We start from the raw sequence: 56,013 nt of genomic DNA, 5'->3' as shown, positions 1-56,013 counted from the left end.
TGCGCCCGTCGAATCGAGAACAGCATGATCCTCTTCGAACCACGTGCTGCCCAGAACATCCGAGCTTGCCCGCACGCGAAGCCATCCCGGCGTCGGCAGTCGGCGCAGGTACGTCGTCAACTGCACGGTCGGCGCCCACCCGAACAGGCCGCGGTTCATCGTCACGGGCGCGCTGATGTCGCCCGCCATGATCGCGAACAGCACAGCGGTGTCGATGTCGTTCTCGTCCTCGGGTCGAGGACGAACCCACATCCTGACCTCGGCCTCACCTTGGCTGCCGGTCAGGAAGTGCGCCGAGGTGGTGTCGATTCGCATGTCGCAGCCCTGCCCGACGTGCACGACCTGCGCCATCGGGTGATCGCCGATGACGGCCACCGCACTCTCCGGCGGTTCCGGTGACATGTCGTCGATCGACGAGGCAGTGACGAAGGTGGGGTCGCCGTCATCGGGGAATCCGAGCGTGACCGCCGCGCGAACAGCGCTGCGTCCCGCCTGGCTCAACTCGACGTCGAACAACGCGACCTGGCGTCCCTGCTTTCGGACGATCACCTCCAGTTCGACTTCACCGGGGTCGGGGGCGGACAGATAGTTGGCGCTCACCGCGAGTGGCTGCATCTTCAGAAGCGAGTCGTTCGCACCTGCGCCGTCTCGCAGACATTGACGCGCGGCAGCGGCGCACACAGCCATCATGGAGCCGCCGTGCACTTTCGGCCCGATGGTCCAGATCGGATCGATCGTTGCGGTGTATCGCCCGTCGCCGAGCGAGGTGAGGCGATTGAGATCTTGAAAGGGGCTGGTGCTCATCGATTTTCCTGTTCGGTGCTTTCTCGGTGTTGCGGGAAATGTCGTGCGGCCAAGTCTTGGTGCGCCAGGCGTCGCAATGCTGTCAGGACAGGTTCGTACATGGCGGTTCCGAGGACCGCATAGCGAATGCCGTCCTCGGTCGAAGCGGCATGGCGAACGCCCTCCTTCGTCGTACTGGTGGGCATCAGCTCGATTTCCACTTCGGCAATTCCTCGGATGTGGTCGCCGTAGGCGCGCAATCGCTCGTCCGAGAGGCTCAGTCCGGCATCCTCGAGACCGATCAGTGCACGCTCGAGGTGAGCAACCGCCACGTACCTCGGCTCGTAGACCTGACCGAGAAACTCCAGAACCTTGCGAGCTCTGGGGAACTGTTGATCCGGCACCGGATCGACGTAGGGCGGTAGTTGCGCGATCGCGCGACCGAAGGTCTCGAATTCGGATCGCTCGTCACTGTCCACCAATTCGAGCACCGCACGAATCCGTGGAATCGCGAGTCCCGCCCCGGCCAGCGCCCTGATCAACGCGAGTCGCCGGACGTGCTGTTCGCCGTACCTCGCTCCCGTCGCGCTGGTCGGCTCACCAGGCATCAGCAGACCTTCACGGAGGTAGTACTTGATCGTGGCCAACGCAACGCCGGACTGTGCGGCCAATTCGGAAACCTTCACCGCTCCTCCGTCCAACTCGCTCGGGCCACCACTGGATAGTGATGCTATCCAATGGTGGCCGAGCATCGGTAGGCAGGACATGCCTTGCGCTAGGGTTGAACCTTCTCTGCGCACACCACCAGAAATTTCCGAACGGAGCGAACAGGCGGAATGACGGATTTGCAGTCGGGGGCTCAACCCGACGAACAGTGGCGCATCGTCGAACCACTGACGCTGACTCCCCTGCTCACCGCCGCACTCGAGGTGTTCCACGAACTCGGTTACCACGGAGCGTCGGTTCGTGACATCGCAAAACGTGCCGGTGTCACCGTGCCGACGCTGTACTACCACCACGGCAACAAACAAGGCATCCTCGTCGCGCTGATGGAACCGGGCATCGAGAACGTCACCGCACGCGCGAGCGCTGCGGTCGACGCTGCCGGACCGTCGCCGACGGCACAGTTCGGCAATCTCGTCGAGGCGTGTGTTCTGCACATGACCAGTCGCTCCGACATCGCGTTCCTCGATTCCGAACTGCGGTACCTCGAGGACGCCGAACGAAAGAGCTACGCCGCCAAACGAAAGAAGCTCGAGAATCTACTCGTCGACGTTTTGACGGCAGGCGTCGACAGCGGTCAGTTCACGGTCCCGGACATCACCGGAACGGGCCGCGCACTGCTGGGCATGTGTCAGTCCGTCGTCCTCTGGTATCGACTCGACGGACCGCAGACTCCGCGCGAAGTCAGCGTTCTCTACCGCGAGATAGCTCTGAAAGCCGTCGGCGTCACTTCGTGAACGCTGGTCGAATTTCGAGGCATGTCCGATTAGCCCTTAACTGACGAACGTCACACCTGTCGGCTGACACCGAAACCGGGACGCGCCCACTGTCACGGGTCCACACTTAGAAGCAGAGATGCGCGGGGTGGATCCGCAGACCGAGGGAGTTCTTGACGTATGGCCAACAGCAATCCATTTGTTCCTCCGAGCGCGGTCGACGTCGACCTTTCCGCGGTTGCCTGGGGGGCGAACCGCACGATGTCCGACTTCGAGACGGGAATGTGGCGGATGGAAGAGGCGCAGCCGCAACTGCGCTCACCGATCGTTGCGGTAGAGGTTCTCGATCGAGCTCCGGATTGGGATCGACTTCTCGACGCAGTCGAGTGGGCATCGCACGTGGTTCCGCGTATTCGTATGCGCGCGGTGGAACCGGCGATGCAACTGGGCAATCCGGTGTGGTCGGTTGATCCCGAGTTCGACATCGGCTACCACCTACGACGCGTCCGCTTGCCTGCACCGGCGGACTTCGATCACGCGCTGCGCATGTGCCGTCACCTTGCGACCGAACCTTTCGACAAGGCTCGGCCGCCGTGGAGCGCGCTGCTCATCGAAGGTCTCGACGACGGTCGTGCCGTGTTCGTGGTCAAGACTCACCACTCCATCACCGACGGCATGGGCGGCATCCAGATGATGACGCTGCTGCACAGCAGGCGCCCGGATCCCACTCCGAACAAGCCCGACCGCACACCGCCGGCTCCGGAGCACCTGTCGTCGGTAGGTGCATTCGGCGAGGAGGTCGTCAGCGAGATCCGGCGTGCGCCCTCCCGTATCGCCAAGCTGGTTCGCGGCGCCACCAATGTTGCGACCACGGCGATCTCGAGTCCGTTCAGCACGGCTTCCGAGGTCCTCGGGTACGCCAATTCACTCCGCAAGATCGTCACTCCCCCAGCTCGTTCCGGTTCCCCTCTGCTCCACGATCGTGGTCTCGGACGGTGGTTCGGAACTCTCGAAGTGGGTGTTCCCGAGCTCAAGGCCGGAGCAAAAGCTGCCGGCGGCTCACTCAACGACGCTTACGTCGCCGCTTTGCTCGGCGGCTTCCATCGCTACCACGAAGCCTTCGGACAATCCGTCGAGAGCATCCCGATGGGTATGCCGATCAGCATGCGCACGGGCGCGGATGCCAACGGCGGCAACCGGTTTGCAGCCGTTCGCTTCAACGGCCCGGTCGCCGAAACGGATCCGGCCAAACGCATCAGGCAGGTGCGAGAGATCGTTCTGAGTCTGCGTGAGGAACCCGCGTTGGACGCTATCGACGTCGCCGCCCCGATCCTCGCTCGCCTGCCGAACTATCTACTCGCGAACTGGTATCTGTCCCAGTCGACAGGACTGGACCTGCAGGCGAGCAACGTCGCCGGCGTACCGGTACCGGTCTATCTCGCCGGAGCGAAGATCGAGCGGATGTTCCCGTTCGGCCCGGCGCCCGGTTGCGCGGCGATGGCGACACTGGTCTCCCACGTCGGGGTGTGCTGTATCGGAATCAATCTCGACACCGCCGCGATCACGAAGCCCGCGCTGCTGATGCAGTGCTTGCAGGAGAGCCTGGACGAGATCGTGGCTCTCGGAGTCCCAACGGAAGGTGCGTGAGTCATGAGCGAGAACACGACCAACCCGCGCGTGTACCTCACCGAAACCATGACAGAGGCCGAAGCCGGCGTGCTGCGAAAGTGGCTTGCCGACAAGGCAACCTCATCCGAAACTCGGCCGGTCACCGTGAACATCACCGACAAGACCCTTGCAGAACTGGCGGCTCGGACCGACGACCCGATGCTCGCACCGCTTCGAGTGGTGTGGATTCCGGACACCCATACCAAACACAACGTCGCGGTGCGACTGCGTGATGCACTGGCACCGCGCGATCCCCTCCACCCCGGACGCGGTGCGCAACGCAGAACCCTGCGCACCGACCCCTCACGGTGCCAGGTCATCGAAGGTGAACCAGCACCACTGAGCGATCTCGAGCGTCGCCTCGAAAAGAGCGGTGGCGGTTCACTACCCGAGTTCATCCGACGGCAGGCCGCCCTCGCACTCGAGCGCGCCGAATTGGGCCTTCTGGGTGGCCAGTACAAGGTGTCGCGTTTCGTCGTCGACGAGATCACCGACACCCGCCGGTTCACCACCGAGGTGATGGCTTTGGCCGACCGGTTGAACATCGCCGTCGCCGAAGTCGACCGCCGCGCCCGTGAAGCTCTCGAAGAAATGGTTGCCACCCAGAGTCGCCAAGCCATCGCGGTGTGGGATCGCCTGGGCCGCTACTTCGCTCGCGCCTACAAGCTGGACGTGGACACGAGCCGCTTCGAGGAACTCCGTGAGCTGAACAAGGAACACTCACTGGTCTTCCTCCCCAGTCACCGTTCGTACCTCGATCCCCTCGTCCTGCGTCCGGCGTTGATCGCGAACGGCTTGCCGCTCAATCACGTCATGGGCGGCCTCAACATCAGCTTCTGGCCCATGGGCTCGATCCTCAAGCGCAGCGGCACCGTTTTCATTCGTCGAAGCATCGGCAACGACGAGGTCTACAAGTGGTCGATGCACGAGTACATGCGCTACCTGCTCACCAAACGCTTCAATCTGGAGTGGTACATCGAAGGTGGACGCGGGCGTACCGGCAAACTACGCCCACCGCGCTTCGGTCTCCTGACCTACCTGACCAAGGCCTTTCAGGTCAGCGGCGCATCCGACGTGTACCTCGTCCCCGTCGCGCTGAGCTACGACCAGCTCTACGAGGTCGGGGCAATGGCTGCCGAGGCACTCGGCGCCGAGAAGACACCGGAAGGCCTGCGCTGGATGGTGGGTTACGTACGCGCACAGGGAAAACGCAACGGCGTCGCGCACGTGACCATCGGACGGCCGCTCTCACTCGCGGATGCACTCAGCCAGGAAACCGATCAGCGCCTCGCCATTCAAAAGGCCGGCATCGAGGTGTGTCACCGCATCAACGAGGTCACACCGGTGACCGTGTCTTCACTGGCGATGTTGGCGTTCCTCGGAATCGAAGACCGGGCGTTGACAGTTCGTGAACTCACCGCGATTCTCACGCCGCTGTTCGGATACATCACCGCGCGAAATCTTCCGATCGCCGGCGACGTCGAACTGTCCGATCCGCGTGTCATCGAGAAGGCGCTGCAGACACACGTCGATTCCGGTGTGCTCGAGCGCTTCGATCGCGGCGGCGAGCAGGTCTTCTACCTCGGCAAGGACCAGCACCTTGTTGCTGCCTTCTACCGCAACAACACAATTCACTTTCTCGTCGTGCGTGCCATCACCGAACTCGTGCTCCAGGCAGCCGTCGAAGAGCGGTTCGAGGATCCCGTCGGAGACGGTTGGGCCGAGGCCAAGCGCATCCGCGACCTGATGAAGTTCGAGTTCTTCTTCAGCGACCGGGACACGTTCGAGCAGGAGATGCGAACCGAGCTGACCCTGATCGATCCCGAGTGGGAAACCGTCATGGCCGCCGACAAACGAACCGAGCACATGATCGAGACGGTGCGGCCGTACCTCGCGCACCGAGTGCTGCAACCGTTCCTCGAGGCGTACCAGGTTGTCGCCGATCAGCTTGTGCTCGCGCCGATTTCGACGTCGTTCGACGAAAAGTCCTTCATCAGCAACTGCATCGACGTCGCACATCAGCGTCGCCTGCGGCAGCAGATCGCCAGCAACGAATCGGTCTCCGGTGAGTTGTTCGCCACTGCACTGAATTTGGCGCGCAACCGTAACTTGATCGAAGTCGACGACGACGGAGTCCGGGCCAGGCGCCTGGCGTTTGCCGCGGAGATCAAGGTCCAGGTCGAACGTCTGCGCCATATCCGAGCACTCGCGCATGCACGGCTCGATCAGGTGGCAATGCCCGTGCCCGACGCCGCAGCAGTAGTGACCATTCCAGAAGCAAACCGAGCGCCCGCCGAGAACGAGGAAGTAGGACTGTGACCGGACTCGAGCGTCTGCACTCCGCCATCGAAGCCGCGCCTCCCGGGCCCGGAACGATCGCCGCCTTCGACCTCGACGGCACGTTGATCAGCGGGTACTCGGCCAGCGTTGTGTACCGAGACCGCCTGCGACGCTTGGATATCAGCGTCGGCGAATTGTTGCGCACCACCGGCGCCGCGATCGACACCCAGTTCCGTGGCGCTGATGTCGGAGCGCTGATGGACATCGGCGTTCGCGCCCTGGGCGGCCGTACCGTCGAGGAACTCAACGACTGGGGCCGACGGTTGTTCAAGCAGGAGATCGCCGCGATGATCTACCCGGAAGCCCGTGGGCTACTGGCGGCGCACCGGCGAGCCGGCCACACGATCGTGATGGCCACGTCGGCGACTCCGTTCCAGGCCAAGTACGTCGCCGAAGATCTCGACATCGAAGACGTGCTGTGCACCGAACCCGAAGTCGTCGACGGCATGCTCACCGGCGAACTGTCCTCCCCCGCTCTGTGGGGGCCGGCCAAGGCCAATGCCCTTGCGGGCTATGCCGAGAAGATGGGCGCCGACTTGAAGAACGCGTTTGCGTACTCCAACGGTGTCGAAGACGTCTTCATGCTCGAGGCCGTCGGGCGACCTGTCGCGTTGAATCCCGATCGTGGTCTGGCCAGGATCGCGTTGCGCAATCACTGGCCTTCGGTCAGCCTGCGTAAACCGCAACGCGGCGCAACGCCGATCTCGACGATCCGAACGGCAACCGCCATGGGCGCGCTTGCTGCCACCGCCGCCCTCGGCGCGTCGGCGGGCATCGTCACCGGCAACCGTCAACTGGGTGCGAACCTGGTCGGCACCTACGGCCCCGACATCTCGCTCTCACTGCTCGGCATCGACGTCGAGATCGACGGCGAGCACAACGTGTGGGATCACCGCCCGGCGGTGTTCATGTTCAACCATCAGAGTTCCCTGGACATGTTGGTCCTGGGAACCGTGATCAAGCGTGACGTGACCGGGGTCGCGAAGAAGGAAGCGGCAAGCGATCCGCGGTTCATGCCTGTCGGCGCACTGCTCGACGTCGCCTACATCGACCGCACCGACACCACAAAAGCGAAGGCTGCGCTGCAACCGGCAGTCGACAAGCTCAAGAATGGTGTCTCGATAGTCATAGCTCCGGAGGGCACCCGTTCTCCGACGCCACGCCTGGGCCCTTTCAAGAAGGGCGGATTTCACTTGGCGATCCAAGCCGGTGTGCCGATCGTGCCCGTGGTGATTCACAATGCGGGTGAACGGATGTGGCGCAATTCGCTTGTCGCCCATCCAGGCCCGGTCTACGTCTCGGTGCTCGATCCCATCTCGACCGAAGGCTGGGAGACCAAAGACCTCGACGCACACGTCGAGAAGGTACGCGCGCAGTTCGAAGCTGCGCTACTTGCCGGCCACCGCTGAGCGTGCCAGGTGCTCGCGTGCAAACGCGAGCGCCTGCGCCAGCATCGACGACCGCTCCCGCCGGGTGCGCGCGTTCTGCGTGTTGATCTCGATGACAGCCTGGCCGCTGAATTCGCTCGCAGCCAATTGCTGACACAACTCCGCGCACGGCTGTGAGCCATGCCCCGGAATCAGGTGCTCGTCCATCGACGCCCCGCGACCGTCGGCCAGGTGCAGGTGCTCGAGCCCCTTGCCCATACGGGAGGCCAACTCCAGGGCATCCATGCCCGCCGTCGCGGTGTGCGACAGGTCGAGTGTGTAGTGAGCGTGATCGGAATCGGTCGGGTCGTACGACGGACTGAACGCGGACAACGCTGCCCCCGGACCGCCACGTTTACGCAGACGCTCCGCGGATTTGTCCTTGCCGCCGAAGAAGCTGTCGGCGCGCATGGGGAACATGTTCTCCACCGCCACCACGACGCTGCTCTTCGATTCGAGATCGACAACCTGTTCCGCGAAGCCTTCGGCGTACTTGCGCTGCCACCGGAACGGCGGGTGGACGACCACCGTCGTCGCTCCCAAGGTTTCGGCAGTGCGTACCGAACGCTCGAGCTTCTCGACCGGATCGGAACCCCACACGCGCTGCGAAATCAGCAGACACGGCGCATGCACGGCCTGCACCGGAATCGCATACTTGCGAACGAGGGCAGCCACAGCACCGATGTCCTGACTCACGGATTCGGCCCACACCATCAGTTCGACACCGTCGTATCCGAGATCAGCGGCGTAGCGAAATGCTGCTTCCGTGTTCTCCGGATATACCGAAGCCGTCGACAAGCCGACAGCGATCGGCCGACGAACCATGCGCTGCGATCCCCCGATCATCGTCCGATCAACCCGAGGTCAACAAGAACGCCAGTGGACCGAGCGTCACGATCATGCCGACGACCACCGCGATCACGAAACTCGTGATGTCGTCCGTCTTGCGCAGAACCCGCACGACGGCCACCAAGCCGACGATCACGATCAGCGCGAGCACCAACGCCACCCACGGCAGCATGTCCCACAGCTTCTCGAAGCCCTTGAACATCGCGCCGCCGACGATCAGTGCAACAACCACCTGACCGGCAAGCACTGCCCATTCACGGATCGAGTTACGCTCGCCTGCCTCTTCCGCTGCCGGTTCGGCTTCGACATCGGACTCCGCGGCGGCACTGGACTTTTTTGCACTGTCATCGACAGCCGGCGCCTTGACCAGATCGACCACGGCGGTCGATTCGGCCTCGCCGGCATCCGCGTCTGCGATCTTGTCGATCAGTTCGGTGCTCTCTTCCAGCGCGGCCGGAGCAGGAGCAGTCGGTGCAGGTGCCTTCACGACAGGAGTGGGGACACGCGGCGGCAGGATCGGCGGACGCAACGACGGCGACTGGGTTGCGGCGCGCTCCTGACGCATCAGATCGCCCGCCAGGGTCTGACCCGACAGCAGTGCTGGTTCCTGCGTTACCTGCGTCGGTGACGAGGAGTTGAGCGGTGCCCGGCTCACCCACTGTCCGGGCGAGGACTTCGAGGTCTGTCCCGGCGAAGGCGTGGAAGTCGGCTTCGGAGTGGTGACCGGCGGTGTGGCAACCGGCTTCGATTCGGCCTTGGGTGCCTGCGGCTCGTCATCGTCATCGTCATCGTCATCGTCGTCGTCGAACGAGACGGCGAAGGCGGCGGTGCGGTCGGCGGGAACCTTCGGTGCCGGTTCGGCTGACTTGGCGGTTTCTGCGACAGCCTCGGCCGGCGCAGAAGGTGCAGCGTTTTCTGGCGCAGGGGCTTCAGGCTGAGAAGCTGCTGGTTCGGCCGACTCGGGCTCGGCGGCCGCGCGCGATCCCGACTGGCGAACGATCGGGATCTCACCCGTCAGTTCGGCGACGGAGATGCCACCGGCTACGCCGCGCCGACGTCGTCCACCTCGGGATTCGACGCTCTGACCGTTCCGCTTGAGCAGTTCCGCTACGGAAATCTGCTGACTGTCCTCGGTCATCAAGCACTCACCACCAATTCACCGCCCATTTCTGTGTCGAGCTTTCGCAGAATCAGACCCTCACGCAGTGCCCAGGGACAAATTTCCAGTTCGTCCACTCCGAGCGCCCGCATGGTTGCCTCTGCGATGAGCGCGCCGGCCACAATCTGCTGTGACCGATCCGAGCTCACTCCTTCCAATTCTGCACGGTCCGCTGCCGTCATCCTGGATATGAAGGCTATGAGTTGCCTGAGTCCGCTGGAAGTCAGGGTCCGTTTTGCCCGGGGGCCTGCGGCAGAAGGGGCCGCGCCGGTGAGCCGAGCCAACGATCGAAAGGTCTTCGAGGTCCCGACCGTGCGGTCCCAGTCGCCGGCGGCGCGCAGTTCCTTGGCTGGTCCGACCAACTCCGCGTCCAGCCAGTCGCGCAATACAGCGACCCGGCGCTTGCCCGGCGGATCGGCCTGTAGCCAGTCGCGCGTCAACCGTCCCGCACCGAGTTGCAGTGAGAAGGCGACGTCCGGATCCTCGTCACCGCCTGCGGTGAGTTCGAGCGAGCCGCCGCCGATGTCCAGGTTCAGGATGCGTCCGGCGCTCCAGCCGTACCAGCGGCGCACGGCAAGAAAGGTCAGGCGGGCTTCGTCGACCCCGGAGAGAACCTCGAGATTGACTCCGGTCTCGGCGCGGACGCGGGCGAGCACAGCTTCGGAATTGTTGGCGTCACGGACGGCGGAAGTGGCAAAAGCCATCATTTCCTCGCACCCGGACGTCTTGGCGATACCGGCGAATTCGGAGACCGTCGACACCAAGCGATCGGCCCCTGACGTGGTGATATCGCCGCGGTCGTCGGTGTTTTCTGCCAGCCTCAACGTGGACTTGGTCGAGCTCATGGGTGTTGGGTGGCCGCCCCGATGGGCGTCCACAACCAATAGATGGACGGTATTGCTTCCGACGTCGAGTACCCCTAGTCGCACATCGCCACGTTACTGGGTCTACCGTCGGCCCTTGTGACAGCAGGTAACCCAGACCGGTCCCACAAGATGACTCCGAGCCCCGAGGTCGATCTCGATTTCCCGCGCGAATGGGTCGAATTTGTCGATCCGGACAACTCCGAGCACCTCATTTCCGCTGATATGACGTGGTTGCTCTCGCATTGGACCTGCGTGTTCGGCACGCCGGCGTGTCAGGGCATCATCGGCGACCGCCCGGACGACGGCTGCTGCTCGCACGGCGCTTTCCTCTCCGATCAGGAGGATCAGGACAAGCTCGATGCGTCAGTGAAAATGCTCACAGCCGAAGACTGGCAGTTCATGGAAAAGGGTCTCGGCAAGAAGGGCTACGTCGAAGAAGACGACCTCGAGGACGAGCCCGCGCTGCGCACCCGCCGCTACAAAGGTGCATGCATCTTCCTCAACCGGCCGGGTTTTGCCGGCGGCGAGGGCTGCGCACTGCATTCCATGGCGCTCAAGAAGGGCATCGAGCCGCTCGAGGTGAAGCCGGACGTGTGCTGGCAGCTACCCATCCGCCGCACCCAGGACTGGGTCGACCGGCCGGACGGCGTTCAGATCCTCAAGACCACGATCACCGAGTACGACCGCCGCGGCTGGGGTGAGGGCGGCGACGACCTCGCCTGGTACTGCTCCGGCTCCCCCGACGCTCATGTCGGGGAGCGGCAGGTCTGGCAGTCCTACGGGCCGGAACTGACAGAGCTTCTCGGAAAGCGTGCGTACGACGAGCTGGCTCGCCTCTGCAGGCGTCGCGCCGGCCTCGGCCTCATAGCAGTCCATCCGGCGACCACGATCGCTCAGAACAAAGCTCAGGGCTGACTCCACGTAGACAAAAAGAATTCAGCCGCTCACACGATCGTGTGAGCGGCTGAATTCTTCTCGGCATTCGTCTCGATATTTCTTCTCGACGAGGTTCGATCACGCTTCGAGCTTGTAGCCCAATCCTCGGACCGTGACCAGGTGTTCGGGCTTGGCCGGATCCGATTCGATCTTCGAACGCAACCGCTTCACGTGTACGTCAAGGGTTTTGGTGTCACCGACGTAGTCGGCGCCCCAGACGCGGTCGATCAACTGTCCACGGGTCAGCACCCGGCCGGAGTTGCGGAGCAGGTACTCGAGGAGGTCGAACTCCTTGAGCGGCAACGTCACCGGGTTACCGGCGACCTGCACGACGTGACGCTCGACGTCCATCCGTACCGGTCCGGCCTCGAGCACCCCGTTGTCGGAGGCGAGATCCGCCTCGTTCTCCACCCCGCGACGCAGCACCGCACGGATGCGGGCGATCAGCTCGCGCGCCGAATACGGTTTGGTCACATAGTCGTCCGCGCCGAGTTCGAGGCCGACGACCTTGTCGATCTCACTGTCACGCGCCGTCACCATGATGACGGGAACGCCGGAGCGCGACCGCAGCGCCTTGCAGACGTCCGTGCCACTCATGCCGGGCAGCATGAGGTCGAGCAGGACGATGTCCGCTCCGGAGCGATCGAATTCCGCCAACGCCGACGGTCCGTCGTTGACGATGGTGGTCTCGAAGCCCTCCTTGCGGAGCAGGAACGCCAGCGGGTCCGCCAAGGACTCCTCGTCCTCCACGATCAGCACACTCGTCATCGTTTGGCCTCCATGCCGTTTTCTCTACTGCCTTGTTCTCGTCTGCCGATCCGCGTGGAACCGGCGGTTCCCGCGTCGTCAGAGTCGATGTCGTCGTCCGACTCCACGTGTGCCGGTATCTGCAACGTGAAGGTAGACCCTGTTCCCGGTTTGCTCCACAGTTCGATGGAGCCGTTGTGATTGGCCGCGACGTGTTTGACGATCGCCAGCCCCAGACCGGTTCCGCCGGTCTGCCGTGACCGCGCCTTGTCCACGCGGAAGAATCTCTCGAACACTCGCTCCTGGTCCGCTTTCGCGATACCTTCTCCTCGATCGGTGACTGCGATCGCGACATTGTCACCGCGTACGGACCGACTGACGGACACCGGAGAACCCTTGGGCGAGTATGCAATAGCGTTCTCGATGAGGTTGGACAATGCTGTGACGAGGAGAGTCTGATCCCCGAGTACTTCCAGCCCACTCGGATGGTCTGTGGTGACGGTGATCCCGGCGGCCTCGGCCGACAGATTCGACCTCGACAGTGCCTCGGACACCACGGTGTCGACGTCGACCACGTCGAGATCCGGCAGCTTCTCGGCGCCCTGGAGGCGCGAGAGTGCGATCAACTCGGTGACCATCTTGCCCAGACGAATCGACTCGCCCAGCACCCGTTCGCCGAAGTGCCGCACCGATTCCGGGTCGTCAGCAGATTCGAGCAGTGCCTCCGCGAGCAAACTCATCGCGCCGACCGGCGTCTTCAGTTCGTGGCTGACGTTCGCGACGAAATCGCGTCGCGTCGCCTCCATGCGGACCTGCTCGGAATCGTCGTCGGCGAACAGGACCACGAAATTGCGATCGTCCTTGCTGAGCAACCGGGCCGTGCCACGTACCGCGATCTTGTCGCGGCCTCGCTGAGCGGTCTGCGCCGTCAGATCGACCTCGACGGCTTGGCCCGTCCGCAGAACTTCCTGAGCAGCCCGCCAAGCTCGCTCGTCGACCAGACGATTCTTGACGAGGCCGAGTTCCTCGGCGCGAGGGTTGAAGAGCACGACGTCGTGGAAACCGTCGACGACGGCGATACCGCTTTCCGAAGCCAACACGATGAGGTCGAGAACCTGAGACATCGTGAGCCCGGTCTGTTCGTCCGAGCGCTGACTCTGGCGCGACGACAGCCTGGGTACCAGCACCCCGCCGACGAGGTAGCCGACCAAGCCGGCGACCACGACCAGCAGCACTGCAATCACGACACTCACGGCGCAATCGTACGTTCGCGCGAAGTGTCGGTTACGGCGGGTTCGGACGTTCCCGCCCGCGTAATCCGCCAGGTGGACGGCGTTGGTTCGTCGTTCATCTGTTGTTGGCCGAGGCCCCCCGAAAACACTGTTCGGGGGGCCTCGACGCACATCATCGGGTTGCTACTTTCCGCCCTGATTCGCCACCGCGGCGGCGCCGGCAGCTGCGGCCTCCGGATCCAGGTAGGTGCCGCCGGGATTGAGCGGCTTCAGGTTCTCGTCGAGGTCGTAGCGCAGCGGGATTCCGGTCGGGATGTTCAGGCCCGCGATGTCCTCGTCCGAGATGCCGTCGAGGTGCTTGACCAATGCACGCAGCGAGTTGCCGTGTGCGGTGACCAGCACGTTCCGGCCGGCGAGCAGCTCCTGGGAGATGGTGTCCTCCCAGTACGGGATCAGACGCTTGACGACGTCGAGCAGGCACTCGGTCAAGGGAACCTCGTCGAGGTTCGCGTACCGAGGATCGGTGTCCTGGCTGTACTCGCTGCCGGCTTCGATGGCGGGCGGCGGGGTGTCGTAGCTACGACGCCAGAGCATGAACTGCTCGTTTCCGTACTCTTCCTTGGTCTGCGCCTTGTTCTTGCCCTGCAGAGCGCCGTAGTGGCGCTCGTTGAGACGCCAGTCGCGCACTACCGGGATCCAGTGGCGATCGGCGGCGTCGAGTGCGAGGTTGGCCGTGCTGATCGCGCGGCGCAGCAGAGACGTGTAGAGAACGTCGGGTAACAGGTTGTGCTCGGCGAGCAGTTCGCCGGCGCGCTTGCCCTCGGCCATGCCCTTGTCTGTCAGGTGTACGTCCACCCAGCCGGTGAACAGATTGAGTGCATTCCATTCGCTCTCGCCGTGGCGGAGCAGGACCAGGGTTCCGATACTCATGGCGTTCATCCTGGCACGAGTACCGGAACCCTTCTTGATCAACCCTGTCCGGAAATCAGCTCGGGGCTACTTCCGCAGTTCGCAGATCCTTGCGGAGGATCTTTCCGGCCGCGGATTTCGGCACGGTACTGATGAACGAAACCTGGCGAACCTTCTTGTGCGGCGAGACGCGCTCGGCGACGAACGAGATCACGTCGGCTTCGGTCAACTCGGCGCCGTCCTGGAGCACGACGAATGCCTTCGGGACCTCTTCGCCCTCGGCGTCGAGCACGCCGATCACGGCGGCGTCGGCGATCTGCGGGTGGGTCAGCAGCAAAGCCTCGAGTTCCGCCGGGGGAACCTGGTAGCCCTTGTACTTGATCAGTTCCTTGAGGCGGTCGACGATCTTGACGACGCCGTCGCCGTCGACGGTCGCGATGTCACCGGTGTGCAGGTAACCGTCGTCGTCGAGGGTGTCCTTGGTGGCCTGGTCGTTGCCGAGGTAGCCGAGCATGATGTTCGGGCCCTTGCACCACAGTTCGCCGGGCTCGCTGACGCCGTCCGAGCCGAGAGCCGGGTACGCGACCTCTTCGCCCGTTCCGGGGTCGACGAGCTTGCATTCCATGTTGGCGATGGTCGGACCGCACGTGTCGAGGGCGATGTCGTCACGATCGAAGGGGATCGCGTGCGAGACCGGGCTCATCTCGGACATGCCGTAGCCCTGGCGGACGTGGCAGTTCAACCGGTCGGCGACGGCCTTGCCGAGTGCCGCGTCGAGCGGGGCCGCACCGGAGAAGATGGTGTGCACGCTCGAGAGGTCGTACTGATCGACGAGCGGGTGCTTTGCCAGCGCGACGGCAACGGGCGGTGCGACGAAGATGTACGTCGACTTCTGCTCGGCGACGATCCGCAGGAACTCGACGAGATCGAACTTCGGCATCGTGATGAGGCTCGCGCGGCGGTAGAGCGCAGCGTTGAGCAGGACAGTCATGCCGTAGATGTGGAAGAACGGCAGGACCGCGAGAATCTTGTCGTCGGTCTCGATGCCCATCCGCGGAATGATCTGGCAGACGTTGGCCACGAGGTTCCGATGGGTGAGCATGACCCCCTTGGGTCGGCCGGTGGTGCCAGACGAGTACGGCAGCACCGCGAGCTGGGTGGCCGGATCGAAGGAGACCTCGGGCGCCGCTGCGCCCTCGCCGAGCAGATCTCGCAGCGACAGATGGCCTTCGGCACCGTCGAGCACGAAGACGTTCTCAGCCGGGATACCGACCAGGTCAGCAGCTGCCTTTGCCTGAGGCAGGAGCGGCGAGACGGTGAAGAGGAACTTGGCCTTGGAATCGGTGAGCTGCTTGGCGATGTCCTCGGCGGTGTAGAGCGCGTTGATCGTGGTCGCGACGCCACCGGCACGAAGGATGCCGTGGAAGACGGAACCGAAGGCCGGGACGTTGGGCGAATGCAGCCCGACCACGTCGCCGACGGCGAGTCCGCGCGCTGCGAGAGCGCCTGCAACGCCGTTGATCTGCGCGATCAGCGAAGCGTATGTGGTGACTGCGCCCGAACTGCCCTCGACGAATGCCGTCTTGTCGAGGTCTGCGGGGTCGGTATTTCCGAACAGGAAGTCGTAGACGCTGAGGTTGGGGATTTCAACGTCGGGGAACGGACTCTTGAAGCTCACTGTGCTCCTCGAAAAGTTGCGCGGCGGGGTGGTGTGACCAACTTACTGTGACTCACGGGAACAGTATTATTCCGTGACGACAGTCACAAGTAAAGGCCACTTTACGTGACACATCCGCGATGTGTCTCACCCCGCTCGATCAGCTCTGCGCGGGCTCCTCCTCGATGAGGTGCTTGAACGGTTCGAGATTCGCCAGCGACTCGCCTCGCGACACCCGCCATGCCCACTCACGCTTGATGGACGAGGAGAAGCCGAGTTCGAGGATGACGTTGAAATCGCCGTCGGCGGCTTCGAGAACCTGACCGAGCACTCGGTCGAGTTCATCGCCGGTCACGGCATGCTCCGCGATCTTGCCGACCAGGTAGATGTCCCCGACCTTGTCGAGTGTGTACGCCACCCCGTACAGACGGCGGTTGCGCTTGAGCAGGAACTTGTAGACGCCCTCGAAGTTCTCGTCCACCTTGCGGCACACGAAGGCCTCGACCCGCACACCGTGCTTGCCGACGGTGAGCAGAGTCGACGTCTTGAGTTTGTGTTCACCGGGAAGTTCGACGATGAAATGCGCGTCGTCTTTTCTGGTGAATTCGAGTTCGCGCTCGGTGAGAGCCTGCTCGATGGTGTCCGAAATGCTGCTCATGTACGCACTCCCCCGGTCCGGCGCAGACGCCACAGACCCCGCGCACGGCGGGGCGAGAAGTCGCTTGGACCGGTTCCGTTGTTGTAGTTGACTGCGGCTTTGCGATAGCTCTCGAGCAAACCGTCCGCGGTGTGTTCCCACGAGAAATTCTCGGCGTGACGCGGTGCCTGCGCGGCGAGTTCGGCCAAGCGCGTCGGCGCTGTCACCAAAGATTCGAGGGCGCCGGCCCAGTCTTCGGTGCGGTGTCCTTGAACCAGCAGGCCTGTCTCCCCGTTGCGTACGGCTACTCCCAGTCCGCCGACGTCGGCGGCGATCACGGGAGTTCCGCAGGCTTGAGCTTCGATGGCGACCAACCCGAAGGACTCCGAATAGCTCGGCACCGCAACCAGATCCGAGGCACGGTAGACATCGGCGAGACGCTCCGGTGCCTGCGGTGGCAAGAACGTCACCTGCGCGGTGATACCGAGTGATCGTGCAAGTTCGATCAGCACGTCCGGCCGCGCGAGACCAGTTCCGGACGGGCCACCGACGACGAGGATGCGCAGCGGCAACCCGGGCCTGCGGCTGATCACTTCGGCTGCAGCACGCAGCAGAACGTCCGGCGCTTTGAGCGGTTGGATGCGGCCGACGAAAGTCACGACGATCTCGCCCGGGTCCAACCCCAACGACGCGCGGGCTGAATCGCGATCGCCCGGTCGATAGCGGGTGAGATCGGCGCCGGGAGCCACGACGTCGATACGCGTGGGATCTGCGCCGTACAACTCGTGCAGCGCCTTGGCTTCGTCGGTGGTGTTGGCGACCAGGCGATCGGACTCGGCGACTACTTGCTGCTCGCCGATCTGACGTGCTGCCGGCTCCGGGGTGTCTCCCTCGGCAAGCGAAAGATTCTTCACCGCCGCGAGGGTGTGTGCAGTGTGTACCAGGGGAACGCCCCAACGGTCGCGAGCCAGCCAGCCGACCTGCCCGGACAACCAGTAGTGCGAGTGGATCAGGCTGTAGTACCCGGGCTCGTGTCGCGCTTCCTCCCGTAGAACGCCCGCGACGAAGGCACACAGTTGAGTCGGCAGATCCGCCTTGTCCAGCCCTTCGAAGGGACCAGCTGCAATGTTCCGAACCCGCACTCCGGGAGCGGCGTCCACCACGGGTGCGTCGGCCGAGGACGTCGCGCGGGTGAATATCTCCACCTCGACGCCACGTTTGGCGAGCTGAATCGCGGATTGCAGAACGTAGACGTTCATCCCACCCGCGTCACCGGTGCCGGGTTGCGCCAATGGCGAGGTGTGGACCGAGAGAACGGCCACCCGGCGAGGGCGCGAAATGTGCATGGGCGTCACGACTCCATACTGCCCCCTCACCGGGCGCGAACTCTAACCGAGGCTCGAGATGAAGGTTCGCACTTCGGACACGAATCGTGTCGGATCCTCCACGAACGGGCCGTGATTGCAGCCTTCCCAGTACGACGCCTGGGACTTGGGAATCAGTTCCTCGGCGTGCTTACCTGCACTCACGTCGACGACGGAGTCCTCGGTTCCGTGCAGAACGAGAACGGGGATATCCAGGTTGCGAAGCAAGTCGTCGTGACCGACAGCACGGTTGAACAATGCTGCGCGCACCCGCGGACGAGTCGAGAGGCTGTACCCGAACAAGGCCTGCGACGCTGCACCCTTGCCCTCGGGTGGGCCGGTGAGAGCGTTACCGAAAGCGCCGAGTGCCCTGATCGCCTCGCGGGGATCTTCGGACATCGCGCCGGGAACCGCGCTACGCATCGCCGAGCCGACCTTGCCGCCCTTCTCCCCGCGGCCGATGCTGGTGATCGCACCGACCAGAACCGCACCCGCCACCGCGCCGGTTCCGTGCGCTGCCAGATAATCGCAGATCACCAGACCGCCGTACGACCAGCCGAGCAGTATCGCGTTCTCGGTGACGCCTTCTGCCGCGAGAACAGCCGCGACGTCGCCGGCCCAGTTCGCGGAGTCGTCGTATCCGGTTTCGGGAGCATCGGAGTAACCGTGGCCGCGCAGATCGACAGCGATCAGGCGGTAGTCCGCAGCCAGGTCCGCGAGGACCTGCTCGCCCCAGCACTGCGACGACTGAGCCCAGCCGTGCAGCAGCACCAGCGGGGTCCCCGCCGAATTTCCGGTTACTCGATAGACGATGGACGTGCCGTCGACGCTGACGGCTTCACGAATAGACATGCCGTCACGATAGAGGCTGCGACTGCAGCGCCGACCGCGAGCATGTACGCCGACGAGACGTCGTAGCGGTCGATCAGTTGCCCGGCCAGCGCAGACCCGAGCGCCACGCCGACGCCGAGGCCGGTGACCGTCAGGGTCATTCCCTCCGTGAGCTTTTCCGGGGGGACGATCTGTTCGACCAGGGCTGTCGCGATGATGAGCGTCGGTGCGACGGTCGCCCCTGCCAGCACGTATGCACCCGCGAGTGCGGCCACGTTTCCGACCAGGAGTAGTGGGACGCTGAGAACGGCGACCGCGGAGGACGCGATCATCAGTTGACCGCGCAGCGATCGCGCCGGGTGCATCGACCCGAAGATCAGTCCCGCGATTCCCGAGCCGCCGGCGAACAGCGCGAGGACCAGCGTCGCGGATCCCGGCGAATTCTGTTCCTGGGTGAACGCGATGGCGCCGACGTCGATGACGCCGAAGATCGTTCCGAGCATCACCATGATCACGATGACGATCCACATCACGTGGTTACCGAGAACCGACCGTCCGCGGCCGGGTCGGCGCGGATGCACCTTCGGTTCGGTTCCGCGCTGTATGACCAGCAGCAGGGTTCCGGTGACCAGCAGAATCAGTCCCGCCAGGGGTCCCGCCTCGGGAAAGAGCCCGATGCTCAGGCCGACCGAAATGACGGGGCCCGCCACGAAACAGAGTTCGTCCACCACGGATTCGAAGGCGAAGGCGGTGCGCAGCTGAGGTTTTCCGACATAGATCGCCACCCACCTGGCGCGGATCATCGCGCCGATCGTCGGGGTGGCGCCGCCGGGGACGACCAGAACGAAAAGCAGCCAATCGGGAGCTTCCATCCGCACTGCGAGCAAGAGCGCCCCGATCGCCGTGACGCTCACGGCTGCGGCAATCGGCAGGACCGCACGCTGGCCGAAGCGGTCGACCGCACGTGAGACCGCGGGCGCGATGATCGCCGACGAGAGCGCAAAAACCGCGGCGAGCGCGCCGGCGAGCGCGTAGTCACCACGAAGTTGCGAGATCATCGTCACGATTCCGATGCCGATCATGGCGATCGGCAGCCTTGCGACAAATCCGGCGGCTGAGAAGGCGACCGATCCGGGGGCGGCAAAGATCTCGCGGTAGGCGCTCAGCAGGCCTTTGTTGGTGGATTCGCTCATGTCAGCTTCTCGTGCACTGAACAAGGTTCACAGAGCCGAGGCCGACTCGACAAATCGTTTTCACTGTGCGCTCGGGTTGACCTGTCGGTAACTTGCCTTACGATTGCGCGAATGAGTGTCCTGGTGTGTTTCCACGCCCATCCCGATGACGAAGTTTTCACTACGGGTGGCGTGATGAGAATGGCCGCCGACGCAGGTCACCGCGTCGTAGTCGTCACCGCTACCGACGGTGCTCTCGGTGAATTCCCCGACGGCCTGTTGGACGAATACGAGACGTTGGCTCAGCGCCGCAGCCGTGAACTCGAGGCGTCCACCGACGCGTTGGGCGCCAATCGCGTCGTGTCCCTGCATTACCCGGATTCCGGGATGGTGGGTACGCCCGAGAACGAGAATCCGGAAGCGTTCTGCAACGTCGACGTCGAGAAGGCCGCCGAGCGTCTGGCCGAGGTACTTCGTGAAGAGAACGCCGATGTCCTGACCATCTACGACCCCAACGGCGGATACGGGCACCCGGATCACATCCAGGTCCACCATGTCGGCGTCCGGGCCGCAGAACTCGCAGGCACGCCGTTCGTCTACGAGGCGTCCACCAACCGCGATCACATGAAGATGCTGATGCAGGCCAACCCCGAGTGGACCGAAGAGGCGCAGCCGCCGGACATCGAATCGTTCGGGCTTCCGGCAGACCAACTCACCACCGCCGTCGATGTCAGTTCGGTGATCTCGTCCAAGCGCGCGGCCATGTACGCGCACGCGACGCAGGTCGGCGATTTCGGCCCGTTCCTCGAAATGCCGACGGAGCAGCTCGCCGCGGCATTCGGCACCGAGTGGTTCCGTCGCCGCAACGCGCCGGAAGGTCTGTCCGAAACCGCCCTTCCCCTCTGAAGTCACCGCCCTCGATAAACCGAAGTCCCGACGGAGGTTTCGGCGGCTCGTTACCATCGGTAGGCATGGACCTCGAACAACTTGTCGCGAGCATGCCTTTTGCAGTTCACACCGGAATTCAGTTGGACAGCGCGGCACCCGAACAGGTTGTCGGCCATCTGGATTGGGACAGCCACCGCACCACCGCCGGCAACGGAATGCACGGCGGCGCCTTGATGACGCTGGCAGACAGCGTCGGCGCCGTCTGTGCATTCCTCAATCTTCCGCCCGGTGCAAGCACTTCCACCACCAGTTCGTCGACCGTGTTCACTCGCGGGGTGCGCAAGGGCACGGTCACCGCAACCGCCCGGCCATTGCATGCGGGGCGCAGCACCGTCGCGGTCGTGACCGAGATTCGCGACGACGAAGGCCGCCTCGTCGCTCAGGTCACCGCATCACAGGCAGTATTGGGACCGTGAAGCGTCCCGCGTACCGCGCCTCGGGTGCCACCCTGCCGTACGGCAATCTGCTTGCCTCCCATGATGTTGCGATGGAGGGTTACTTCTGGCGATTCACGATGCCAGGCAGCGGACGGGTGGTGATCGCGCTCGCCGGAATCAACAAGTCCGACGGCGGCAACTGGTCGACGCTCGGTCTCGCGGCGCATCCAGGCGGATTCCTCCGTACCGCCGAACATCCGAGCGGATCGGCCGATCCACGGATCCTGGGGGCCTACGCCGACAACGCTTTCCGCGGCAATGCCGATCGACTGCAGGTCGATTTCGGCGACAGCCATCTCGACGTGCGGATCAGCAATCAGCGATTCTGGCCGCATCGCCGCTTCGGGGGATCGAGCTACTTCCAATCAGTTCCCGCACTCAATCAATACTGGCATCCGTGGCTGCTCGGCGGCCGGGTCGAGGGAAGCGCCGTCATCGACGGGCAGAACTGGGATCTCACCGGGGCACAGGTGTACGGCGAGAAGAACTGGGGAAAGGGAGGATTCCCGGAATCCTGGTGGTGGGGACAGGCACAGGGGTTCACCGATCCGCGAGCCTGCGTGGCGTTTGCCGGCGGCCAGGTCAGCGCCGGACCTCTGCGCACCGAAGTCACCGCCGTCGTTGCCGCGCTACCGGACGGAACGGTATTGCGGCTGGGTAATCCGCTGACGTCACAGGTGGAGACGACGGTGTCCGACGATCGCTGGACTCTTCGCGGCTACAGCCGGAAGTGGAGCGTCGACATCGACGGGACCGCGCCCATCGCCGACGCACATATTCTTCCTGTTCCGATACCTGCCGAGCGTCGAAACGTGCCAGGAGCGCTCGAGCATCTCGGTGGAACCATGTCGGTCATCGTCCGCCGGCGCGGCACCATAGTCTGGAAGGACAGGTCACGGTTGGCTGCTCTCGAGCACGGCGGATTGGATCGGGCGCAGGCCGAACTCACTCGGCGGGAACAGCTCTCGCAAGATCGATGAGAGCGGAGGCCGCCGGATTCTTGCCGCCCGACGAACGCCAGACCAATTCCAGCCGAGATCGTGCTTCCGGTTCGAGATCGATCCGATGCAACTCCCCCACTGTCGACTCCGGAAGCACGGCCATTCCCAGCCCCTGCGCTGCCAATGAAACGATGATGCCGAGGTTGCTTGCCTCGAGCGCAACCGTCGGCTTGGTGCCGGCGGCGGCGCACGCGAAGTCCAGACACGTTCTGATGCCGGTTCCCTCCGGCAGACAGATGACCGATTGCGTCGCGAGTTCGGCAAACGGCAGAGACGACACCTCGGCCAGCGGATGATCCGCCGCCACTCCGGCCACCAGTCGTTCGTCGGTGATCACCCTCGATTCGAGCCCTTCCGGCAGCTTGCCCGCCACCCCGATGACGGCTATGTCGAAGGTTCCGTCCAACACTCCGGCAAGCAAACTGCGCGAATCGTCCTCGGCCAGCGAAATGTCCAGTCCGGGGTGTTTGTTGTGCAACCGACTGAGCAGATCTGTGAGGTCGGCGGAAGCGCAGGCGGTAACCATCCCGACCGAAACGGAACCCCGAACCAGTCCGTTCAAGGCATCGACAGCGTCGCGGGTGCTCTGAACGGAAGCAAGTGCAGCGTAGGCGTGCGGGAGGACAGCTCGCCCGGCGTCGGTCAGACAAACGGTTCGACCACTACGATCGAGCAATTCCTGCCCCAACTCACGTTCGAGCCGTTTGACCTGCGCACTCACACCCGGTTGGGCTACGTGAAGCCGCTCGGCGGCGCGAGTGAAGTTGGCTTCCTCCACTACCGTGACAAAGTATTCGAGCTGCCGAAGTTCCATAACTGCTGATTCTAGCTGCGAGACAAACTAGATCTTGGACTTATCGACGGCGGGCTAGAACGATGGAAGCATGACAACAACAGATGACGTTCAGAAGGCCGGAACCCCGGAAGACATCGCGAAGCTTTTTGTGCAGTTCGCCAACGCTGGTGACGCAGACGCCGTCGCCGCACTCTACGAGGAGGATGCGGTGATGGCCTTCCCGCCCGGATCACTCACCGTGGGCCGCCAAGCCATCCGCGAGGTGATCTCTCAGATGCTGGCAGCTGCACCGAGATTCACCGTCGAGGAATCTCTACCGACGGTGATCAGCGGCGACCTCGCCATGACCTCGACCAAACCTTCCGACGGAACCGGCGGGCGCACGCAGGTCGCGCGCCGCCAGTCCGACGGATCATGGTTGCGAGTCTTGGATCGACCGGAACTCTGACTACCCTCTTCGCAGTCAGACGGCCGACGCGCGACGCATGGCCGCAGCGGGATCAGCAAACAGTGAACTCAGTGACACGACCGTGGAAGCGTATTCCTGAACCCGATTACCGAAACCGGTAATTCGAATGTCCTTACGCTCCAACGAGGATGCCGTCGAGAAAGCCTCGGCGACATGGGGCACTCCGGCGGGATAGTCGGTGAATGCCTGACCACCCAGAATCACACGATCCGGGTTGAACAGGTCACGCAGCATTGCCACCGTCCGGCCGAGGACGCGTGCTCGATCAACCAGAAGTTCGTGTGCCGGAATGGAACCCGACGACGCAGCCCGGTAGACGTCCGCGATCGTGACACGCTCACTGCCCTGGATCACGGCGCCCGAAGACAAAGCCTGCGCGACTACAGCGCGGTCACTGATCGTTGCTTCAAGGCAACCCACGGCGCCGCAGGTGCACCGTGCGGACGAACCCGTCGGAAGGTGCGCGATCGAACCGGGTCCGCTGGACGGCGTGTGTACTCGACCTTCGAAAGTGATTGCGATACCGGCAGTTTCACGGGCGTAGAAGTACAGCCCGGTAGTGCCCGGCGTCGGAGCCTCGGCACGGTCGGTGCTGAGCAGTAGTTCCGACGCAGCCATCGCCTCGACGTGGGCTGCGACTGAGACGGGGAGATCCAAGCCGGCTCCGATGATGGATCCGACTTTGGCGCCCTTCCACCCCAGGCGCGGGTGATCGACTACTCCGGTCGCCGAATCGACGCGACCGCCGATGGCCACGCCGACGGCGAGTGGACGACGCTTGTGCCACCGTGAGGCAAACGATTTGGCCGAGCGCGCAATGGTGGCAAGCGCGACAGCAGAATTGGTGGCGGGAGTCGGAATCTCGACGGCGCCGAGCACCTTCCCGCGGATGTCGCTGGCGATGATGCTGGTGACGACGGCACCGATATGAATGCCCACGGTCAAGTACGGCTCGTGGTTGACCTCGAACGGAACCCGCGGACGCCCGATGGCGCCGGAGGCCGTCAAGTCTGCGCGTTCGCGCAGGATCCCGAGGTCCAGCAGGCTCGTGACCTGCCGGTTCACGGTGGCAATACTCAGTCCGGACGCTTTCGCCGCGGTATCGCGAGAGAGCGGTCCGCGGGATCGAGCAATGCGCAACACCGTCGCGGACGGTCCGTCGGCAATGCGCAGTTCGGGCACGACGATCTGGGTACGGGTCCGCGTTCCCGAGAGCGCGGTTCGCGATCGGATGTTCGGAATGGCGGAGATGGTGGGTGTCGACATGGCTGTCCCTTGCAGAAGGAGGAGAAGGCGCATATCTCTGTCGACCGCGAAATCAGCTTTTGCGCTGGTCAAGCGAAGAGAAAGACAGGAAAGGCGCAGAAATTAGCTGCAGAAAGAACGGCGGCGACAACACAGCTCTCGCGCCAAGGGCAGACGCGAACCAAGCGCAGCGGTCACATAGGTGACCCGCAAAGCGGCAGGCTGGTCGGTCGACATGGCTCCAAAAGTAGCAGCTTCACCGAGATTCACAAATCAGGTGCGGTAACGATCACACTGACCACAACCCTGTCGAGGCGGATTCTCGCGTGTTTGGGTGGGTGCACTCCCCACGAAAGGTGCACCATGTCTACAGCTTTCGCCAAGCCGACCCTCACGGACGCGGCATCAACGAACGGGGCGGCTGCCGGCGCCGCTCGCGGCACTGTCACCCCCCTCGGCGCGCATATCGGCGCCCGAATCGACGGAATCACTCTCGGCGAGCACCTCGATCCGGCGACGATCTCACTCATCCGACAGGCGCTTCTCGAACACAAGGTGATCTTCTTCCGCGGACAGAACCACCTCGACAACGATTCGCAGTACGAGTTCGCCCAGCTGTTGGGCACCCCGACCACTGCCCACCCCACGGTGAAGTCGCACGGCGCAAAAGTTCTGCCCATCGATTCGGACCTGGGCAAGGCCAACAGTTGGCACACCGACGTCACCTTCGTCGATCGCATCCCCAAAGCTTCGATCCTGCGCGCGGTGCAGCTGCCCGAATACGGCGGTTCCACGACGTGGGCGTCAGGGGTAGCCGCGTACAACGGACTGCCGGATCCACTCAAGGCGCTCGCGGAGAACCTCTGGGCTCGCCACACGAACGTCTACGATTACGCGGCCACCAGCGCCGAGCGTCTCACCGAAGATCGCACGGCCGCCTACCGCGAGGAGTTCCAGTCCACGTACTTCGAGACGGAGCACCCTGTGGTGCGTGTCCACCCCGAAACCGGAGAACGCACGCTCGTCCTCGGACATTTTGTCAAGAACTTCGTCGGGTTGAGCACCGAACAGTCGAACGGTGTGTTCAAGCTCTTGCAGGATCACGCCATCAAGCTCGAGTACACGACGCGCTGGAACTGGGAAGCGGGTGACGTCGCGATCTGGGACAACCGCGCCACCCAGCATTACGCGATCGCAGACTACGACGACCAGTACCGGCGTCTGGAGCGCATCACACTTGCCGGCGACATCCCGGTCAACATCCATGGGGAACGAAGCCGCAGTATCGCCGGCGACGCTTCCGAGTATTCGGTTATCGAAGGTGCAGTTGCGGCAGAAGGTGCCTCGAACAACTCATGACTCACGCAGATTCCGCCCTTCCGCCGCACGCGCGCGGTTACGAAGGCTTCGAGGGTCGAATCGGCCGCACCGCAGCCGATTCGACCCCGGCGTGGCCCACAGCCACGACCCCGCCTCTCGGATCACCCAACATCGTCGTGGTTCTGATCGACGACATGGGATACAGCGACATCGGACCGTTCGGCTCCGAGATCGAGACTCCCACCCTCGACCGCCTTGCCTCGCAGGGCATTCGAATGACCAACTATCACACGACGCCCCTCTGCTCGCCGTCGCGCGCCGCGCTTCTCACCGGCCTCAATCCGCACCGCGCCGGGTACGGATTTGTTGCCAACGCCGATCCGGGATACCCCGGACTGCGTCTGGAATTGGCCGACGACGTCCAGACACTCCCCGAAATCCTCCGCGGCGCGGGCTATGCGACCTATGCGGTGGGCAAGTGGCATCTCGTGCGCGACGCAAACCTCGCCCCGGGACGAAGTCGTGACTCCTGGCCGACACAGCGTGGATTCGATCGCTACTACGGCTCACTCGAAGGACTCAACTCCTTCTACTACCCCAATCAACTGATCTCCGACAATTCTGTGGTCGACGTCGACGAGTATCCCGAGGGCTACTACCTCACCGACGATCTGACCGACAAGGCTGTCGGGTACATCAAGGACCTTCGCGCCCACGATCAGGACAAGCCGTTCTTTCTCTACTTCGCACACGTCGCCATGCACGGACCCTTACAGGCCAAGCCCGCCGATCAGGCGAAATACCGCGGTCGCTACGACGAGGGCTGGGATCGAATCCGCGAGTCGCGGTTCGCCTCTCAGCTACTGCAGGGACTCTTTCCGGAGGGGACACGACAGGCACCGCGTAACTCCGAACCCGGATTCGACGTGCCCGAATGGCATTCGCTCACGCCGGAGGTGCAGTCTCGGTTCGCCCGCTACATGGAGGTGTACGCGGCGATGGTCGACTCGATCGATCAGAGCGTCGGACGCATCGTCGACACCCTGGACGAACTGGGCGAACTCGACAACACGATCATCGTCTTCACCTCGGACAACGGCGGCACCGCCGAGGGCGGTTCGGACGGGACTCGAAGCTACTTCGCGCAGTTCGCACATATTCAGGATCCGGACTGGGTGGGCGATGTCCCACACGACGAATCCCTCATCGGCGGACCTGAATTGGGCGTGCACTATCCACGTGGATGGGGGCAGACGTCCAACACCCCCTTCCGGTTCTACAAAGGGCAATCCTTTGCCGGTGGGATCCGTGTTCCCTTCCTCCTGTCCTGGCCCGCGGGATTGAAACCCGAAGCGGGCGACAACGGGATCCGCGACCAGTTCGCGTATGTCACCGACCTGACGCCGACGCTTCTCGAACTGGCCGGAATCGAAACCCCCACCGTGCGAAACGGGCTGCCGGTCAAGGAGTTCGACGGTGTGTCGAGCGCGCCGGTTCTGCGTTCACCCACCGCTCCGAGTACCCACACCGAGCAGTACACCGAGGTGACCGGAATCCGCGGCTACTACAAGGACGGATGGAAACTGCTGGCGCTCGCTCCAGCTGACATCGACAAACCGCACTGGCAATTGTTCGACGTCCGAGCCGACCCGACCGAGCTCGACGACCTCGCATCACGGTTTCCCGACAAGGTTCGCGAACTCGCCGAGGCCTGGGACCACTCGGCGTGGGCGAACACCGTGTTTCCTCTACTGGGCAATACCGTCGGCGCGGTTCGCCGTCCGGAGGAGGAGGCACTCTCACGCCCGGTGCGACTACTTGCGGGAACGCCCCCACTGGAGCGCTACCGCTCATCCAAACTGATCGGGTTCCGTGACTTCGACATCACGATCGAACTCGACGGTTACCGCGAAGGCGACGCCGGCGTCCTTGTCGCCCATGGGGATCCACAAGGTGGATATCTTCTCTACGTCGAGGACGGCAACCTGCATCTCGGATACAACGCCTTCGGTTCCTACTCCGTGGCCGATGCGGGGCCATTGCCGGTCGGCACCAAGCGAATCGACGTGTCCGTGGCTGTGTTACCGCGGTTGCGTTGGGACCTCCACGTCAGCGTCGACGGCATTCACGCGGGCCAACTGCTCGGGCAAGTACAACTGGTCGGGATGGCGCCGTGGACCGGCATCTCGGTCGGGGTCGACGCCAGAGGACCTGTGTCGTGGGAAGTACGACGACGCCACGGACCATTCCGGTACAGCGGCGCGCTGCGCGCCGTCACCTACACCCCTGGCCCGGTCAAGGTACCGCGTCGTCACATTGAATCCATCGAACGGGAAGCAGAGTATGCCGCCGACTAGCCCTACGATTGCATCATGACCATTTCTTCCGATGCCCGCATCGCCGTAGTCACCGGAGCCAGCTCCGGAATCGGTGAGGCCACCGCCCGCACCCTGGCAGCTCAGGGATTCCACGTCGTGATCGGTGCTCGCCGCGTCGATCGTCTCGAGAAGATCGCCGAGGAAATCGGTGGTACCGCTCTCGAACTCGACGTCACCGACGAGGATTCCGTCGACGCGTTCGCGGCCGTGGTCCCCCGTGTCGACGTGTTGGTCAACAACGCGGGTGGTGCAAAGGGTCTGGCAACAGTCCTGGACGCCGATCTGGACGACTGGCGGTGGATGTGGGAGACCAATGTCCTGGGCACGTTGCGTGTGACGAAGGCACTGCTGCCCAAGCTGATCGATTCGGGTGACGGTCTGGTCGTGACCATCACCTCGGTGGCCGCGCTGGAGGCATACGACAACGGCTCGGGCTATACCACCGCCAAACACGCTCAAGCCGTCCTTCATCGGACATTGCGCGGTGAACTGTTGGGTAAGCCCGTTCGACTGACCGAAATCGCGCCCGGAGCAGTCGAGACCGAGTTCTCACTCGTCCGGTTCGAGGGTGATCAGGACAAGGCCGACAAGGTGTACGAGGGAATCACACCGTTGGTGGCGCAGGACATCGCCGAGATCATCGGTTTTGTCGCGTCGCGGCCGTCACATGTGAACCTCGATCAGATCATCGTCAAGCCGCGGGATCAGGCAAGCCCCGGTCGGTTCCATCGCACCACCAGCTAGTTCGAATCGCACCGAACAGCTAGAGCCTCGGGCGAATCGACTGACGGAGGACGGAGTCGAGATTGCGTGCAATCTCGGCCTCCGTCACTTCCGCGGAAGCGCCGCGGGCACTCACGGTTTCACCCGCGGTGATGATGTACCGACCGTCGCCGGCATAGTCGTACCAGTGAAACGTTATTCCGTCGTCGGTCGGCCTGCTGTCGACGGCTCCTCCCGGGTATGCGGTGACTTCACCGATCGAGGTCCGCTCTCGGCCGAAGAATCTGCTCACTTCCTCGCTTCCGCGCGCACCGGCTGCGCTGCTCAGAAAGCTCTGCCTCCCGGCAGTTTTCGGCCTTTCGATGCTCACGCCACGCTCCGATCCAGCGGGGCAGGTCGGCAGGTGATCGACGAGCATCCGCGGAATTGCCGATGGGCGTGCCACGGTGAAAACCACGTCGGAGCCACAGTCGACAGTCCTGCCGGGCAGTTGAGTCAGGAGCACACCCAGGTCGCCGGCAACAACACCGTGCAATCGCGTCACCGTACTCATTTTCTGCCCGTGAAAACCGGAAACCTCCACACGAGCATCAGGATTCGCGAGAGCACCGAGAACGTGATGCAGCCGATCGTCGAGCACGGCAGACAGGTGCGCTCCCGCTCGACGTCGCGCCGCTGTCAGCTCGTTCATGGTGTCGGCCGCCGGACGAAACCGCAGCGGGTACGGGAGTCGGTCACGTCCGACCGCTTCCCAGAGAATCTGGAATTCGAGGCCGGTGAACTGCCACTGCATGGTGGTCATTCGCCCAGTACCGCCGGGGAGACCATGGGTAGGTCGCCGATCAGGGCGTTGCCGTTCTCGACGGTGACGAGGTAGCCGGGGGTGTCGTGAACGTTGTCTTCGTCTTGCCCTTGCCCTCGTCCCGGTGCCATGCCGCCGACGCCACCCATCGCTCCCCGACCACTCTGCGCGCCCGTCGCCGAAGTACCGCCAGTTCCGTTGACTCCCCCACGTCCGCCACCGGCGAGGCCACCGCCGCCGCCAGGGCCGCCAGGTCCGAGGGCTCCACCTGGCCCGAAGCCGCCGGTACCGATTCCACCGGCAGATCCTCCACCCGAACCGCTACCCACCGGGCCTGACGGCACACCGGAACCGAGCTGAGCACCATTCGGAGTTGCACGGGCAAGGCCATCCGGCGCTGCACCGGCGGACAGTGGACCGGCATGTGCCGCGGTGGTCCGGGCCGGGCCGGAATCGTTTGCGGACCGGGCGGCGTCGGCACCGGAATTCCCCTGGGCGTCAACACCACTACGGTTGTCACCATTTCCGGAACTGCTGCTGGAAGGGTTCTGACCGGAACCGTCCCCGGCCGGATTTGCACCGCCGGAGTTTCCACCGTCCACTCCTCCACCAACTCCGCCACCCGACGCCGATGGCGCGCCGAGCCCGTTCCCCGTTCCCGAGGCCATACCTCCGCCGGAACCACCACCACCGAATGCGCCGCCACTTCCAGCCCCGCCACTTCCAGCCCCGCCACTGCCGGTGACCGGATTGAAAGCGGCCGGGAGGATCGGCACCTGGTCGTCCGCACGCTTCATGTACGGCAGATACACGTCCTTCATCACCTGGCGCGCTTGACGTTCGGCTTCTTCCGCTTCGTATTGGGCCTGCTTCCACGTAGCCCCGGGAACCAGGCTGAGAAACCTCTCGACCGTCGAGGCGCCGTCGGGTGCCGGAATCGAGCGTTTGGCCTCGTCGAGTGCGATCTTCGCCTCCTCGATCTTGTTCGAGATCAGATCGACCCGCACCTTCAGCTCACCCGCATCAGCCGAGTAGGCCAGCACTGCTTCCAACGCAGCCGAGCCGCCGCGCCCCTGCCAGCCTTCGGTGATTGCACCGTTCACATCGTTCTGGAACTTCCCGATGCCAGATTCCACCCGGCCGGCAATGGCCTTCCAGGCCTCACCGATTGCACTCAGGGTTGCCGGATTCATCTCGTTGACGTGGTTGAAGATTTCGGAGTGCGACATCGCATCGAAAGGATCGTCGTCCACGATTGCATGTTCGCTGTACTCGAGCGATGACGTCTGGGCCGTGAGGGCATCGCGCTCACCCCAGGCTCGTGCGCGCTCTGCATCGGCGTCGGCGGTCGCAACAGCCATCTCGTCGTCGAACGCGCCGCGGTCGTCGGTTACGGATTGCACCAGAGCAGATGTAGCGACTGCGCTCGCGATGGGAGCGCCGACAACTGGCAACGCCGCCACGCCGGACGGGACGGCATGCGTCGCTTCGGAGATCCTGCCAAGCACATCTTCCAGAAATGGAATGCCCACCGCTGCCCCCTGACGTCGAAATCCCCGTCGGACTCCCCCGAGCCGACAGCGCTTACCTGTATTGACGCAAGCAACGCCCGGATGGTTCCGCTCGTCGACGGATTTCTCGGTTCACAGCAGTAGAGACTTACGCCAGTGCAGACATCGACTTCCAGGTCGGCAAATCGATCGCCCAGTCGTAGATGTCGCCGTCCGCAGGCGACAGGTCGATCGACGTGCCGGTCACCTCGACGGGGTCACCGTAGAGGGCGGTTCCGAAGTATTCCTGCGCGTCGGATGTCGACAGGTTGATGCAACCGTTCGTGACGTTCGACGAGCCCTGTACCCCGGTGGTCTGAGGATTGGCGTGGATGAATTCGCCGTTGTTGGAGATGCGCACCGCCCAACGCTCACGCACGTTCTCGTAGAACGGCGGATTGGACATCATGAAGTCTTCGTACTTCTCCGTCACCATGTGAATGCCGCTGCGCGTGACGTTTCGAGGTTCGTTTCCCTCGCCGTAGCTGACGGGAATGTCCATGATCGTCTGACCGTCTCGCACCACCTGCATGCGGTGGCTCGGCGCGTTCGCCTTCACGATCTGGCTACGACCGATCGTGAAGTCGAGCGTGAGATCCTGGTCGCCGTAAGCGCCACCGCCGTAGTTCAAGCCGTAGAGCTTGGCGTCCAGATGGACAGTTGTGCCCGGCACCCAGTAATCGGCCGGTCGCCAATGGGCCCGTGATCCGCCGTTGTCGTCGGCCAGCCATGCCCACGATCCGGCGGTGGGCGGCACGGTGGTCACGACAAGCGCCTTCTCGACGGCCGCCTTGTCGACGACGGAGTTGTCGAACTGCAACGTGATCGGTGCCGCGATACCAACTTCCTGGCCGTCGGCGATGTTGAGGGTGGCGCCGGTGGTCGACTCCGGGGCGACCGTCGTAAAGCTCCCCTGCACTGGCACGGATTTACCGTCGGTTCCGGTTGCCGAGCCCGACCACGAATACGTGGTGCCGTAGCCGAGTGCCTCACTGACGGTGAACGTCGTCTTGTCAGGCGAGAGTTGTCCGGCGACGGCCTTACCGGCCGCGTTGCTGAGATTGACGTCGGCCAGTGTTCCCTGGGTCACCGCAACCGAGACGGGCGCGACCGGGCTGACGTCTTTGGTACCGGGTGCCGGCGTCGACACCACGGTCGCAACAAGCGCTGGTTCGGCGGCCGCCGCACCGCCTTGTCCGTCCTTGCCACCGATCGTGCAGCCGACGGCGGCCACCATCACCGCGAGCAATACAGCTACCAACGCAACAACACGCGAACGACTTCTCCGACCACCCAGCTCATGCACTTCAACAGGCTACCTGCGGGCTCCGTCAGGAATCAGATGGTGAAGCCCACAGTTACCGGTTCCGGTTCCAGGTGGACGCCGAACGCGGCTTCGACGCCGTCGCGAACCGTCCGCGCGAGCGAGACCACATCCGCGCTCGTTGCCGACCCTCTGTTGGTCAACGCCAAGGTGTGTTTCGTCGACAGCCTGGCCGGTGCATCTTCACCGGGATAACCCTTCGAGAATCCGGCCCGTTCGATCAACCATCCGGCCGAGAGCTTGGTTCCACCACTGCCCGGGAACTGCGGCACGGTGACGTCTCCGAGCTGTTCGGTTATTGCTCCGAGCACAGCGGGCAGCTTGTCGTCCGGCACCACGGGGTTGGTGAAGAATGAACCCGCGCTCCACGTGTCGTGGTCGTACGGATCGAGCACCATCGCCTTGCCGGTCCGCAATCCCAGAACCGCCTCGCGGACCTGCGACGCAGGCAACCGCTCGCCTTCCTCGGCCCCGAGTGCAGTGAACAGTTCGCGGTACGCGAGCGGGGCGCTCAATCCGTCGGTCGACGCATCGAATTCGACGGCGAGAACCACTGCTGCATCGGAATGCTTGAGAACGCTCGACCGGTAGCCCAACTCGAGTTTCGACGGTTCGACCCACGACACTTCGCCGCTGCGTCGGTCGAGCAATTGAACCTGCCGGAGCCGCGAGCCCACCTCGACGCCGTACGCGCCGACGTTCTGCACCGGCGTCGCACCGGTCGAGCCCGGAATCCCGGACAGGCATTCGAGGCCGCCCAGTTCCGCGGCGACGGATTGGCCGACTACTTCGTCCCACACTGCGCCCGCTTCGGCAATGACGCGGTCCGTGTCGAGGCTCACGGTGGTGTTGGCCACACGAACGACAACTCCGTCGAATCCCGCGTCCGAGATCACGAGATTCGATCCGCCGGCGAGAATCAGCGTCGGGATCTGCTCGCGATCGAGCAGCGTCACGACGTCGATCAACGACTGCGTCGTCGGGCATTCGGCGAGCAGCCGCGCCGGTCCCCCGATTCGGAGCGTCGTCAATCCCGACAAGTCAACGTTCTCGGACACGAAAGCGCCTGATTCCACGACGCGTCTGCCAATGGTTACGTCCCACACATCGATAAACGGTAGCCTCCACAATCGTGAGCCGTCGCATCGAGCATTCGTCGAAGTACACAGTCCCCGCCGAGAAGGTCCATGAGGCGGTGACCTCCGAGCAGTACTGGCGCGACCGAATCGTCGCTGTCGGTGGTCCCGGCGCGGCGATCGAAGAGCTGACCGTTCGCGACGAGACCGTCGCGGTCACGATGTCGCAGATCATTGCTGCCGAGCATCTCCCGAGCATGGTGTCGAAGGTCGTCAACGGCGACATCGTCATCAAGCGCAGTGAGACGATGGCTCCTTTCAAGGACGGCAAGGCCACTGGCACCTTCTCCGCCCACGTCGACGGTGTTCCCGCCCGTATCGAGGGCACGCAGGTCCTGACTGGCGACGAGAACTCCGCCACTCTCGAGATCGAGGGTGAGGTCGAGGTCAAGATCCCGTTCCTCGGCGGAAAGATCGAAAGCGCGATCGTCGACGAGGTTGTCCGGCTCATCCAGGCCGAACAGGACTTCACCCGGGAGTGGATCGCGAAGTAAGATCCTGCGGGCGGCGATAGTTGTGGATACGGCCAATTTGGCTTGTCACAGCGCGTAACAGGTATTCTTTCCGATCATGGCTCGCCGCATCGACTACTCCGCCCGCTATCAGCACTCCCCCGAGCAGGTCTACGCGGCACTGGCGGACCGCTCGTACTGGGAGGCCCGCGTCGAGGAGATGCGCAAGCATTCCGAGAACCATGTGGAACATTTCGAGGTCACCGATTCCGGAATCGATCTCGTGCTGCACCACATTCTCCCGCGCACCGATTTGCCGGACATTGCTCAGACGGTGATGAAGAAGGATCTGGTCATCACGCGCAAGGAGTCGTACGGCGCCTTCGGCGACACCGTGACCGGAACGTACGAAGCGTCCATCCCGGCCGGGCCGGGGAATCTGTCCGGCACCATGGAGTTGTTCGCGACCGAGACCGGGTCCACGCTACGAACCACGTCCGAGGCGAAGGTCTTCATACCGTTCATCGGCGCGAAGTTGGAACAGCTCATGCTCATCAACCTCGTCGATCTGTTCCGCACCGAAGCCCAGGTCACCGCGACCTGGCTCGCCGCACGCTGAAGCCGACGTGAAGAAGGCTCCACCCCCGAAGATCGAGGGGGTCATCACCCGTGGCACGACGGGGATCAACAGACTGCGACGAAGTGACCGGTGGATCGTCCACAACCGCACTATCGCTCGCGCCCTGAACAATGCGGCCGATCCGTTGATCGTCGACCTCGGGTACGGGGCGAGGCCGGACACCACCTTCGAGATGGCAAGCCGCCTCACCGCTGTCCGGCGGGATCGACGCGTCATCGGGCTCGAGATCGACCCCGCCCGCGTGGTCGAGAGTCGTGACGGTGTCAGCTTCGCCCGTGGCGGATTCGAACTGGCCGGTCTCACACCCGTTTTCGTACGCGCCTTCAACGTCCTCCGGCAGTATCCGGAAGACGCCGTGGACTCTGCGTGGGCACACATTCAGTCCGGCCTCGCCCCGGGCGGACTGCTACTCGACGGAACCTGCGACGAGCTCGGAAGGCGTTGCGCCTGGGTGCTTCTCGACGCCGATCGTCCCTTGACCCTGACACTGGCCTGGGATCCCTTCGACATCGATCGCCCTTCCGACATCGCGGAACGTCTCCCGAAGGCTCTCATCCACCGCAACGTTCCGGGCGAGCCGATCCATGCACTGCTCAGCGCTGCCGATCGAGCCTGGGCAACTGCCGCGCCGCACGCCTCCTTCGGACCTCGACATCGCTGGGCTGCCGCATTGGAAATTCTTCGGGCGCAAGGAATTCCCGTGCAGCCCGCGCGACGACGTCTTCGCGACTGCATCCTGACGGTGCCATGGCATGTCGTAGCGCCGAACCCCTGAACTCGCAGACGGGAAACGCCTCGCCGCAGAAGTTGTCTCTGCGGCGAGGCGTCTGTGTGCAGGCGTCGAGCTAGGACCCGAAGATGTTTTCCAGGCTTCCCAGCGAACCTGTCGAACTGCCGCCGTTGCCGGGCTCTCCGCCGTCGGACTCTGCCGTGATCTTGACGGTGACTGCAGTCTGGGTCTCGGAACCGAGGTAGCCGTCGGTTCCGCTGAACACCGCGGTGATTCGGCGATCACCGAGTTCGGTGAAGGTGTGCGAGAGCGTGGCCTTGCCGTTCACTACCGCAACCGGTCCACCGATCGGGGTGGTTCCGTCCATGAACTGAACGGTTCCTGCGCTGAGCGTAGGTGCCACTGCCGCAACGAGATCAACCTTCGCGCCCTTGACCGCTGACGCCGGAGCGCTCACGGTGATGGACGTTTCCTGATCCTCCGCGGCCGGAGCCGTGACCGAAACCGACTGAGCGGCCGAGGTAGAGGTGAGGAATCCTGTTGCACCCGAGTAGACGGCCGTGATGTCGTGCGTACCGACGCTCGCGAACTCGTGCATGATCGACGCTTTGCCGTCGACGACCGGCACCGCCGAGCCGAGATTGCCCGAGCCGTCCTTGAACTGCACCGTGCCACCCACCGGCGACGGAGTGACCGCCACGGAGAGACCCACTGCCGTACCGGTTTTTGCATCCGCCGGAACGGTCAAGACCGTCTCGGTCTGCTGGTCGGTGGGAGCCGGCGCCTTGACGTTCACAGTCTGGGTGTTGGACGTCGAACCCAGGTAGTTGCCCGAACCCGAGAATACTGCGGTGATGCTGTACTCGCCCGCCACGTTGAAGGTCGGCATGGTTGTCGCCTTACCCGTGGCGTCCACTGGAACCGAGGGGCCCAGATCCCTGCCACCTTCCTTGAACTGCACGGTGCCACCTGCAACACCGGTCGAGACAGAGGCAGTGAACGACAATGCCTCACCGGTCGACGCCGTCGACGGGCCGACGAGTGTGGTCGTTGTGTTCTCCTCGACCACCACCGGAGCGACTGTCAACGCATGCGGCGCCGACGTCGAGGCCTGGTAGACACCGGAACCGGAGTACACCGCCACGATCGAATGCGCGCCTTCTGCATAGGAATTCGTCAGCGAGGCCTTGCCGTTGGCATCGACGGTAACGGCGCCGCCGAGGTCGGTTGCACCGTCTTTGAACTGCACCGTGCCACCCGCCGGAGTAGGCGACACCGTAGCCTCGACGGTCACGGACTCACCTGCAACTGCACTTGCGGGACCGGTGATCGCGGTTGCAGTGCTCTTGTCCGCTTCGGACACGACGACGTCGACAGCAGACGACGTGGAGGTCGCCACCTTTGCATTTCCGAGGTACTTGGCCGTCACGCTGTGGGTTCGGACGTCAGCCGGTGTCCAGGCAAGTGTTGCAACACCATTGGCGAGCGCGCCCGCACCGATCTTGGTGGCACCGTCGAAGAACTCCACCGAATCACCGTCGGCACCACCGGTCACCGTCGCGCTCAGCGGAACAGGTTGTCCCAACTTCACGCCACTGACCGGTGACACGGCCGTCGTCGAGACGTTCTTCTGAACATTGATCGACGGGCCACGACCATTCGTCGTGTCGTCAACGAACACCGTCCCGTCGAAATGCACCGTCGTCGACAAATTGGTACCACGAGCACAATCCGCGCCGACGCGATACTGGAATTCGAACGTCTTGACGTCACCGCCCCACATCGGCCACTCCGTAGCACCCGCACTCAACCGAACAGAATCAGTAGCCACCTCGTTGACACGGAACGCACTACCGTTCACCGTCGCCGAACCATCGACATACGTCATACACGCCGGATGAAAATCGCGCACCGCATACAGATTGTGAACCCCAGCAGTTCGCTTGAACACCGTCTTCGACGTGATCACATCACCCTCGGACGGCGTGCCGTTACTGATCGTCCGAGTCACCTTGTACCCATCGGAATTGAACTCAGCCGTCACCGGAGCCGCACCAGCAACCCCGACACCCGTAACCACCGCGAACCCCGCAGCAACAGCAAACACACTCAAACCTGCAACTGCACGACGTGCAGAACCTACAGACATAGATTTTCCTTCTCGAGAAGTGAGGGATATGGGTGATGCCCCACCACCTGAAGCGGGCGGGGCATCACCGGGTATCGATTGCTAGGAGCCGAAGATGTTGCCGAGGCTGCCGAGCGAACCGGTGCCGTTGCCTGGTTCTTCACCGTCGACCGGTGCGGCGATCTGGACGGAGACCTGATCGGAGGATGCCGTCACTGTGCCGGCGCCCGAGTACTCCGCCGCGACAATTCGCTGACCCTGAGTTGCGGGCTTCCACGAAAGGCTGGCCTTTCCGGATGAATCGACCGTAGCCGTGCCGATGACGGTCTCGCCGTCCTTGAAGGTGACTGTGCCACCGGCATTTGCAGGACTGATCTGAGCGGAGATCGTCTGTGCAACGCCGACCTGGCCCGCTACTACGCTGAGATCTGTTGTGGAGCTTGTTGTTCCGGCGGGCCGTTCGGCGACTGTCACATTCGCGGTGGTACTCGACCCGGTGACGCCGGATCTGCCGGCGAACACAGCCTCGACGTTCTGCGCACCGGCAACCGCCGGAACCCAGGCGTAGGTCGCTTCACCGTTGCCTGCCACCGGCACCGAAGCGAGCACCGTTCCGCCGACCTTGAACGTGACCGTTCCACCAGTGCCCGACGCGGATACAGTCGCTTTGAGAGTGGTCGACTTGCCGACCTGCGCGCCCGAGATCGGCGCCAGCGTCGTACTGGACTGAGCATCGGCCTGCGAAACGTTCACGATCAGCGCTGCCGAAGCGGAACCGACGGCACGCGTCGTGTCGGCGAACTTCGCTGTGATCGAGTGGTCTCCACGGGTTGTCGGTGTCCAGGCAAGTGTTGCAACACCATTGGCGAGCGCGCCCGCACCGATCTTGGAACCGGCGTCGAAGAACTCCACCGAATCACCGTCGGCACCACCGGTCACCGTCGCACTCAACGTCACCGGCTGCCCCACCTGAGCGCCACTGACCGGTGACACGGCCGTCGTCGACACGTTCTTCTGAACATTGATCGACGGACCACGACCATTCGTCGTGTCGTCAACGAACACCGTCCCGTCGAAATGCACCGTCGTCGACAAATTGGTACCACGAGCACAATCCGCACCGACGCGATACTGGAATTCGAACGTCTTGACGTCACCGCCCCACATCGGCCACTCCGTAGCACCCGCACTCAACCGAACAGAATCAGTAGCCACCTCGTTGACACGGAACGCACTACCGTTCACCGTCGCCGAACCATCGACATACGTCATACACGCCGGATGAAAATCGCGCACCGCATACAGATTGTGAACCCCAGCAGTTCGCTTGAACACCGTCTTCGACGTGATCACATCACCCTCGGACGGCGTGCCGTTACTGATCGTCCGAGTCACCTTGTACCCATCGGAATTGAACTCAGCCGTCACCGGAGCCGCACCAGCAACCCCGACACCCGCAACCACCGCGAAACCCGCAGCAACAGCAAAGACACTCAAACCACCGACAACACGACGAACACCACTCACGGACATCCACATCCCTCTCGCACACGGGAGCAGACAGCCGTCCAGGACAAGCGTCCGTCTGCTTTTGATGCCGTGACGTTATCCCATTGACTGTAAAGTAACTACGCTTTTCGCCGAATTAGTTCATCGCCGACATCACCAAGCTGCAGCGATCATGGGTCGAAAGTCCCGAAGTACTGGTCCAGATATCGCTCCACCTGCACTGAAGTCAGAATATTCGCCCCGAAGTAGCGCATTTCAAATCTCTGATATTGGTGTCATATTCGATTTCGAACGTGATGCCAGAAGGTCGCAGAAGCATAGAAAATCAATCTCGACTACAGGCTTGCGGCGAGCGCCAACTCCACTCGGACGGCAACGTCGATGCTCGCGTTTTCACACGAGAGATACAACTCGTGCGCGTCCAGTCGACCTATCGCTACCGCATCGGCGACTACTTCGTTGAGCAGGACTTGAGAAATTCCACCGGAAGCGAGGTCGTGCACGGTGCGCAAAGGCGTGGTGATGCGGATGGGTCCAATCTGTTCGCACTCGTCGTCCGCGAGCGGCAGTCGGTGCAGGGCGACTTGGCGGGTCGGCGCCGCGAGTGGGTGCGCTGTCGAGAGATGAATAAAGCGAGGTTGCAGGTGCCCGAGGCCATGTAGATCTGCGGCGCTGTAATGCGAGACGGTGGCGCTACCGGCGAACCACGTGCACCACTTCGCAAATTCGTCCAAGGCAGTATGTCTGACGCGTTCGAGGCGAAAGAGTCCGCGGCACTCACATGTCCATGTTCCGGATTCCGTCATCTCCTCCATCGACGCCAGACCGAAACCCAGTTCGGACGCTTGGAGAGCCGTGACAAATCCACACTGCCGCAGCGCCAGCAGCTCGAGTGATTCGTAGTCCGAAGCCATGACCACCTCCGGTGACCGTCGAAAACGCCGTTTCGAACAGACTACGGGCGACTGTGTCGCGCATCACAGGAATGAGGAAGTGCGTATTCACAGAGTTCGTTCAGACTCGTCGGGAAGAATCTGGCGAATGACTGTCGCAGCGAACAACCCTCGTCCGCGCAACCGAGTGCTCGTCATCCTTCTCGTGGTGATCGCCGTGCTCGTGGCGGCACTCGTCGGTGGAGAACTGTACGTACGCAACCAGGTGAAGACCTGCATGGCCGATCAGTTCCAGAGCGAACTGGGATCCCAGGTCGACGTCGGGTTGAGCTGGAAGCCCGTACTCCTGCAGGCAGTCGACAAGAAGGTGCCGTACATCAGCATCGACAGTGACGACTCTTCGTTCGGCCCCGCAACGGGCATGCAGGTTCACGCGAAGGTGAACGACATCAACTTGCAGCCCTCGGCGGGTAACAGCGGCACCATCGGCAGCTCCAGCGCCGACGTCACCTGGTCTACCGCAGGCATTCTCGCCACCTTGCAGGAGCAGACCTTCGGTGGCCTCGTCTCCGGCGTCACCGCCGACTCGAGCGCCGGAACACTCGCGTTCGACGTCGGACCGGTCGGGCTCGCGAAGCTCACGGTCAAGCCCACCGTCACCAACGGTGTGGTCGACGTTCAGACCGTCGGCGCCGAGATTCTCGGATTGGGTCTGCCGACAGACCTGGTCGACGGCATCGTCCAGACACTCACCGACAGCCTGCAGACGTACCCGCTGGACATGAAGCCCACCAAGCTGACCGTTACCGACGACGCAATCCAGATCTCACTGGAGGGCGGCGCTTACGCCATGCCCGTCGCCGACGCGAACAACCAGAACGCCTCGGCGGTGCCGGACAGCTGCGGCCTGCTGACCTAGTCGGTCAGACCGTCCAATACTGCTCGGGTTCCGGACAATCCGAGACGGGTGGCGCCGGCCGCAATCATGTCGAGTGCGGCCTGCGTCGTACGTATTCCGCCACTGGCCTTGACTCCCACGCCTGGGCCGACCGTCCGTGCCATCAGTTCGACGGCCTCGACCGTCGCCCCACCCGCGGGGTGGAAGCCGGTGGAGGTCTTGACGAAGTTCGCCCCGGCACGCACGGCTGCGCGGCAACATTCGACGATGGCCTCGTCGGACAGGGCAGCGGTTTCGAGAATCACTTTGAGGATCGCACTCTCCCCCATCGCCTCACGGACGGTGAGGATGTCTGCGAGCACAGCGCTGTAGTCGCCGGCGACCGCCGCTCCTATGTCGATGACCATGTCGATCTCGGTAGCGCCCTGATCGACGGCCAGTCGCGCTTCGGCACCCTTGACCAGTGAATGATGCTTCCCCGACGGGAATCCGACGACGGCCGCCGTCACCAGTCCGTCGGCGCGAATCGGCAACATCGACGGCGAGACACAGACGGCCAGCACACCGAGGCTGCGTGCCTCGTCGATCAGGGCGGTCACATCGGCCGCGGTGGCTTCGGGTTTGAGGAGAGTGTGGTCCACCATCGCGGCAACCTGGGAACGAGTGAGTGCAGCTTCAGACATGATGGAAAGCTTGGCACACCACCACGCGACCGTCGCCGCAGCCGCACCTGAGAGACTAGGCCGCATGACCGCTGCACCTTCGATCGACGATCGTCGCTATGTTCTTTCCCTCGGCTGCCCCGACACCACGGGCATCGTCGCACGCATCTCGACCTTTCTCACCGACGTCGGTGGATGGATCGTGGAGGCCGCGTACCACGCCGATGCCGACACCGGATGGTTCTTCACGCGTCAGGCGGTCCGTGCGTCGTCTGTGAGCATGAGCATCGACGAGCTTCGTGAACGGTTCAAAGCTGTTGCGGCCGAGATCGGTCCGGAAACCGAGTGGACTCTTCACGACTCCGGCGCACCCAAGAAGATCGTGCTGCTCGTGAGCAAGGAAGGTCACTGCTTGCATGACCTCCTGGGCCGCGCCGCGGGCGGAGAACTTCCGGCAGAGATCAGCGCCGTCATCGGAAATCACGAGGACCTGCGCAGTGTCACCGAGCGCCACGGGATCGACTTCCACCACGTTCCGTTCGCCAAGGACCCGGCCGAACGGGGACCGTCCTTCGAGAAGGTCCGCGCCCTGGTCGACGCCCACAACCCCGACGCCGTGGTTCTTGCACGCTTCATGCAGGTGCTTCCCGAATCACTGTGCGAGCACTGGGCCGGCCGCGCGATCAACATCCACCACAGCTTCTTGCCGTCGTTCATCGGTGCCCGCCCCTATCACCAGGCGTTCGCACGCGGCGTGAAGTTGATCGGCGCCACCTGCCACTACGTGACCGCCGAACTCGATGCCGGTCCGATCATCGAGCAGGACGTGATCCGTGTGGACCACGCCGACGATGTCGCCGACATGGTCCGCCAGGGTCGAGACATCGAAAAGCTCGTGCTCTCACGCGGACTGCGCTGGCACCTCGAGGATCGGGTGCTGGTCCACGGGCGCAAGACGGTCGTCTTCAGCTAGAGCTGCGTTGCGCTAGAGATTGCGCAGTCGCACGATTTCCTTGTCGAACTCGTCGATGTTCTCGATCGACGACATGTGACCGACGCCCGGCAACACGATCAACCGTTCGAGGTTGCCGGCGTCGTCGAGGACCTGCGCAAGCTTGCGCGCATGGACCGGCGGAGTGAGCCGATCGAGCGAACCGACGAGCACGGTGGTCGGCACTTCGAGATTGTCGAGTCCCTCGTGAATGTCGAGGGTGCTCAGCGCTGCTCCCCAACCGCCACGAATACGCGGCTTGCACTCACGAACGATGTTCTCGCAGAACTGAATCTCGGCCTTGGTCGCGTTCGGTGACATCGAGACGTACTGGATCGCCTTCGTCATGGCGCCCGAGGAGACAAACGGAACGGGCGAACTGAGGATGGCGCGGCCCACGGGGACCGGCACCCGAGGAAAGCGATTGGGCAGTGGGATGACCGTGGTCTCGGCGATCAACCTTTCACTCGCGGTGCTCGCGAGCATGACCGCCGACGCGTACTTCTTGACCTCGTCGGGGTGACGACCAGCCCAGGCGATGATGCTCATCCCGCCCATGCTGTGACCGACGATGACCGCCTTCTTGTCCTCGCGAACCGTGGCTGCCAGCACGGCAGAAAGGTCGTCGGCGAGGACGTCCGGGCCGAGCGGAAGATTACCGACGGTGCTGCGTCCGTGACCGCGCTGATCGTAGGTGATGACGCGATATTCACCGGCAAGCGCATTGACCTGCGGGTACCAGAATTCGGTTGAGCACGTCCAGCCGTGACTGAGAACGATCGGATCGCCGTCGACGGGACCGTAAGCCCGGATATTGATGATCGCACCGTCGTCGGTGGTCAGTTCACTGATATCAGCTTTGAGCGTCGGAGTCTTCAGGAGTGCGTTGGGCTCGACGTCGCTCGAAAGAGTCAACCCGCGCGTGGATCGCCGATGACGGATCCCAGCGACTGCCGCGACGAGTGCTCCCACCCCGACGGCGCCTGCCAGTACTCGAAGCTCTGTGGTGCGCGAACGACTGGACATGCATTTACCCCTGACTGCTGCTGACGACAGACGGATGCAATCTATGTGTGACTGCCGTTAACCGACACTATCACTCGAACAACGCGCGTTGTCAGCGTTGGAGCGAAGAGTGGGGCAACACACGGTGACCTGGAACCGCGTCACCGGATGAGCAGAAACCGCGGCCCACTACCAGCGGGAACCGCCATGCTGGATGTCGTCCACGCGCGGTCGAACGTCGACGAGATATACACACACTGCAACAACCGCGATGATGCCCAGGAGACCGACAGGGGATGTCGCCAGCAGGATCAACGCCGCAACGATCAGAATTCCGAGCCAGATCGGCTTGGTCAATTTGTTGACCGCGGTAAAGGCGTCCGGACGCTGCCTGACGGCATGAACGATCGCGTAGACAGCACCCACCAACGCGAGCACTTTCAGTGCGAGAAAGATCAGACCGACTAGCCCATCGACTTGAGTCACAACTACATCCTAAGTTCTCATCCGGTTCCCGACGAACACGAAGGCTCCCACACTCGGCTGAGCGCGGGAGCCTTCGTCAGGTGGAGCTGGGCAAAATCAGGCCTTCTTGGCCGGAGCAGCCTTCTTGGCCGGAGCCGGCGCGGTGGCCTTGGCCGGAGCAGCCTTTGCCGGAGCAGCCTTGGCCGGAGCAGCCTTCTTGGCGGCGGTGGTCGCGCGCTCCTGGACGTCGGAAGCGGCAGCGGTCACGCGAGCGGCAGCTTCCTTGGAAGCCTCGTCTGCCTGGTCACCGAGGTCGAGGACCTTCAGTGCTGCCTCGTCGCCTGCGTCGGCGATCTTCTCGCCGGCGTCAGCGATCTTCTCGCCGACCTCTTCTGCGGTGTCGGAGATGCGTCCGGCAGCGCGGCCGGCCAGCTTGGCAGCCTGCTCGCCCACGGCGCGCGTCTGACGAGCAACGGTTCCGAGTGCGTCTTCGGTCAGCTCGACGGCGTCGCCGAGTGCCGACTCTGCAGCAGCGATGCCCTCTTCGACTGCGGGCTGCTTGCGGATGCGCTCGACTGCGTCTTCGCCGCGCTCTGCGAGGGAGTTGTACAGATCGCCGGCAACCTTGAGGTATGCCTCGGCGACCTTGCGGAGTTCCTCGGGTGCGAACTTCTCTCGCAGCTCGGCGAGCTCTTCGGGCAGCTCGGACGGCAGGCCGGCGAGACGCTCGCGCAGTGCCTCGACGCTCTCGGCAACGTCACCCTGAACGGAAGCGAGCTTCTCGCGGGCACCGTCGACACGGCCGTTGACGTCACCCTGGGTGTTCTCGGCGCGCTCACGAACCTGAGCGACTACATCGGCCACGGCCTGGACAACCAGGTCGCCTGCGCCGACAGCGGCGTAGAGCGAGGTCTTGACGCTGTCGATGGCGTTCTTGTCAGTCATCTTGTTCTCCTAGTGAAGTCTCGGTGTCTGGAATTGCGGCCGATTCAGCGAAATCGGGCGCTGCGGCTGGTCTGGACGACTCGTTCTCGCGACAGAACGAGTCGTAGATTTCGAGCAGTACTTGCTTCTGCCGTTCGTTGATGGCCGTCTCGGCCAACACCGCGTCCCTGATGGGACTGTGCGGGCGTTGTTCGAGATATCCCGCTTGGACGTACAGGACTTCTGATGAGACCCGAAGACCCTTGGCAATTTGCGCCAGTACGTCTGCCGACGGTTTACGCAATCCGCGTTCGATCTGACTCAGATACGGATTGCTGACGCCGGCGAGTTGAGCAAGTTGGCGCATCGAAACTTGGGCGGCTTCCCGCTGTGCACGAATGAACCCCCCGATGTCGTGTGCCGCAGAGCTGACGACGCGAGCTGCCAAGTCGCTTGCTCCGGCTGCGGCACCGGATAATTCACGATCTCCGTCATCGGAGTTCGTCGACTTCGCTGGCATTGCGTCCTCCCTTTCCAGTGGACATTTCCCAGGATAGGAGAGGGTGCTAACTATTGCAAGCACTACTGCTAGCACTCGTGGTGGACGTCACATACCGGACAGCTCAGCCGAAGATGAGCGTCGAAATCGTGTAGATCAGCAGCCCGGCGATCGAGCCGACAACGGTGCCGTTGATACGGATGAACTGAAGATCTCGACCGACCTGCAGCTCGATCTTCTGGCTCGCTTCGTCGGCATCCCACCGCTCGACCGTGTCACTGATGACTCCGGTGATCTCGTCGGTGTAGTTCTCCGCGATGTACTTGGTGCCCTGCACCAGCCAGCCGTCGACCTTCTCACGCATGGATTCGTCGTCTCGCAGCCTGATTCCGAAGCCGGCCACGTTCTCGGCGACCTTGGTCCGCAGGGTGCTGTTCGGATCGTCGACCGACTCCATGATGAGGCGCTTGGCGACTTCCCACGTCGAGGACGCCAGACCCGTCACTTCCTCGCGGCCCATGATCTCCGCCTTGATCCCTTCGGCCTTCTTGATGGTCTCCGGGTCGTTCTGCAGATCATCGGCGAAATCGATCAGGAAGCGGTTGGCGGCGAGACGTACCTCGTGTTCCGGGTTGGAACGGACCTTCCAGGTGAACTCGACGAGTTCCTTGTAGATCTTCTCCCCCAGCATCGCGTCGACGAATTTCGGCGACCACGCCGGCGAATCGCGAACGATCACACGGTCGATCGTCTCCTGGCTGCCGAGTGCCCACTGATGCGCGCGCTCGGCAAGCAATTCGATGATCGGCAGTTGCTTGTTGTCCTTGAGCAACTCCCCGAGCACTCGGCCGATCGGCGGTCCCCACATGGGCTCGGCCAGCCGCTTCACGATCGTGTTGTCGATGATCTGGGCAATGTCCTCGTCGCGAAGAACCTCGACCATCCCGCGCAATACCGTCGACGTCTCGGCGGCGACGCGAGCGGCATTGGCAGGTTCAGCCATCCACGTACCGAGGCGGAGCGGAATCTGCGCCTGCTGCACCTTGGCCGACACAACCTCGGGAGCCAGGAAGTTCTGACCGACGAACGAGCTCAAACTGGCTCCGAGCTGGTCTTTCTTACGCTTGATGATGGCAGTGTGCGGGATGGGAAGCCCCATCGGATGACGGAAGAGCGCGGTGACGGCAAACCAGTCGGCAAGCGCGCCGACCATGCCCGCCTCGGACGCGGCCCGGACGTACCCGACCCACTCTCCGGCGCCGCGGGATTCCTGCCACCGGCAGAAGATGTAGACCACCGTCGCGAAGCCGAGGAGGCCAGTGGCGAAGACTTTCATCTTGCGAAGGTCCCGACGCTTGGCGGCGTCGTCGAAGGCGGAGAGGCTCAGTTGCTGCACCCTCGCCATTGTGCCGAAAGGTGTGACGCGGCGTAGCGCGAGCGACACGATGTCCGATTCGCTAGGACTTAATCCCCCGAACTGCGGATGTGAGTGCCCGAGATAAAGGCACGGACATTAAGCTGGACCAGAAAGTAGACCGATCGGACGTGGCTCGCACCACAGATATGAGATGACTCGTGGCCAAGAATGCCGTGCAGGACAACGAGCAGGTAGACGGCCCAGTCGTTGCTGATGCGAAGCCCGAGAAATCCGACGGTCGCAAGCGTCGGTGGCGCGAACACAAGATCGCTCGCCGCGAGGAACTCGTCGACGGCACCATCGCTGCTATCCGGGCCCGCGGCCGTGAGATCGGCATGGACGAGATCGCGTCCGAGATCGGTGTGTCCAAGACCGTGCTCTACCGGTACTTCGCCGACAAGAGCGACCTCACCACCGCCACGATGATGCGGTACGTCGAGACCATCCTGTCGCCGCGTATCTACGAAGCCATCAGCGGTGATCTCGACGATTTCGAACTCACCCAGGCCAGCATCACCGCGTACGTCGAGACGGTGGCATCCGACCCCGACATCTACCTCTACGTCATGGCCAACGGCGCCGGCGCCAACCGCGACGTCGTTGCCGATTCCGAGCGCATGATCGCCGAATTGCTCTCCACGGTGTTGGGCAATCGTCTTCGCGAGATGGAGATGGATTCCGGCGGTTCCCTGCCGTGGGCGTTCGGGATCGTCGGCGGAATTCAGCTCGCGACGCACTGGTGGATCTCCAACAAGTCGATGTCCGCAGAATCGCTGATCGACTACCTCACCATGATGACGTGGGGCGGCATCACCGGCATTGCTGCGGTCAACGGATCACCGGCCAAGTTCAAGTCGGTTCCGCATCCCCTCGTCAAGCCTGCCGAGGACTGACTCGCCCGAGACCGAACTTTCGAGCCACAGGGGTCGATCCTGTGGCACTCTTTCGGCATGGCACAAGACTCGCTGTGGGAAACACCGGCCGCCAAGACACTGCGGGCGGAGCCCGGGTTCGAACTCGATCAACTCGATCGCAACAGCACTCCGGGATTCACCGGAAACAAAGCTGACGGCGAACGTCTACTCGAGGAGCGCGGCGCGGTCCTGTCCGACCTGCAGGAGTTGCTCTACGCCAACGGCAGGTCCGGGGACAGCCGTTCCATCCTGCTGGTCCTGCAAGGAATGGACACCGCAGGCAAGGGTGGCATGGTCCGACACGTGATCGGTCACGTGGATCCTTCGGGAGTTCAGCACGCGGCCTTCGGCGTCCCGACAGAAGAGGAAAAGCAACATCACTACCTCTGGCGGATCAAGAAGGAACTCCCCCGCGGCGGCTATCTCGGTGTGTTCGATCGCTCCCACTACGAGGATGTCCTGGTCGTGCGTGTCCACGATCTTGTCCCTGAGGATGTCTGGAGCGCGCGCTACGACGAGATCAACCAGTTCGAGAAGGAACTCGTCGACGCCGGAACCACCATCGTGAAGGTGGCGATGTTCGTCTCGCTCGACGAGCAGAAGAAGCGGCTCGAAGAGCGGCTCGACCGCCCGGACAAGTACTGGAAGTACAACCCGGGTGATGTGACCGAACGCGGTTTGTGGCCTGCATATCAACAGGCGTATCAGGCAATGCTCGACAAGACGTCGACCGAACACGCGCCGTGGTACGTCGTGCCGTGTGATCGGAAGTGGTACAGCCGAATTGCGGTCACGGAGCTACTGATCGACGCTCTGGAAAAGCTCGATCTCGACTGGCCGCCTGCCAACTTCGACATCGAGGCGGAGAAAGCGCGACTGGCACAGTCCTGATCAGAAGCAGTCCTGATCAGAACAGGTGTGGGGATTCGCGGTGCACTTTGTGGTCGTGATGAACGGTGCTGGTGTACAGGGCAACCGCCAGTCCGATGGACGCGACGCCGGCGAGCCCGGCAATCAACGCCCAACCACCGTGCCCTGAACCGGCGGCCACGAGAAAGCTGCCGAGACAGACAACTGTGGCCAGCACCAGGAAATACGACGCCCACGCTGCAAAGAGATTGAGCTTCATCGTTCGCTCCTCCGGTCGGATCTCTTTCGTTTCGACCGTACGCCGGAGCATGACGGTCGACAAGACACTCCTGTCGTGAGGTTTCCCGACGTCTACGCCGGGTAGCCGAATTGCATGGACATCGGAACTCTTTACCGCGGAATCGAATCGGCGCGCGGACTGGACGGTCCGTCCACTGGCATCAGACACAGAATCCTCCAGATCACCGAGCGATCCGACAGATCGCGTACTGTCGCCGCACTTCTGCGCGGCGCCCTCGTCGGGCATCCCATCCATCCCGCCCTCGTGACCATTCCCGCGGGCGCGTGGACGGCTTCGCTGATCTTCGACGTGTCAGGCGATCCGCAGACTGCACGACGGTTGATCGGGCTCGGACTGGTCTCGACGCCGCCGGCTTTGCTGACAGGCTGGCTGGACTGGTCCGAACGTGGCGACGTCGCACGCCGTGTGGGCCTGGTGCACGCCGCATCGAATGCTGTGGGGATCTGGTCTTTTGCCGCGTCGTACAGGCTACGCGGCAAGGATTCACTCGCGCTGGCGCGAGTTCTGTCGGTGCTGGGGCTCACCGCGGTCGGTGTCGGTGGCGCGCTCGGCGGTCACATCGTTTTCAAACTCATGGACGATCCTGCCGTCGAGGCTGCAGCGACTCCGGTTCTCGATCCCATCCTGGACGTGGTCAACTGAGCTGATCGGACCTCAATACTGTTCAGGCGTAAGCACTTCCGGAGTAGCTCCGTAGTTCTCGCGCGGTCTCGTCCGAATCCGCCAGTGGCCTGTTCATGACCCAGTGCGGGCTGCGCGTGCCCAGTGTCGCGGCAAAGTCGGCGACGGCGTCCGGGGTCGGCACTGCGTGTTCGCCCAGATATCCGAGAACGATGAGGTCCTCCCCTGAACGAGTCTCCACGGCCAGGGCCCAACCGCACGTCTCCTCCCACAGCAACGCCACCTCACGCCCAGGGAAACGCGGCACAGTTCGATCCAACGCGATGTAGGCCTCCAGAGGATGCTCGCGCCTGCAACACCATTGCTCTATGCCGGCCCCCACGCCGACCGCCACCCGTTGTACGTACCGCTCGAACCCGAGTCCGACGGTTGCGTCGACCAGCATTTGTTCTGTCATCGAACCTCACTCCTCGCCATCGTGTTTGGAATGTGCCCAGCGCTGACCGCGCCGAAACCCGGTTCAGATCACGGACTCCGGGTATCCCCAGACGAACCGATCAAGTGGAGAGGGGACCCGATGAAGTACTCGCCCGCAATGGCTCCCGGACGAATGCTGAAGATCTCCATGGTGTCGGTGAACGCCGATCCACTCGCACCGGTGGGCTGCTCGGCAGCCGGTGCACAGAACCTGCACGTCGACGAACTGTCCGCGGCCCTGGTTCGCGCCGGACACGATGTCACCGTCTTCACCAGGCGGGCACACGTCGGTGGACCGGACCGCGTTCGCGCCCGCGCCGGGTACTCCGTCGACTATCTCGAAGCCGGCCCGACACACGCTCTCCCGGACGCCGAAATACTCCCCCACCTGGGCACCTTTGCCAGCATTCTGCGCGCTCAGTGGAGTACCGACCGACCCGATGTGGTGCACTCGCACTTCTGGATGTCTGGTGTGGCAACGGAACTCGCGACCCGCTCACTCGGCATCCCCGTACTTCAGACATTCCATTCCCTGGGATCTGCGGCGCACCGACACCTCGGAGCAGCCGACGACAGTCCATCGGAGCGGACTCACCTGGAACCGTTGATCGCCAGGGGCGCAACCCATGTGATCGCGACAAGTTCGGACGAGATCTTCGATCTGGTTCGGCAGGGGTCACCACGATCACGGACCACGATGGTGCCCTCGGGCGTCGATACCGAAGCGTTCACCCCGGAGGGACCCGCCGCGAAGAAGACCGCGCCGCATCGATTGATCTGCGTCGGAAGGCTGGTGGAGCAGAAGGGCTTCGATGTTGCCGTCGCCGCGCTGGCTTCGCTGCCGGACACGGAGTTGGTGGTGATCGGCGGGCCACCCGTCGCGCAACTGAGCACCGACGAGGTTGCGATCCGCTTGGTCAAGCTCGCCGAGCGGCTCGGCGTCGCAGATCGAGTCCAATTGTTGGGACGCGTTCCGCACCGCCAGCTACCGAAACTGATGCGGTCGGCCGACGCCCTCGTATGCACCCCCAGATACGAACCTTTCGGAATCGCGGCGCTGGAAGCGATGGCGTGCGGAGTTCCCGTAGTCGCGACTCCTGTTGGCGGACTGCGGGATACGGTGATCGACGGACTCACCGGGCGTCGGGTACCGGTGAACAGCCCCGTGGAAACCGCGCGCGCGGTCCGGCATCTTCTCGACGACGAAGACGAGGGCGCGGCGTTTGCACGGCAGAGTCGGGCCCGAGCGTGCGAATCGTATTCATGGGATCACGTCGCCACCGAGGTGGTCCGAACCTACGGCCGCTGCGTCACAGCACCGCCGAGAGCCCGCCAGCACAAGGGCACTCACCGAAGTGAAGTGCACTGACGCTGACGGGCTCTACGAAGCTGATTTCTCAGAACTGGGGGTGACTCGAAACTATCGGCGAAAGGGCGGTATCAAGCCGGGAAACGTCGGGTCTCTTCGAGTCCGATTGCATGATCCAGCGACTCGTAGCAGGCAAACATCGACTCCTGACCAGCTGCTTTGAGTAGCCTCTGAACCGGGCGGGCGCAGACGAGCGCGAGTGTGCCGCCCACGTCGCGTGATCGCGTCGACAGGACCGACAGCACGGACAAGCCGCACGTCCCCATGAATTCGAGTTCGGAGAGATCGACAACCAGCGTCCGGTCCGCGGCAACGTGGTACGTCAAGAAGTCACGAAAAGCATTGGCGCTCATCAGGTCGATCTCGCCACGAACGTGGATCACAGCGGTATGTGCACTGATGCGGTGCGCGTGAAACGATGCGGTCGCTGTCCCGGTCGCGGGAGGTCCGTAATCTACCGATCCCTTCGCCGCGTTCGTAAAGCCTGAAATAGATGATCCTGGAACAACAGTCATGGTTCTCCCATCCCGCAACGGTTTACACTCTGCAAAAGAGAAGGGACCTCCGAAGGAGCCGCACGATGAACGGGTCTCCAGAATTACGGATAAATCCCTCATCGGCTGTGTGCTCAACCTCGGTTTGAAACAGTACGCCAGCATGACCGGCGTCACAAGTGCGTTGCGACCATTCGTTTCGGTGTTCCGAACAAAAATGTGGTTTGGTCTGCGGTTCCGCGAGGTAATCCGATGTTGCGATCGCCAACGGTCGTGAGCAGAATCGTGTCGTTTACCCCGGCACCACCATCGACCAAATTTCGTGTTCGGGGGTCACTGTGAAGGTCGAGATGGGTATCGTTCTCGGCACCAGACTTCACCGCGACCCCTGGTACGACGATCCGGAGAACTTATGGCACACCTCAGCGCACTCGAGCCCGATCAGGATCAGACTCAGCCAGTTGTGGAGTTGAGGATTCAAGCGACTCTCGATCAGCTGTCGATTTTGCGTGCACTGGCCGCCACTGTTGCCATTCAGGAAAACTTCGACCTCGACGCCATCGCCGACATCAAACTGGCCATGGACGAAATCTGTACGCATCTGATTGTTCGTGCTGCGCCTGATTCGGTTCTGGTGTGTCGGTTCGTGTTCACTCCCCCGCAACTGCACGTATCCGTATCGACGACAACCACGGAGTACGAGGACAGCACTCAGCGATCGTTCGGGTGGCACATCCTCACCGAACTCACCGATTCGATTTCGCTCGACCAGGAAGAGAACCTCGGCGGCGTCGGCTACATCACGACCATGAAGTTCACCAAGGCCCTCAGCGGGCGCCTGTGACCGCTTCCGCAGACGGCCCGTCACGCCCGCGCCGGCGGTCCACCGACGAATATCGGGACGTCATACCCGTTTTCGAGGAAATGCGGACCCTCGAGCCCCACAGTCCGGAGTACGAACGAGTGCGCACCGCACTGATCACCAGGTGCCTACCGTTGGCCGAACACATCGCCAGACGATTCGACGGACGCGGCGAGGCACACGACGATCTGGTTCAGGTGGCGCGCCTCGGTCTGGTCAACGCCGTCGACCGTTTCGATTCCACGCGCGGATCCGATTTCGTCTCGTTCGCGGTTCCCACCGTGATGGGCGAAGTTCGACGACACTTCCGCGACACCGGTTGGGCATTGCGGGTTCCACGCCGGATGAAGGAGTTGCACTTCCAACTCGGGCAAGCCATCAGCGAGCTGTCACAACAACTCGGGCACGCGCCGACCGTCGACGAGTTGGCCGAGACGTTGGGGATCGAACGTGAAGAAGTTGCCCAGGCGTTGATCGCCGGCAACGCGTACCAGACCGTCTCGGTCGACGGTGCCGCGTCCAATCACACCGACGATCTTCCGCTCGTGGAAACACTCGGTGACTACGACGCAGCACTCGAGAACGTCGAGAATCACGAGGCCTTACGTCCACTTCTCGACAAGCTGCCCGAACGAGAGCGGACGGTGTTGATGCTCAGATTCTTCGGAAACCTGACGCAGACACAGATCGCCGAGAAGGTCGGTGTGTCCCAGATGCACGTGTCGAGATTGCTCGCGAAGACCTTGAGTAATCTTCGCGAGCAACTCGACTGAGCGGGACCGAGGCCGGTCAGATTGTTGCGGTGTCGATCACGAATCGGTATCGAACGTCGCTCTTGATCACGCGCTCGTAAGCGTCGTTGATGTCGCTCGCCGGAATCAGTTCGATTTCTGCGCCGATGCCGTGCTCGGCGCAGAAGTCGAGCATCTCCTGTGTTTGCGGGATACCGCCCACCATGGAGCCGGCGAGGCTACGACGGTTTGCGGCGAGCGAGAATGCTCGAACTTCGATCGGCTTCTCCGGCAGGCCCAGTTCGACGAGCGTGCCGTTGATGGCGAGCAAGGACATGTAGGCGTCGATATCGAGATTGACCGAGACTGTGTTGAGGATCAGGTCGAACTCGCCGCGAAGAGCCTTGAACGTCTCCCGGTCATTGGTCGCGTAGTAGTGATCGGCACCGAGACGAAGGCCGTCTTCCTTCTTGCCGAGCGTCTGGCTCAGGACGGTAACTTCCGCGCCGAGCGCCTTGGCGATCTTCACACCGACGTGACCGAGGCCGCCGAACCCGATGATGGCGACCTTCTTGCCGGGGCCTGCGTTCCAGTGCCGCAGCGGTGAGTACAAGGTGATGCCGGCGCACAGGAGCGGCGCGGCAACGTCGAGTTCGATGCCCTCGGGGATCGAGAGAACAAAATGCTCGGTGACGACGATGTGCGTCGAGTAGCCACCCTGAGTGCGCTCGCCGTCGCGTCCGGTGGCGTTGTATGTACCGGTCACACCCTTGCGGCAGTACTGCTCTTCGCCGGCCAGGCAGGCGTCGCACTCTCCGCAGGAGTCGACGAAGCAGCCGACGCCCACGCGGTCGCCGACTTTGTGCTTGGTGACATCCGAACCCACCGCGGCGACGACGCCGGCGATTTCGTGTCCGGGGACGATCGGGTACTTGGCTCCGCCCCACTCGTTGCGAGCGGTGTGGATGTCGGAGTGGCAGATGCCGGCAAATTTGATGTCGATGAGAATGTCCAGTGGACCGAGCTCGCGGCGTTCGACGGTGGTCTTCTCGAGCGGACCGTCAGCGGACGTCGCGGCGTAAGCAGCAGCAGTAACCATGCACACATGCCTACCCGTGCATGGAGGGACCTGCAAATCGCAGGCCCCTCCATGACGTGTTCTTGACGTGACTTACCCGGCGTCGCGCTCCGCTTGTTCGGCGCGACGACGCAGGCGCCTCGCGGCCGCAACCATGTTGCGCAGCGAAGGCTCGAGCTGCCATGGATGGCGGGTCTTGAGGCCACCGTCCGGGTTGGCCCACAAACGATCGAGAGAGATCGATTCGCTTGCCTCGGTGAGCAATTCGTCGAGCTCGTCGATGTCGGGAATCCGAGCCGAACGAGATTCGTACACACCGGGGCCGACGCCGTGCGTGAGCGCGCCTTCCTTGAGTGCTTCGAGAACCCACGTGATGGAGCGGGTCGCGACGATAGCCGTCACATCGGCGTCCAACCGTTCGATGGCGTCGACCACCGACGACCGAGCGGAGTACGTCAGATGTGTGTGGATCTGTGTTTCCGGCTTCGCTCCACCTGTTGCCAGACGGAACGCGTCGACGGCCCACTCCAGGTAGGCCTCCCGGCCGTCCTCACGCAGTGGCAGCAGTTCACGAATTGCCGGCTCGTCCACCTGGATGATGGCGATTCCGGCAGCTTCGAGATCCGCGATTTCGTCTCGAATGACAAGTGCCAGTTGCTCTGCCGTTTCGTAGAGCGGCTGATCCTGACGAACGAACGAACGGGCGATCATGGTGACCGGACCCGTCAGCATGCCCTTGACCGGCTTGTCGGTCAGCGACTGCGCGTACGCAATCCATTCGACCGTCATCGGCTTCGGACGTGCAATGTCGCCGTAGAGAATCGGCGGACGCGTACAACGAGATCCGTAGGCCTGAACCCAACCGTTGTGCGTGAAGGCATAGCCCTCGAGCAGTTCGGCGAAGTACTGGACCATGTCGTTGCGCTCGTGCTCGCCGT

Annotated in this window: 56 protein-coding genes (2 of these 56 cut by a window edge); 23 read left to right on the top strand and 33 right to left on the bottom strand. The window is 63.2% G+C overall.

What is annotated here, in order from left to right; all coding sequences use genetic code 11:
- A protein-coding gene (locus FEZ59_RS23840; RefSeq protein ID WP_172933298.1) for a thioesterase family protein crosses the window boundary here: on the bottom strand, window positions 1–804 show its 5' portion. The gene continues 42 nt to the left of window position 1, outside the view; the window shows 804 of its 846 coding nt (coding positions 1–804); its start codon is at window positions 802–804; the stop codon falls past the left edge of the window.
- Window positions 801–1,469, bottom strand: coding sequence for a MerR family transcriptional regulator (locus tag FEZ59_RS23835; RefSeq protein WP_029536759.1), 669 nt, complete (start codon window positions 1,467–1,469; stop codon window positions 801–803). The genes FEZ59_RS23840 and FEZ59_RS23835 overlap by 4 nt, the downstream gene beginning before the upstream one ends.
- A gap of 150 nt (window positions 1,470–1,619) precedes the next feature.
- Between FEZ59_RS23835 and FEZ59_RS23830 the strand changes: the two genes are divergently transcribed.
- The 4 genes from FEZ59_RS23830 (at window position 1,620) to FEZ59_RS23815 (ending at window position 7,639) form a co-directional block, all read left to right on the top strand.
- Window positions 1,620–2,243, top strand: a complete 624-nt coding sequence (locus FEZ59_RS23830; protein ID WP_172933297.1) for a TetR/AcrR family transcriptional regulator — start codon at window positions 1,620–1,622, stop codon at window positions 2,241–2,243.
- A gap of 159 nt (window positions 2,244–2,402) precedes the next feature.
- A complete protein-coding gene (locus FEZ59_RS23825) occupies window positions 2,403–3,869 on the top strand; it encodes a wax ester/triacylglycerol synthase domain-containing protein (protein ID WP_029254838.1) in 1,467 nt (488 codons plus the stop codon).
- A gap of 3 nt (window positions 3,870–3,872) precedes the next feature.
- Window positions 3,873–6,209, top strand: coding sequence for a glycerol-3-phosphate 1-O-acyltransferase (locus FEZ59_RS23820; RefSeq protein ID WP_019744386.1), 2,337 nt, complete (start codon window positions 3,873–3,875; stop codon window positions 6,207–6,209).
- Complete coding sequence (locus FEZ59_RS23815) at window positions 6,206–7,639, top strand: HAD-IB family hydrolase (protein ID WP_019744387.1); 1,434 nt, start codon at window positions 6,206–6,208, stop codon at window positions 7,637–7,639. The genes FEZ59_RS23820 and FEZ59_RS23815 overlap by 4 nt, the downstream gene beginning before the upstream one ends.
- Here FEZ59_RS23815 and FEZ59_RS23810 read toward each other — a convergent pair.
- Genes FEZ59_RS23810 through FEZ59_RS23800 form a run of 3 tightly spaced genes read right to left on the bottom strand, consistent with a single transcriptional unit; the run spans window position 7,619 to window position 10,594 of the window.
- Complete coding sequence (locus tag FEZ59_RS23810) at window positions 7,619–8,503, bottom strand: sugar phosphate isomerase/epimerase (protein ID WP_019744388.1); 885 nt, start codon at window positions 8,501–8,503, stop codon at window positions 7,619–7,621. The two genes, FEZ59_RS23815 and FEZ59_RS23810, sit on opposite strands and share 21 nt — an antisense overlap.
- A 7-nt stretch (window positions 8,504–8,510) precedes the next feature.
- Entirely contained in the window at window positions 8,511–9,644 is a 1,134-nt protein-coding gene (locus tag FEZ59_RS23805) for a hypothetical protein (RefSeq protein ID WP_172933296.1), read from the bottom strand.
- A complete protein-coding gene (locus FEZ59_RS23800) occupies window positions 9,644–10,594 on the bottom strand; it encodes a Ppx/GppA phosphatase family protein (protein ID WP_003941975.1) in 951 nt (316 codons plus the stop codon). Before FEZ59_RS23800 ends, FEZ59_RS23805 begins: the two co-directional genes overlap by 1 nt.
- 66 nt (window positions 10,595–10,660) lie before the next feature.
- On the opposite strand from FEZ59_RS23800, the gene FEZ59_RS23795 reads away from it, so the two are divergent.
- Window positions 10,661–11,446 (top strand): hypothetical protein, encoded by a 786-nt coding sequence (locus tag FEZ59_RS23795; RefSeq protein ID WP_003941928.1) that lies wholly within the window; start codon window positions 10,661–10,663, stop codon window positions 11,444–11,446.
- 99 nt (window positions 11,447–11,545) lie between these two features.
- Here the strand turns inward: FEZ59_RS23795 and FEZ59_RS23790 are convergent, their stop codons facing one another.
- The 8 genes from FEZ59_RS23790 to FEZ59_RS23755 all read right to left on the bottom strand — a co-directional run bounded on the left by FEZ59_RS23790 (window position 11,546) and on the right by FEZ59_RS23755 (window position 20,037).
- On the bottom strand, window positions 11,546–12,235 hold the full coding sequence (locus tag FEZ59_RS23790; RefSeq protein WP_003942020.1) for a response regulator transcription factor: 690 nt from the start codon (window positions 12,233–12,235) through the stop codon (window positions 11,546–11,548).
- On the bottom strand, window positions 12,232–13,467 hold the full coding sequence (locus FEZ59_RS23785) for an ATP-binding protein (protein WP_019744391.1): 1,236 nt from the start codon (window positions 13,465–13,467) through the stop codon (window positions 12,232–12,234). The genes FEZ59_RS23790 and FEZ59_RS23785 overlap by 4 nt, the downstream gene beginning before the upstream one ends.
- Window positions 13,468–13,629: 162 nt before the next feature.
- Entirely contained in the window at window positions 13,630–14,385 is a 756-nt protein-coding gene (locus tag FEZ59_RS23780; protein WP_003941992.1) for a phosphoglyceromutase, read from the bottom strand.
- A 46-nt stretch (window positions 14,386–14,431) separates the two neighbouring features.
- On the bottom strand, window positions 14,432–16,033 hold the full coding sequence (locus FEZ59_RS23775; protein ID WP_029254834.1) for an AMP-binding protein: 1,602 nt from the start codon (window positions 16,031–16,033) through the stop codon (window positions 14,432–14,434).
- 139 nt (window positions 16,034–16,172) lie between these two features.
- Window positions 16,173–16,670, bottom strand: coding sequence for a YbjN domain-containing protein (locus FEZ59_RS23770; protein ID WP_029254833.1), 498 nt, complete (start codon window positions 16,668–16,670; stop codon window positions 16,173–16,175).
- Window positions 16,667–17,995 (bottom strand): D-inositol-3-phosphate glycosyltransferase, encoded by a 1,329-nt coding sequence (gene mshA, locus FEZ59_RS23765; RefSeq protein ID WP_019744394.1) that lies wholly within the window; start codon window positions 17,993–17,995, stop codon window positions 16,667–16,669. Before mshA ends, FEZ59_RS23770 begins: the two co-directional genes overlap by 4 nt.
- A gap of 42 nt (window positions 17,996–18,037) precedes the next feature.
- Window positions 18,038–18,865 (bottom strand): alpha/beta hydrolase, encoded by an 828-nt coding sequence (locus tag FEZ59_RS23760; protein WP_020906763.1) that lies wholly within the window; start codon window positions 18,863–18,865, stop codon window positions 18,038–18,040.
- Window positions 18,811–20,037: an MFS transporter gene (locus FEZ59_RS23755; RefSeq protein ID WP_019744396.1), complete on the bottom strand. Its 1,227-nt coding sequence runs from the start codon at window positions 20,035–20,037 to the stop codon at window positions 18,811–18,813. The genes FEZ59_RS23760 and FEZ59_RS23755 overlap by 55 nt, the downstream gene beginning before the upstream one ends.
- Window positions 20,038–20,148: 111 nt before the next feature.
- Here FEZ59_RS23755 and FEZ59_RS23750 point away from each other — a divergent pair, with 111 nt between their 5' ends.
- From FEZ59_RS23750 to FEZ59_RS23740, 3 genes are all read left to right on the top strand, one after another.
- Window positions 20,149–20,922 carry a PIG-L family deacetylase gene (locus FEZ59_RS23750; protein ID WP_019744397.1) on the top strand — a complete coding sequence of 258 codons (774 nt, stop codon included), beginning with the start codon at window positions 20,149–20,151 and terminating at the stop codon, window positions 20,920–20,922.
- Between the two features lie 65 nt (window positions 20,923–20,987).
- Window positions 20,988–21,380, top strand: coding sequence for a PaaI family thioesterase (locus tag FEZ59_RS23745; protein WP_003942017.1), 393 nt, complete (start codon window positions 20,988–20,990; stop codon window positions 21,378–21,380).
- Window positions 21,377–22,381 (top strand): tocopherol cyclase family protein, encoded by a 1,005-nt coding sequence (locus FEZ59_RS23740; protein WP_019744398.1) that lies wholly within the window; start codon window positions 21,377–21,379, stop codon window positions 22,379–22,381. Before FEZ59_RS23745 ends, FEZ59_RS23740 begins: the two co-directional genes overlap by 4 nt.
- Here the strand turns inward: FEZ59_RS23740 and FEZ59_RS23735 are convergent.
- On the bottom strand, window positions 22,347–23,216 hold the full coding sequence (locus FEZ59_RS23735) for a LysR family transcriptional regulator (RefSeq protein WP_029254832.1): 870 nt from the start codon (window positions 23,214–23,216) through the stop codon (window positions 22,347–22,349). The two genes, FEZ59_RS23740 and FEZ59_RS23735, sit on opposite strands and share 35 nt — an antisense overlap.
- A gap of 70 nt (window positions 23,217–23,286) precedes the next feature.
- On the opposite strand from FEZ59_RS23735, the gene FEZ59_RS23730 reads away from it, so the two are divergent.
- Complete coding sequence (locus FEZ59_RS23730) at window positions 23,287–23,646, top strand: nuclear transport factor 2 family protein (RefSeq protein WP_019744400.1); 360 nt, start codon at window positions 23,287–23,289, stop codon at window positions 23,644–23,646.
- 15 nt (window positions 23,647–23,661) lie between these two features.
- Here the strand turns inward: FEZ59_RS23730 and FEZ59_RS23725 are convergent, their stop codons facing one another.
- Window positions 23,662–24,933: an ROK family protein gene (locus tag FEZ59_RS23725; protein ID WP_020906761.1), complete on the bottom strand. Its 1,272-nt coding sequence runs from the start codon at window positions 24,931–24,933 to the stop codon at window positions 23,662–23,664.
- 342 nt (window positions 24,934–25,275) lie between these two features.
- On the opposite strand from FEZ59_RS23725, the gene FEZ59_RS23720 reads away from it, so the two are divergent.
- The 3 genes from FEZ59_RS23720 to FEZ59_RS23710 are packed head-to-tail and all read left to right on the top strand — an operon-like array spanning window position 25,276 to window position 29,354.
- Window positions 25,276–26,271, top strand: coding sequence for a TauD/TfdA family dioxygenase (locus FEZ59_RS23720; protein WP_020968920.1), 996 nt, complete (start codon window positions 25,276–25,278; stop codon window positions 26,269–26,271).
- Window positions 26,268–28,589: an arylsulfatase gene (locus FEZ59_RS23715; RefSeq protein WP_046378200.1), complete on the top strand. Its 2,322-nt coding sequence runs from the start codon at window positions 26,268–26,270 to the stop codon at window positions 28,587–28,589. Before FEZ59_RS23720 ends, FEZ59_RS23715 begins: the two co-directional genes overlap by 4 nt.
- A gap of 15 nt (window positions 28,590–28,604) precedes the next feature.
- Window positions 28,605–29,354 (top strand): SDR family oxidoreductase, encoded by a 750-nt coding sequence (locus FEZ59_RS23710; protein WP_003942076.1) that lies wholly within the window; start codon window positions 28,605–28,607, stop codon window positions 29,352–29,354.
- 19 nt (window positions 29,355–29,373) lie between these two features.
- Here the strand turns inward: FEZ59_RS23710 and FEZ59_RS23705 are convergent, their stop codons facing one another.
- From FEZ59_RS23705 to FEZ59_RS23690, 4 genes are all read right to left on the bottom strand, one after another.
- Complete coding sequence (locus FEZ59_RS23705; protein WP_172933295.1) at window positions 29,374–30,135, bottom strand: ESX secretion-associated protein EspG; 762 nt, start codon at window positions 30,133–30,135, stop codon at window positions 29,374–29,376.
- A complete protein-coding gene (locus tag FEZ59_RS23700) occupies window positions 30,132–31,667 on the bottom strand; it encodes a hypothetical protein (protein ID WP_172933294.1) in 1,536 nt (511 codons plus the stop codon). The genes FEZ59_RS23705 and FEZ59_RS23700 overlap by 4 nt, the downstream gene beginning before the upstream one ends.
- 127 nt (window positions 31,668–31,794) lie before the next feature.
- Window positions 31,795–32,991: an Ig-like domain-containing protein gene (locus FEZ59_RS23695; RefSeq protein WP_172933293.1), complete on the bottom strand. Its 1,197-nt coding sequence runs from the start codon at window positions 32,989–32,991 to the stop codon at window positions 31,795–31,797.
- Between the two features lie 32 nt (window positions 32,992–33,023).
- A complete protein-coding gene (locus FEZ59_RS23690) occupies window positions 33,024–34,067 on the bottom strand; it encodes a UDP-N-acetylmuramate dehydrogenase (RefSeq protein ID WP_020906754.1) in 1,044 nt (347 codons plus the stop codon).
- A gap of 74 nt (window positions 34,068–34,141) precedes the next feature.
- Between FEZ59_RS23690 and FEZ59_RS23685 the strand changes: the two genes are divergently transcribed.
- The 3 genes from FEZ59_RS23685 (at window position 34,142) to FEZ59_RS23675 (ending at window position 36,012) form a co-directional block, all read left to right on the top strand.
- A complete protein-coding gene (locus FEZ59_RS23685) occupies window positions 34,142–34,639 on the top strand; it encodes a DUF2505 domain-containing protein (RefSeq protein ID WP_019744408.1) in 498 nt (165 codons plus the stop codon).
- A 76-nt stretch (window positions 34,640–34,715) separates the two neighbouring features.
- Window positions 34,716–35,216: a DUF2505 domain-containing protein gene (locus FEZ59_RS23680; protein WP_003941898.1), complete on the top strand. Its 501-nt coding sequence runs from the start codon at window positions 34,716–34,718 to the stop codon at window positions 35,214–35,216.
- A 7-nt stretch (window positions 35,217–35,223) separates the two neighbouring features.
- The gene (locus FEZ59_RS23675; RefSeq protein WP_021343392.1) at window positions 35,224–36,012 is read left to right on the top strand and encodes a hypothetical protein; all 789 of its coding nucleotides are present in this window, start codon (window positions 35,224–35,226) and stop codon (window positions 36,010–36,012) included.
- Window positions 36,013–36,082: 70 nt separating this feature from the next.
- On the opposite strand, the gene FEZ59_RS23670 is transcribed toward FEZ59_RS23675, so the two are convergent.
- From FEZ59_RS23670 to FEZ59_RS23660, 3 genes are all read right to left on the bottom strand, one after another.
- Entirely contained in the window at window positions 36,083–38,116 is a 2,034-nt protein-coding gene (locus FEZ59_RS23670; protein ID WP_172933292.1) for an Ig-like domain-containing protein, read from the bottom strand.
- 81 nt (window positions 38,117–38,197) lie between these two features.
- Window positions 38,198–39,628, bottom strand: a complete 1,431-nt coding sequence (locus tag FEZ59_RS23665; RefSeq protein WP_242459919.1) for an Ig-like domain-containing protein — start codon at window positions 39,626–39,628, stop codon at window positions 38,198–38,200.
- Window positions 39,629–39,939: 311 nt separating this feature from the next.
- Window positions 39,940–40,518 carry a hypothetical protein gene (locus FEZ59_RS23660; protein WP_020906750.1) on the bottom strand — a complete coding sequence of 193 codons (579 nt, stop codon included), beginning with the start codon at window positions 40,516–40,518 and terminating at the stop codon, window positions 39,940–39,942.
- A 127-nt stretch (window positions 40,519–40,645) separates the two neighbouring features.
- Here FEZ59_RS23660 and FEZ59_RS23655 point away from each other — a divergent pair, with 127 nt between their 5' ends.
- The gene (locus FEZ59_RS23655; RefSeq protein WP_029254824.1) at window positions 40,646–41,416 is read left to right on the top strand and encodes a DUF2993 domain-containing protein; all 771 of its coding nucleotides are present in this window, start codon (window positions 40,646–40,648) and stop codon (window positions 41,414–41,416) included.
- On the opposite strand, the gene deoC is transcribed toward FEZ59_RS23655, so the two are convergent.
- Window positions 41,413–42,078, bottom strand: a complete 666-nt coding sequence (gene deoC / locus FEZ59_RS23650; RefSeq protein WP_172933290.1) for a deoxyribose-phosphate aldolase — start codon at window positions 42,076–42,078, stop codon at window positions 41,413–41,415. The two genes, FEZ59_RS23655 and deoC, sit on opposite strands and share 4 nt — an antisense overlap.
- Window positions 42,079–42,142: 64 nt before the next feature.
- On the opposite strand from deoC, the gene purU reads away from it, so the two are divergent.
- A complete protein-coding gene (purU, locus tag FEZ59_RS23645; protein WP_003941509.1) occupies window positions 42,143–43,030 on the top strand; it encodes a formyltetrahydrofolate deformylase in 888 nt (295 codons plus the stop codon).
- A 12-nt stretch (window positions 43,031–43,042) separates the two neighbouring features.
- Here purU and FEZ59_RS23640 read toward each other — a convergent pair whose 3' ends face one another.
- From FEZ59_RS23640 to FEZ59_RS23620, 5 genes are all read right to left on the bottom strand, one after another.
- Window positions 43,043–44,074, bottom strand: a complete 1,032-nt coding sequence (locus FEZ59_RS23640; protein WP_020968907.1) for an alpha/beta hydrolase — start codon at window positions 44,072–44,074, stop codon at window positions 43,043–43,045.
- Window positions 44,075–44,242: 168 nt separating this feature from the next.
- On the bottom strand, window positions 44,243–44,539 hold the full coding sequence (locus FEZ59_RS23635) for a DUF2516 family protein (RefSeq protein ID WP_003941505.1): 297 nt from the start codon (window positions 44,537–44,539) through the stop codon (window positions 44,243–44,245).
- A 96-nt stretch (window positions 44,540–44,635) separates the two neighbouring features.
- The gene (locus FEZ59_RS23630) at window positions 44,636–45,463 is read right to left on the bottom strand and encodes a heparin-binding hemagglutinin (RefSeq protein WP_019744417.1); all 828 of its coding nucleotides are present in this window, start codon (window positions 45,461–45,463) and stop codon (window positions 44,636–44,638) included.
- Entirely contained in the window at window positions 45,456–45,962 is a 507-nt protein-coding gene (locus FEZ59_RS23625) for a helix-turn-helix transcriptional regulator (RefSeq protein ID WP_019744418.1), read from the bottom strand. The genes FEZ59_RS23630 and FEZ59_RS23625 overlap by 8 nt, the downstream gene beginning before the upstream one ends.
- Before the next feature lie 103 nt (window positions 45,963–46,065).
- A complete protein-coding gene (locus tag FEZ59_RS23620; protein WP_202023092.1) occupies window positions 46,066–47,346 on the bottom strand; it encodes a DUF445 domain-containing protein in 1,281 nt (426 codons plus the stop codon).
- 185 nt (window positions 47,347–47,531) lie between these two features.
- Here FEZ59_RS23620 and FEZ59_RS23615 point away from each other — a divergent pair, with 185 nt between their 5' ends.
- Both FEZ59_RS23615 and FEZ59_RS23610 read left to right on the top strand, forming a co-directional pair.
- Window positions 47,532–48,251 carry a TetR/AcrR family transcriptional regulator gene (locus tag FEZ59_RS23615; RefSeq protein WP_020906745.1) on the top strand — a complete coding sequence of 240 codons (720 nt, stop codon included), beginning with the start codon at window positions 47,532–47,534 and terminating at the stop codon, window positions 48,249–48,251.
- Between the two features lie 57 nt (window positions 48,252–48,308).
- Window positions 48,309–49,163, top strand: a complete 855-nt coding sequence (locus FEZ59_RS23610) for a polyphosphate kinase 2 family protein (protein ID WP_019744420.1) — start codon at window positions 48,309–48,311, stop codon at window positions 49,161–49,163.
- Between the two features lie 16 nt (window positions 49,164–49,179).
- Here the strand turns inward: FEZ59_RS23610 and FEZ59_RS23605 are convergent, their stop codons facing one another.
- Window positions 49,180–49,401, bottom strand: a complete 222-nt coding sequence (locus FEZ59_RS23605) for a hypothetical protein (protein ID WP_020968904.1) — start codon at window positions 49,399–49,401, stop codon at window positions 49,180–49,182.
- A gap of 114 nt (window positions 49,402–49,515) precedes the next feature.
- On the opposite strand from FEZ59_RS23605, the gene FEZ59_RS23600 reads away from it, so the two are divergent.
- Window positions 49,516–50,085, top strand: a complete 570-nt coding sequence (locus FEZ59_RS23600; protein WP_172933288.1) for a DUF2231 domain-containing protein — start codon at window positions 49,516–49,518, stop codon at window positions 50,083–50,085.
- A 22-nt stretch (window positions 50,086–50,107) separates the two neighbouring features.
- On the opposite strand, the gene FEZ59_RS23595 is transcribed toward FEZ59_RS23600, so the two are convergent.
- Window positions 50,108–50,521: a DUF6292 family protein gene (locus FEZ59_RS23595; protein WP_003941464.1), complete on the bottom strand. Its 414-nt coding sequence runs from the start codon at window positions 50,519–50,521 to the stop codon at window positions 50,108–50,110.
- Between the two features lie 120 nt (window positions 50,522–50,641).
- Here FEZ59_RS23595 and FEZ59_RS23590 point away from each other — a divergent pair, with 120 nt between their 5' ends.
- Window positions 50,642–51,910, top strand: a complete 1,269-nt coding sequence (locus tag FEZ59_RS23590) for a glycosyltransferase (protein WP_020906742.1) — start codon at window positions 50,642–50,644, stop codon at window positions 51,908–51,910.
- Window positions 51,911–51,981: 71 nt separating this feature from the next.
- Here FEZ59_RS23590 and FEZ59_RS30165 read toward each other — a convergent pair whose 3' ends face one another.
- Window positions 51,982–52,425, bottom strand: coding sequence for an STAS domain-containing protein (locus tag FEZ59_RS30165; RefSeq protein WP_020968900.1), 444 nt, complete (start codon window positions 52,423–52,425; stop codon window positions 51,982–51,984).
- Between the two features lie 391 nt (window positions 52,426–52,816).
- On the opposite strand from FEZ59_RS30165, the gene FEZ59_RS23580 reads away from it, so the two are divergent.
- Together FEZ59_RS23580 and FEZ59_RS23575 are read left to right on the top strand one after the other, a co-directional pair.
- The gene (locus FEZ59_RS23580) at window positions 52,817–53,248 is read left to right on the top strand and encodes an anti-sigma factor (RefSeq protein ID WP_020968899.1); all 432 of its coding nucleotides are present in this window, start codon (window positions 52,817–52,819) and stop codon (window positions 53,246–53,248) included.
- Entirely contained in the window at window positions 53,245–54,039 is a 795-nt protein-coding gene (locus FEZ59_RS23575; protein ID WP_020906739.1) for an RNA polymerase sigma factor SigF, read from the top strand. Before FEZ59_RS23580 ends, FEZ59_RS23575 begins: the two co-directional genes overlap by 4 nt.
- 16 nt (window positions 54,040–54,055) lie before the next feature.
- On the opposite strand, the gene FEZ59_RS23570 is transcribed toward FEZ59_RS23575, so the two are convergent.
- Window positions 54,056–55,096, bottom strand: coding sequence for an NAD(P)-dependent alcohol dehydrogenase (locus FEZ59_RS23570; protein ID WP_019744429.1), 1,041 nt, complete (start codon window positions 55,094–55,096; stop codon window positions 54,056–54,058).
- Between the two features lie 72 nt (window positions 55,097–55,168).
- Window positions 55,169–56,013: the 3' end of a 5-methyltetrahydropteroyltriglutamate--homocysteine S-methyltransferase gene (metE, locus tag FEZ59_RS23565; RefSeq protein ID WP_019744430.1), read on the bottom strand. Its footprint extends 1,462 nt past the window's final position; 845 of the gene's 2,307 nt are visible here — the last part of the coding sequence; its start codon lies off the right edge, out of view; its stop codon occupies window positions 55,169–55,171.

Source organism: Rhodococcus sp. MS13, assembly GCF_013277835.1.
GTDB lineage: Bacteria > Actinomycetota > Actinomycetes > Mycobacteriales > Mycobacteriaceae > Rhodococcus_F > Rhodococcus_F erythropolis.
The sequence above is the reverse complement of the archived record's forward strand: the minus strand, read 5'-3'. Positions and strand labels throughout refer to the sequence as shown.

Excerpts from the sequence above, each read along its gene's own strand:
- FEZ59_RS23790 (WP_003942020.1), bottom strand. The coding sequence starts at position 12,235 with ATGACGAGTGTGCTGATCGTGGAGGACGAGGAGTCCTTGGCGGACCCG.
- FEZ59_RS23780 (WP_003941992.1), bottom strand. The coding sequence starts at position 14,385 with ATGAACGCCATGAGTATCGGAACCCTGGTCCTGCTCCGCCACGGCGAG.
- FEZ59_RS23680 (WP_003941898.1), top strand. The coding sequence starts at position 34,716 with ATGGCTCGCCGCATCGACTACTCCGCCCGCTATCAGCACTCCCCCGAG.
- FEZ59_RS23735 (WP_029254832.1), bottom strand. The coding sequence starts at position 23,216 with ATGGAACTTCGGCAGCTCGAATACTTTGTCACGGTAGTGGAGGAAGCC.
- FEZ59_RS23750 (WP_019744397.1), top strand. The coding sequence starts at position 20,149 with ATGAGTGTCCTGGTGTGTTTCCACGCCCATCCCGATGACGAAGTTTTC.
- FEZ59_RS23760 (WP_020906763.1), bottom strand. The coding sequence starts at position 18,865 with ATGTCTATTCGTGAAGCCGTCAGCGTCGACGGCACGTCCATCGTCTAT.
- purU (WP_003941509.1), top strand. The coding sequence starts at position 42,143 with ATGACCGCTGCACCTTCGATCGACGATCGTCGCTATGTTCTTTCCCTC.
- FEZ59_RS23705 (WP_172933295.1), bottom strand. The coding sequence starts at position 30,135 with ATGACCACCATGCAGTGGCAGTTCACCGGCCTCGAATTCCAGATTCTC.
- FEZ59_RS23590 (WP_020906742.1), top strand. The coding sequence starts at position 50,642 with ATGAAGTACTCGCCCGCAATGGCTCCCGGACGAATGCTGAAGATCTCC.
- FEZ59_RS23570 (WP_019744429.1), bottom strand. The coding sequence starts at position 55,096 with ATGGTTACTGCTGCTGCTTACGCCGCGACGTCCGCTGACGGTCCGCTC.
- FEZ59_RS23605 (WP_020968904.1), bottom strand. The coding sequence starts at position 49,401 with ATGAAGCTCAATCTCTTTGCAGCGTGGGCGTCGTATTTCCTGGTGCTG.
- FEZ59_RS23610 (WP_019744420.1), top strand. The coding sequence starts at position 48,309 with ATGGCACAAGACTCGCTGTGGGAAACACCGGCCGCCAAGACACTGCGG.
- FEZ59_RS23825 (WP_029254838.1), top strand. The coding sequence starts at position 2,403 with ATGGCCAACAGCAATCCATTTGTTCCTCCGAGCGCGGTCGACGTCGAC.
- deoC (WP_172933290.1), bottom strand. The coding sequence starts at position 42,078 with ATGTCTGAAGCTGCACTCACTCGTTCCCAGGTTGCCGCGATGGTGGAC.
- FEZ59_RS23600 (WP_172933288.1), top strand. The coding sequence starts at position 49,516 with ATGGACATCGGAACTCTTTACCGCGGAATCGAATCGGCGCGCGGACTG.
- FEZ59_RS23770 (WP_029254833.1), bottom strand. The coding sequence starts at position 16,670 with ATGAGCAGCATTTCGGACACCATCGAGCAGGCTCTCACCGAGCGCGAA.
- FEZ59_RS23810 (WP_019744388.1), bottom strand. The coding sequence starts at position 8,503 with ATGATCGGGGGATCGCAGCGCATGGTTCGTCGGCCGATCGCTGTCGGC.
- FEZ59_RS23730 (WP_019744400.1), top strand. The coding sequence starts at position 23,287 with ATGACAACAACAGATGACGTTCAGAAGGCCGGAACCCCGGAAGACATC.
- FEZ59_RS23820 (WP_019744386.1), top strand. The coding sequence starts at position 3,873 with ATGAGCGAGAACACGACCAACCCGCGCGTGTACCTCACCGAAACCATG.
- FEZ59_RS23660 (WP_020906750.1), bottom strand. The coding sequence starts at position 40,518 with ATGGCTTCGGACTACGAATCACTCGAGCTGCTGGCGCTGCGGCAGTGT.
- FEZ59_RS23725 (WP_020906761.1), bottom strand. The coding sequence starts at position 24,933 with ATGTCGACACCCACCATCTCCGCCATTCCGAACATCCGATCGCGAACC.
- FEZ59_RS23655 (WP_029254824.1), top strand. The coding sequence starts at position 40,646 with ATGACTGTCGCAGCGAACAACCCTCGTCCGCGCAACCGAGTGCTCGTC.
- FEZ59_RS23715 (WP_046378200.1), top strand. The coding sequence starts at position 26,268 with ATGACTCACGCAGATTCCGCCCTTCCGCCGCACGCGCGCGGTTACGAA.
- FEZ59_RS23630 (WP_019744417.1), bottom strand. The coding sequence starts at position 45,463 with ATGACTGACAAGAACGCCATCGACAGCGTCAAGACCTCGCTCTACGCC.
- FEZ59_RS23665 (WP_242459919.1), bottom strand. The coding sequence starts at position 39,628 with ATGTCCGTGAGTGGTGTTCGTCGTGTTGTCGGTGGTTTGAGTGTCTTT.
- FEZ59_RS23620 (WP_202023092.1), bottom strand. The coding sequence starts at position 47,346 with ATGGCGAGGGTGCAGCAACTGAGCCTCTCCGCCTTCGACGACGCCGCC.
- FEZ59_RS23625 (WP_019744418.1), bottom strand. The coding sequence starts at position 45,962 with ATGCCAGCGAAGTCGACGAACTCCGATGACGGAGATCGTGAATTATCC.
- FEZ59_RS23640 (WP_020968907.1), bottom strand. The coding sequence starts at position 44,074 with ATGTCCAGTCGTTCGCGCACCACAGAGCTTCGAGTACTGGCAGGCGCC.
- FEZ59_RS23755 (WP_019744396.1), bottom strand. The coding sequence starts at position 20,037 with ATGAGCGAATCCACCAACAAAGGCCTGCTGAGCGCCTACCGCGAGATC.
- FEZ59_RS23795 (WP_003941928.1), top strand. The coding sequence starts at position 10,661 with ATGACTCCGAGCCCCGAGGTCGATCTCGATTTCCCGCGCGAATGGGTC.
- FEZ59_RS23595 (WP_003941464.1), bottom strand. The coding sequence starts at position 50,521 with ATGACAGAACAAATGCTGGTCGACGCAACCGTCGGACTCGGGTTCGAG.
- FEZ59_RS23720 (WP_020968920.1), top strand. The coding sequence starts at position 25,276 with ATGTCTACAGCTTTCGCCAAGCCGACCCTCACGGACGCGGCATCAACG.
- FEZ59_RS30165 (WP_020968900.1), bottom strand. The coding sequence starts at position 52,425 with ATGACTGTTGTTCCAGGATCATCTATTTCAGGCTTTACGAACGCGGCG.
- FEZ59_RS23580 (WP_020968899.1), top strand. The coding sequence starts at position 52,817 with ATGGCACACCTCAGCGCACTCGAGCCCGATCAGGATCAGACTCAGCCA.
- mshA (WP_019744394.1), bottom strand. The coding sequence starts at position 17,995 with ATGCACATTTCGCGCCCTCGCCGGGTGGCCGTTCTCTCGGTCCACACC.
- FEZ59_RS23745 (WP_003942017.1), top strand. The coding sequence starts at position 20,988 with ATGGACCTCGAACAACTTGTCGCGAGCATGCCTTTTGCAGTTCACACC.
- FEZ59_RS23710 (WP_003942076.1), top strand. The coding sequence starts at position 28,605 with ATGACCATTTCTTCCGATGCCCGCATCGCCGTAGTCACCGGAGCCAGC.
- FEZ59_RS23805 (WP_172933296.1), bottom strand. The coding sequence starts at position 9,644 with ATGACCGAGGACAGTCAGCAGATTTCCGTAGCGGAACTGCTCAAGCGG.
- FEZ59_RS23830 (WP_172933297.1), top strand. The coding sequence starts at position 1,620 with ATGACGGATTTGCAGTCGGGGGCTCAACCCGACGAACAGTGGCGCATC.
- FEZ59_RS23670 (WP_172933292.1), bottom strand. The coding sequence starts at position 38,116 with ATGTCTGTAGGTTCTGCACGTCGTGCAGTTGCAGGTTTGAGTGTGTTT.